Below are 57,119 nucleotides of genomic sequence, written 5' to 3'. Positions count from 1 at the left end.
CCTCCTCCACGCGGCGGAGGCGCTGGGCACGGTGCAGGAAGATGAGCCGGCACAGGCGGCCGAGCTGCACGGCGGTCTCCCGGTCGCCGGCCCGCTCCGCGAAGCCCGGGGCGATGGTGATCGTGACGTCGTACTTGCCGCGCAGCCGTCCGAACAGCTGCTCGTTGGGCGTCATGACCTCGAGCTCGATGCGGGCCGCGGCCTCGGGGTAGGTCGTCATGTCAGCCTCTTCCGTCGATGCCGCCGGGGCCGTTGAACAGCGACACCGGGCTGAGGAGCTGGTAGCCGTTGCCGCCCTCGGTCAGCGCGGCGTTCACGCCGTTGAGAGCGGCCTGGATCTTGGTCTCGGTCTCGAGCAGCTTCTCCTGCAGCGTCTCGAGGGCGGAGGCCATCTTCTCGACGGCTTCCTCGGGGGTGTCGACGCTCCAGTCGGTGGCGATACCCGAGCCGGCGACGGCGAAGACGCCCGCCACGGCGGCGACGCTGGCGCCACCCGTCGGCACCGCGAGTGCGACGCCGACCACCGAGGCCGTGACCGTGATCCAGAACGAAGCCTGGCCACTGCCGGTCTCGCACATCTTGTCGGCCGCGCTGATCGCCTTGTCGGCGATCGAGTTGAGGTCGTTGTTCGCCGCCTCCCACATGGCCTTCTCAGCCTCCGCGGCGCCGTAGAGCACGGCCGCCGCGTTGTAGAGGTTCTTGGTCACGCCGGGGAAGGGAGTCTGCACGTGGTCGCGGAAGGACTCCATCGCCTCGCCCTCCCACTCGGTGAGCTCGCCCGCGACGCTGTCGATCTCGAGGAGGTTCATGTTCACCGAGACCGGCTGGTTGCTGATCGGGTCCGAGTCGACCTCACCGGACGAGAGGTTCGCCATCGCCAGCCTCAGGCTGTCCATGGCTGGGTCGAACTCGCTCGGCTCGGGCATGTCGTCCCAGGGCTCGAAGAGCCCGGGGATGGAGTTGATGGCCTCGTCGTGCGACGGGTGGCTGCACCCGTCGCGCAGTGCCTGCTGGATCTCGGCGGCCTTGCTCATGATGCTCAAGCGGGGAACTCCCCTCCGTGGTTGCGGAACGCCGTCGCGGTCGCCTCGTCCACGTCCGCGAGGTCTCGCGCGGTCTTCATGATGTTGATGCCGGCGGTGTCGAGCTGCTGACCCAGCGTCTCCAGGCGACCGGCCAGCGAGCTGCGCGCCGCCGAGAACGAGTCGTAGCAGCCCGAGGCGCCCAGCCCCAGGGATGCGGAGCGGCTCATCGCGGAGTAGATCGTGGCACCCTGCACGTTGCCGGCGGCGCCGTTGACCTCACCCGCCACCAGGGGCAGCGTGGTCTTGCCCTTCAGGTACAACTCGGCCAGCTCGGCGCCGACCTGCGGCCCGTGTGGTTGGTTCATTCCCCTACCCTTCGACTCGCGTGCGTCAGGCCGGGTACCTACCCGGTGAACGCACGGCCAAACTCCGAGGACGGGCAAATCGCCTCAGGTGCGGCCGTCGATGTCCTTGTTGCGCAGCCCGATCTTGTTGCCCAGCCAGACCAGCGGGTCGTACTTGCGGTCGACCACGCGCTCCTTCATCGGGATGATCGCGTTGTCGGTGATCTTGATGCCCTCGGGGCAGACCTCGGTGCAGCACTTGGTGATGTTGCACATCCCCAGACCCGCCGCGCCCTGGGCGAGCTCGCGGCGGTCGTGGGTGTCGAGCGGGTGCATGTCCAGCTCGGCGTAGCGCAGGAAGAAGCGGGGCCCCGCGAAGGCCGGCTTGTTCTCCTCGTGGTCGCGCACGACGTGGCAGACGTTCTGGCACAGGAAGCACTCGATGCACTTGCGGAACTCCTGGCCGCGCTCGACATCCACCTGCGCCATGCGCCGCTTGCCGTCCGCGTCGCGCGGCGGGGGCGCGAACGACGGCAGCTCGCGTGCCTTCTCGTAGTTGAAGGAGACGTCGGTGACCAGGTCGCGGATCACCGGAAAGGTCCGCAGCGGCGTGACCGTGACCGTCTCGCCCTCCTCGAAGTCCGAGAGGCGGGTCATGCACAGCAGCCGGGGCCGCCCGTTGATCTCGGCGCTGCAGGAGCCGCACTTGCCGGCCTTGCAGTTCCAGCGGATCGCGAGGTCGCCCGTCTGGCTGGCTTGCACACGGTGGAGCGCGTCGAGGACGACCTCGCCCTCGGAGACCTCCACCGTGTAGTCGCCCAGGGCGCCGCCGGACTGGTCGCCGCGCCAGATGCGCATCTTCAGGTCGTACCCCATGGCTACTTCCCCTCCTTGCTCTCGGCAGGTGGCTCTGCCGTCGCGGGCTCGAAGTACTTCTTGAGCTCGTCGGGCATCACCGGGAGCGGCTTCTCGTGCAGGTCGACGCCGGTGCCCTCGGCGTTCAGGTTGACGACGAGGTTCTTGGTGGCCCACTCCTCCTCGGGGCCGGGGAAGTCGTCGCGGGTGTGACCGCCGCGCGACTCCTCTCGCGCCAGCGCCGCCTTCGCGATGCACTCGCTGACGATCAGCATGTTGCGCAGGTCCAGCGCGAGGTGCCACCCGGGGTTGTACTGCCGGTGCCCCTCCACCTTCATCGACGCCGCGCGCACCTTGAACGCCTCGATCTCGCTCAGCGACCGCTCGAGCTCAGGCGCCGTGCGGATGATGCCGACCAGGTCGTTCATGGACTGCTGCAGGTCGGACTGGATCGCGTAGGGGTTCTCCCCGCCCTCCACCTCGAACGGCGCCAGCGCGCTCTGCTCGGCGGCCTTGACGTCCCCCTCATCGACCACGACGTCGCGGCCGGAGGCACGCAGGGCGTTCACGTACGCCGTCGCGGCCTCGCCGGCGCGCTTGCCGAAGACCAGCAGGTCCCCCAGCGAGTTGCCGCCCAGCCGGTTGGAGCCGTGCATGCCGCCGGAGCACTCACCGACGGCGTACAACCCGGCGACCGAGCTCTCCTGGGTGTCGGCGTCGACCTCCACCCCGCCCATCACGTAGTGGCAGGTGGGGCCGATCTCCATCGGCTCGGCGGTGATGTCGACGTCGGCGAGCTCCTTGAACTGGTGGTACATCGAGGGCAGCCGCTTGCGGATGAACTCCGGCGAGCGGCGCGACGCGATGTCGAGGTAGATGCCGCCGTGAGGGGTGCCACGGCCGGCCTTGATCTCGGCGTTGATCGCCCGGGCGACCTCGTCGCGGGGCAGCAGCTCGGGTGGCCGCCGGTTGTTCGCCTTGTCCTCGTACCAGCGGTCGGCCTCCTCCACGGTGTCGGCCGTCTCGCTCTTGAAGTACTCCGGGATGTAGTCGAACATGAACCGCTCACCCTCGGAGTTCTTCAGGATCCCGCCGTCGCCACGCACCGACTCGGTGACGAGCAGCCCCTTCACCGAGGGGGGCCAGACCATCCCCGTCGGGTGGAACTGCACGAACTCCATGTTGATCAGCGAGGCTCCCGAGCGCAACGCGAGCGCGTGGCCGTCGCCGGTGTACTCCCACGAGTTGGACGTGACCTTGAAGGACTTGCCGATGCCGCCGGTGGCGAGGATGACGCTAGGGGTCTCGAAGAGGACGAAGCGGCCGGTCTCGCGCCAGTAGGCGAAGGCCCCGGCCACCGCGCCACCGGCCCCCTCGTCCAGCAGGATCTCGGTGACCGTGCACTCCATGAACACCTCGATCCCGAGCGACACCGCGCGCTGCTGCAGCGTGCGGATCATCTCCAGGCCGGTGCGGTCGCCGACGTGGGCGAGCCGGGCGTACTTGTGGCCGCCGAAGTCGCGCTGGGAGATCAGGCCGTCGTCGGTGCGGTCGAAGAGCGCACCCCAGTCCTCGAGCTCCATGACCCGCTCGGGCGCCTCCTGCGCGTGCAGCTGGGCCATCCGCCAGTTGTTGAGCATCTTGCCGCCACGCATGGTGTCGCGGAAATGCACCTCCCAGTTGTCCTCGGGCCACCGGTTGGCCATGGCCGCGGCGATCCCGCCCTCGGCCATGACCGTGTGGGCCTTACCGAGCAGGGACTTGCAGACGAGCGCAGTGCGGGCTCCGGCCTCGTGGGCGGCGATGGCGGCGCGGAGGCCGGCGCCGCCGGCACCGACCACGACGACGTCATACCGGTGACGCTCCATGCCGCCGGCGGCATCGCCGGACATCTCGTTGCCGGTCATGGGGTGCCGGTCGTTGACCGGGTGCGGCTGGCTCATCAGAAGAACTTCACGTCCTCGATGGTGCCGTTGGCGATCAGGAAGATGTAGAGGTCGACCAGCGCCACCGAGAACAGCGAGTACCAGGCATAGCGCCCGTGGTCCTGGTTGAGCCGGGAGACCCAGGTCCAGAGCTTGTAGCGCACCGGGTGCTTGGAGAAGTGGCGCAACCGGCCCCCGACCGTGTGCCTGCAGGAGTGGCACGAGAGCGTGTAGAGCCAGATCAGCACCACGTTGATCAGCATCAGCAGGGTGCCGAGGCCCATGTGGCCCCACTCGTGCTGCTCGTTGCGGAACGCCAGCACCACGTCGAAGCTCAGCACCAGCCCGACGAGCAGGGCGGCGTACCAGAAGTAGCGATGGGCGTTCTGGATCAGCAGGGGCAAGCGCGTCTCACCGGTGTACTTGGCCTTCGGCTCCGCCACGGCGCACGCAGGCGGGGAGAGCCAGAAGGCCCGGTAGTAGGCCTTGCGGTAGTAGTAGCAGGTCATCCGGAAGCCGAGCGGGAAGACCAGGATGAGGAGCGCCGCCGAGAGCGGCCACGCGCGAAACGGCTGGCCGAAGTCGGAGGCGCCGGTCACGCAGTCGCCGAGGCACGGCGAGTAGAACGGCGAGAGGTACGGCGAGGCGTAGTAGTCGCGCCCCATGAAGGCCCGGACGGTGGCGTAGACCACGAACGCGCTGAAGACCACGAACGTGGCGAGCGGCGACAGCCACCACCGGTCCGGGCGCAGGGTCCTCTCGTCGATCTCGGCCCTGGTCGGTCCGTGCACGCCAGTCGTCATGCCCACCTCCGTGGAGTCCGGGCCTGAGTCTGCACAGAATCCGGCGGATGTGAAAGAGCCCACACCGACGAGATTCGGCTCCCTCCCGCTCCCCGCGGAGCAGGTCAGCGCCAGCCGAGCCCTGGCGCCAGGTCGCTCAGGACGGACTCCAGGACGTGGGCGTTGTACTCGACGCCCAACTGGTTGGGGATGGTCAGCAGCAGGGTGTCGGCCGCCGCGACCGCCTCGTCGCGCGCCAGCTCCTCGACGAGGCGCTCGGGGGAGCCGGCGTAGGTCTTGCCGAAGCGCGCCTTGCCGCCGTCCAGGTAGCCGACCTGGTCCCCGCCGCCGCCCTCGCGACCGAAGTAGGCCCGGTCCAGGTCGTTGACGACCGGGAAGATGCTTCGGCTGACCGAGACCCGCGGCTCCCGGGGGTGTCCGGCCTCGGCCCACGCGGTGCGGAACCGCTCGATCTGCTCGGCCTGGAGCCGGTGGAACGGCACGCCGGTGTCCTCGCTCAGCAGGGTCGAGCTCATCAGGTTCATGCCCTGGCGCGCCGCCCACTCCGCGGTGTCGCGGGTCCCGGCGCCCCACCAGATCCGCTCGCGCAGCCCCGGCGAGTGCGGCTCGACGCGCAGCAGGCCCGGCGGGTTGGGGAACATCGGGCGCGGGTTCGGCTCGGCGAAGCCCTCCCCGCGAAGCACGTCGAGCAGGATCCGGGTGCGCTCGCGCGCCATCTCGGCGTGGTCCTGGCCCTCGGCCGGGACGTGCCCGAAGTAGCGGTAGCCCTCGATGACCTGCTCCGGTGAGCCACGGCTGATGCCGAGCTGCAGCCTGCCGCCCGAGATCAGGTCCGCGGCGCCCGCGTCCTCGGCCATGTAGAGCGGGTTCTCGTAGCGCATGTCGATGACGCCGGTGCCGATCTCGATCCGGCTCGTCCGCGCGCCGACCGCGGCCAGCAGCGGGAACGGCGAGGACAGCTGCTGCGCGAAGTGGTGCACCCGGAAGTAGGCACCGTCCGCGCCGAGCTCCTCGGCGGCCACGGCCAGGTCGATCGACTGCAGCAGCACGTCCGATGCCGAGCGGGCCTGCGAGTGCGGCGTGGACGACCAGTGGCCGAAGGACAGGAAGCCGATCTTCTTCATGCCTGCCCCAACGCTGGTTGAACCTTCACCCTTCCCGTGCGCCGGACTTCATCCGGTCCGAGGGGCCGTTTCGCGCGCCTATGACTGCGCGACCCGGCCGTGCTCGAGCGCGTGGCGGCCCGTGAGCGACTCGCTCTTCTGAGCTTGAGCGCGGGTAAGGGTAGCCTTACGGGGGCTAAGTCACACGACCCACGGTCATTACCCGCGCGTAGCAGCCGTAAAGTGCGTTCTCGTGGCAACCACGACTCGGCCCGCCCTCGTGAAGGGCGCGCGCGCATCCCGCTCCACCATCGCACTGAAGATGCTCATGGCCGTGAGTGGCCTCGTGTTCATCGGCTTCGTGCTGACGCACATGTACGGCAACCTCAAGGCCTTCGGAGGGCACGACTCGTTCAACGAGTACGCCCACCACATCCGGGAGTTCGGCGTGCCGCTCCTCCCCTACGAGGGCGCGCTGTGGATCATCCGCGTGGCGCTGATCGTCTCGCTGGTCGTCCACGTCGCGAGCGCCGCTGCGCTGTGGCGACGTGCCAACCAGGCCCGCCCCGTCAAGTACGTCGTCAAGAAGAGCAAGGGCTCGACGCTCTCCTCACGCACGATGCGCTGGGGCGGCGTCACGCTGCTCGTCTTCATCGTGTGGCACCTGCTGAACTTCACGATCGGCAAGATCAACGTCCAGGGCGGGCCGACCAACGATCCCTACAACCTCATGGTCGACAGCTTCGACGTGTGGTGGCTGACGGCGATCTACCTGGTCGCCATGGTCGCCCTCGGCATGCACCTGCACCACGGCGTCTTCAGCGCCGCCCAGACCCTGGGTCTGACCAACAACGACAAGGCGCGGCGCAACGCCAAGACGCTCGGCGCGATCCTCGCGATCGTGATCGCCGGGGGCTTCTCCCTGGTCCCGATCTTCATCCTCGCCGGCGTCATCACCAAGTAAGGAAGGTGCAGCGACGTGACTGACATGCCCGACACCACCAACACCTTCGACTCCTCCCACACCGGGCAGCTGGACGACGACTACGACGACGCCGCCGGCTACTACGTGCCCGGAGACCCGATCGCCGACACCAAGGCACCGGGCGGCCCGCTCGAGGAGCGCTGGGACACCCGACAGTTCGAGGCCCGCATCGCCAACCCGGCGAACCGTCGCCGACTCTCGGTGATCGTGGTCGGCACCGGCCTGGCCGGTGCCTCCGCGGCGGCCACGCTCGGCGAGGCCGGCTACGTCGTGAAGTCCTTCTGCTACCAGGACTCCCCGCGCCGGGCGCACTCGATCGCCGCCCAGGGCGGCATCAACGCCGCCAAGAACTACAAGGGCGACGGCGACTCGGTCTTCCGCCTCTTCTACGACACGATCAAGGGCGGCGACTACCGCGCCCGCGAGTCGAACGTCTACCGCCTGGCGCAGGTGAGCCGGAACATCATCGACCAGTGCGTCGCCCAGGGCGTCCCCTTCGCCCGCGAGTACGGCGGTCTGCTGGACAACCGCTCCTTCGGCGGTGTGCAGGTCTCCCGCACGTTCTACGCCCGCGGTCAGACCGGCCAGCAGCTGCTGATCGGTGCCTACCAGGCGCTCGAGCGCCAGGTCGCCGCCGGCACCGTCAAGTGCTACACCCGCCACGAGATGGTTGAGCTCATCGTCGTCGACGGCCGGGCGCGCGGGATCATCGTGCGCGACCTGGTGACCGGCGAGATCGAGACCTACTTCGCCGACGTCGTGGTGCTCGCCAACGGCGGCTACGGCAACGTCTTCTTCCTCTCCACCAACGCCATGGGCTCCAACGTCACCGCGAGCTGGCGCGCGCACCGCAAGGGCGCCTACATGGCCAACCCCTGCTACACGCAGATCCACCCGACCTGCATCCCGGTCTCGGGCGCGCACCAGTCCAAGCTGACGCTGATGAGCGAGTCCCTGCGCAACGACGGCCGGATCTGGGTGCCGAAGAACAAGGCCGACTGCGACAAGGACCCGCGCGACATCCCCGAGGAGGACCGCGACTACTACCTGGAGCGGATCTACCCGGCGTTCGGCAACCTGGTCCCCCGCGACATCGCCAGCCGACAGGCCAAGAACATGTGCGACGAGGGCCGCGGCGTCGGCCCCGAGGTCGAGGGCGTACGCCGTGGTGTGTACCTCGACTTCGAGGAGGCCATCGGCCGCCTCGGTCGCGACGCGATCGAGGCCAAGTACGGCAACCTCTTCGACATGTACGCCCGGATCACCGGCGAGGACCCGTACGAGGTCCCGATGCGGATCTACCCCGCCGTCCACTACGTCATGGGCGGCCTGTGGGTCGACTACGACCTGCAGTCGACGATCCCCGGCCTGTTCGTCACCGGCGAGGCCAACTTCTCCGACCACGGCGCCAACCGCCTCGGCGCCTCGGCGCTGATGCAGGGCCTGGCCGACGGCTACTTCGTCCTGCCCAACACCATCCGCGACTACCTCGCGGAGGGGCCGTTCGAGAAGGTGGCCGAGGACGACCCCGCGGTCGTCGAGGCGCAGGAGTCGGTGCGCTCGCGCATCGACCAGCTGCTGAACACCAACGGCACCCGCAGCGTCGACTCCTACCACCGCGAGCTCGGCAACATCATGTGGGAGTACTGCGGCATGGAGCGCAGCGCCGACGGCCTCAAGAAGGCCATCGACCTGATCCGCACGCTCAAGGAGGACTTCTGGCGCAACGTGAAGGTGCTGGGATCGGCGGAGACGCTGAACCAGTCGCTGGAGCGCGCCAACCGCGTCGCGGACTTCTTCGAGCTGGGCGAGCTGATGTGCATCGACGCGCTCAATCGGCGCGAGTCCTGCGGCGGCCACTTCCGGGCCGAGTCGCAGACCGAGGACGGCGAGGCGCTCCGCCACGACGACACCTACGCCTACGTCGCGGCGTGGGAGTGGGCGGGGCCCGATGAGAAGCCGGTCCTGCACAAGGAGAACCTGACCTACGAGTTCGTCGAGATGAAGCAGCGGAGCTACAAGTGAAATTCACTCTGAACATCTGGCGCCAGCCTGACGCGGTCACCGCCGGACGGATCCACACCTACGAGCTCGACGAGGTCTCGGAGGACATGTCCTTCCTGGAGATGCTCGACGTCCTGAACGAGGACCTGAACGCCCAGGGCGAGGAGCCCGTCGCGTTCGACTCGGACTGTCGCGAGGGCATCTGCGGCAGCTGCGGGCTGATGATCAACGGCGAGGCCCACGGGCCCGAGGTCACCACCACCTGCCAGCTGCACATGCGTTCCTTCAAGGACGGCGACTCGATCACCATCGAGCCGTGGCGCGCCGAGGCGTTCCCGGTCATCAAGGACCTGGTCGTCGACCGCAGCGCCTTCGACCGGATCATCCAGCAGGGCGGCTACATCTCGGTCAACACCGGTGCCGCTCCCGACGCCCACGCCACGCCGGTGCCGAAGGACAAGGCCGACCGCGCCTTCGACGCCGCCACCTGCATCAGCTGCGGGGCCTGCGTCGCCGCCTGCCCCAACGGCTCAGCCTCGCTGTTCGTCGGCGCGAAGATCACCCACCTCGGCGAGCTGCCCCAGGGCCAGGCCGAGCGCGACACCCGCGTCGTCAACATGGTCGCCCAGCACGACGCCGAGGGCTTCGGCGGCTGCACGAACATCGGCGAGTGCACCGCCTCGTGCCCCAAGGAGATCCCCCTCGACGTGATCTCCCGCCTCAACTGGGACCTCCACGCGGCCCTCCGCCACGGGAAGTGAGCAGCGGCGCGCGAGGCACGAGCGCGCCGAAACCTCGTAAGTGAAGGGAGGGCGGTGACCACAGGTCACCGCCCTTCTTCGTCTCACCGGGTCTCGAGGCTCAGGCGCCAGGGCGCCTTCGCGCCTCGACCACCGAGCGGGTCACCTACGGGTGGCCCTGAGGGCCTTCCAGCCGAGGGAGCCCAGGATCGCGGCGATGGCGACGTTGACGACGATCAGGACCGAGTGCGCTACCCAGTAGCCGGTGGCGCGGTCCTCGCCGGAGTCGTAGGCCGACCACAGGTTGCGGGCGAACTGGCCGAAGGTGACGACGTTCCACGCCGCGACGGCCAGGAGCAGGGCGGCGTGCTTGCGCTCGAACCTCATGGATGCTCCTCCTTCTTCCTCATGACAGCGGTCAGGGCCAGCATGGCGCCGGCCCCGGCGATGAACGGGCCCTTCCAGGATCTCGGACCCGTCGGGTGCTCCCCCGCGACGGAGGTCGCGGGCAGGTCGGTCAGGGACGGCACCTGCGGGCCCTGGACGGCCACCGGCTCCTCGACGCGGGCGGCCCGGGCCGCCGGCGAGGTGTGCGCCCAGGCGGCGGCGTACAGGACGACCCGCGAGAAGTAGTTGATCCAGACCACCAGGATCAGCGCGATCCCGAACGCCTGGAAGGCCGGCTGCTCCTTGGTGGCCCGCAGCAGCGTGCTCGAGAGCAGCTTGAGCGCCTCGAACCCGACCGCTCCGACCAGCGCCCCGGAGAGCAGCGAGCGTTTCGGCGTGTGCGGGTCGGCGAGCAACCGGAACAGCGCAAGGAACAGCACGGTGCTGGCAAGCAGCCCGATGACCACGCCGAGCACCCACAGCAGCGGCCTGAGGCCCACGCCGAGTCCCAGCCACTCCAGGACCTTTTCGGAGCCCCCGGAGACCACCCCGGAGATGGCGACGCTGAGCAGCAACGTGATCCCTACGGCAGCGAGCGTGATCAGGTCACGCAGCTTGCCCATCACGAAGTTGGGGCGCTCGAAGTCGGGCAGCTCGAAGGTGATCAGCAGCGCGTCGCGGAGGCTGGAGAGCCACCCGAGGCCGGCGTACAGGACGCCGAGGAGACCGAAGCCCACGGCGGCGCCGGCGGCGGCCTCGATGTCGGCCAGCGCGATCCCGTTGTCGCCGCCGATCATGCCGGGGAAGATCGACTCGACCGCCTCGACGGTGGTGTCACGCGCGTCGGGGTAGACCTTGGCGATCCAACCGACCACAGCGAACGACAGCGCCAGGATCGGGAAGAAGGACAGGAAGCCGAAGTAGGTGACGGCGCCTGCCTGCTGCCCCGCCTTGACGGTGCCGTAGTGCTCCTGCATGCGCACCAGGTGGTCGATGATCGGGCGTCGCTCGCGCACGCGCGTCACCCGCGCGGAGAGTCGTTCCTTGAAGGAGGCCATGCACCATCACCTGCCGGGATCGCGAGCGGTCAGTCTGCCGGGCACAGCTGGAACTTCTGAGTGGGGCGCCACCCGTGCTCCGTGTCGTGCACGTAGAGGTGGAACTCGTGCACGTCGAACTTGCACTCAAAGCCCGACAGCTCGGCGAAGGCCTGGTCCAGCCGGTCGTCGTCGAGGTGATGGGCGACGGTGACGTGCGGGTGGAACGGGAACTCCAGGTCGGTGGCCAGCGGCCCCTGGCGTACGGCGTCGGCGAGCAGCTCGCACTCGGAGATGCCGCGGACCAGCGTCACGAAGACCACCGGCGAGACGGGGCGGAAGGTGCCGGTGCCGCGCAGGTGCACGGTGAACGCCGGCACCTTCTCGGCAGCGCGGGCGAGGTGCTCCACGACGATCGCGAGACCGTCGTCGTCGAGCTCGGTGGGCGGCACGAGCGTGATGTGCGTCGGGATCATCGTGGCCGTGGCGTCACCGACGGAGGTCCGGTAGTCCTGCAGCTCGGTGGCCCAGGGCTCCGGTATCGCTACGGCCACTCCGATTGTCGGCATCGAGTCGACTCTACTGGTGTCGGCTCGCAGCTAGCGGGCGGCCGTCACGAAGCCGACGCGCTGGTAGACGTCGCGCAGCGTCGCCTCCGCCACCTCGCCTGCCTGCTCCGCACCCCGCTTGAGTACGGCGGTCAGGTGCGCCTGGTCGTCGAGCAGCCCCAGCGTGCGCTCGCGGAACGGCCGCACGAACTCCACCGCCGCCTCCGCCAGGTCGCTCTTGAGGTCGCCGTAGCCCTTGCCGGCGTAGCGCTCCTCTAGCTCGCCGACGCCCTCGCCGGTCAGCGAGGAGAAGATCGTGAGCAGGTTGCTGACGCCGGGCTTCTCCTCCGGGTCGAAGCGGATCGTCGACTCCGAGTCGGTCACCGCGGAGCGGATCTTCTTGGCGCTCACCTGCGGCTCGTCGAGCATGTCGATGATCCCGGCCGGCGACGACGCGGACTTCGACATCTTGGCGGTGGGGTTCTGCAGGTCGCCGATCTTGGCGGTGGCCTTGAGGATGTAGGGCTCCGGGAGCCGGAAGGTCTTCTTGTAGCGGTGGTTGAACCGCTGGGCCAGGTCGCGGGTCAGCTCGAGGTGCTGGCGCTGGTCCTCGCCGACCGGCACGTAGTGGGGGCGGTAGAGCAGGATGTCGGCCGCCTGCAGGATCGGGTAGGTGAACAGGCCGACGCTGGCCGCGCCCTCGCCACCCTTGGCCGCCTTGTCCTTGAACTGCGTCATCCGGCGCGCCTCGCCCACGCTGGTCAGGCAGTTGAGCACCCAGGCCAGCTGCGCGTGCGCGGGGACCTGGCTCTGCACGAAGATCGCCGAGCGCTCGGGGTCGATGCCCATCGCCAGCAGCTGGGCGGCCGCTCGCAGCGTCCGGTCGCGCAGGACCTTGGGGTCCTGCTCGACGGTGATCGCGTGCTGGTCGGCGATGAAGAAGAACGGCTGGTGGTCGCGCTGGAGGTCCACCCACTGCCTCAGCGCCCCGAGGTAGTTGCCGAAGTGGAACGAGTCGGCGGTCGGCTGGATGCCGGACAGCACCCGGGGGCGCGCCCCACCCGAGGCTGCGGCGGGCACGTCGACCTGGGGCTGGATCGTGGTCATGACCGGCATTCTTCCCGATCGTCTCCCGGCCGCCCGGGCCAGGGCCGGTTATCGGTTTGCCGCATGCAGCACGGGTTGGCAGGGTGCTCGCATGCCTGTGCCCGTGACCCTCACCGACGGCGTCGTGACACTCCGCCCGCACCGCCACGACGACGCCCCGGGAGTGCTCGAGCAGTGCCAGGACCCCCTGTCGGTCCGGTGGACGTCGGTGCCGGTCCCCTACTCGCTGGCCGAGGCGGAGGTCTACGTGGACCAGACCGTGGCCCTGGGCTGGCTCGCCGACACCGAGTGGTCCTTCGCCATCGAGGCGGAGGGGCGCTTCGGCGGCACGGTGTCGCTCCGCAACGAGGGCGCCGGACGCGCCGAGATCGCGTACGGCGCCCACCCGTGGATCCGCGGCACGGGCCACGTGCACCGGGCGCTGCGTCTGCTGCTCGACTGGGGCTTCGACACCCAGGGCCTCACCACGGTCATCTGGTGGGCCCACCGCGGCAACTGGGCCTCGCGCCGGACCGCCTGGCGGCTCGGCTTCGAGGTGGACGGCACGGTACGGCGCTGGCTCACCCAGCGCGACGAGATCCACGACGCCTGGGTCGCCACGCTGCTGCGCGAGGACCCGCGCGAGCCCCGGTCCACGTGGCTGGAGTGCCCGGTCCTCACGGGTGACGGCGTCCGCCTGCGACCGCTCGTCACCGACGACGCTCCCCGCATCCAGGAGGCCTGCGCGGAGGAGCGCACCCAGCGCTGGCTGGGGCAGCTGCCCAGCCCCTACACGCTCGAGGACGCCCACGCCTACGTGGAGTCGCGCACCTCCCAGCTGGCGGAGGCCACCGGCGTCACCTGGGCGGTCACCGCACCTGACGACGACCGGCTGCTCGGCACCATCGGTTGGTTCAACTGGACGCCCGGCGCCGAGTGCGAGATCGGCTACTGGACCCACCCGGACGCGCGCGGTCGCGGACTGATGACGAGGGCCATGGGGCTCCTCACGCGGCACGTGATCCAGGAACCGGGCGTGGCCCGCGTGACGGCGTACGCCGCCGTGGACAACACCGCCTCACGGCGCGTCATCGAGGCCAACGGCTACCGGCAGTTCGGCGTTGAGCGCCTGGGGGCCCTCGTCCGCGACGGCCGCGCCGACATGGCCCTCTACGACGTGCTGGCCTCGGAGGTCGCGCCGCGGCGGTGAGCCGCGGCGGACCACAGCAGGACCGCGATGCCCAGCAGCGAGAGGCCGAAGCCGGCCAGCGCGGGTGAGCGGTAGCCGTAGCCGGCCGCGATCGTCACGCCGCCGATCCAGGCCCCGAGCGCGTTCGCAACGTTGAGCGAGGCGTGGTTCATCGACGCACCCAGCGTGGCGGCGTCGCCGGAGACGTCCATCAGCCGCAGCTGCAGGTTGACGACGAGGATCGAGCCGAGGGCGGTGACCGAGAAGACGACCGGCAGCAGCCACCAGCCGTAGGGCGCCACCAGCCAGAAGACGAGCATCACGACCGCCGAGCCCACGCCCGACCAGATCAGTGACCCGAACACCGACCAGGCGGCGAGCTCGCCGGCCAGCCAGGTGCCGGCGACCATCCCGAGGCCGAAGGCCAGCACGAAGACCGGCACCGTGCCCTCGCCGAGGTCGCCGACGTCGGTGACGATCGGCGCGATGTAGGAGTAGGTGGCGAACAGCCCGCCGAAGCCGATGGCGCCGGCGAGCAGGGTGAGCCAGGCCTGACCGTTGCGCATGAACGACGACAGCTCGCGGCGTCCGGTCGCCTCGGCGTCACCGGGGCACGACGGCACGAACGCGAGGATCATGGCGACGGTGACGGCCGCGATGACCGCCACGGCCGCGTACGCGGCCCGCCAGCCGGCCTGCTGCCCCAGCCAGGTCGCGGCGGGCACGCCGAGCACGTTGGCGAACGACAGTCCGAGCATCACCGCCGCGACCCAGCGCCCGGTACGGCCCGGAGGAGCCAGGCTGGCGGCGACGAGCGAGGCGACGCCGAAGTAGGCGCCGTGCGGCATCCCGTCGAGGAAGCGGGCCACGAGCACCAGCTCGTAGCTCGACAACACCGCGGTCAGCACGTTGAACAGCCCGTAGGCGGCCATCAGCCCGACCAGCAGGCCTCGCCGCGGCAGCCGGGCGCCGAAGAGCGCCAGGACCGGTACCCCCGCGACCACGCCCAGGGCGTAGGCCGAGATGAGGTGCCCCCCGGTCGGGATCGAGACGTCCACGCCCTCGGCGATCTGGGGCAGCAGCCCCATCGTGACGAACTCCGTCGTCCCGATGGCGAAGCCGCCCATCGCCAGCGCGAGCAGCGCCAGACCGGCGTGCGTGGCCCGGGGCGGGGCGTCGGGCGGCGTCGCGCCGAGGGTGCTGGTCATCGTCACTCATTGTCCAACCCGCCCCCGGCGGACGCCTATTCCTCAGCAGACGTCGCGGAAGTCCTCGACCGCCGAGTCCAGGTCCGACTGGGCGTCGTCGACGGCCTGCTGGTCCACCGGGGTCCCGGCGCGGGCGACGTCCGCCTGGGTCACCAGGCGATCGAGCGCCTTGCGGGCCTGGGTGACCTTGCCGCCGGACTCGCCGTCGACGCGTCCCTCCAGGGTCTTCAGCGCGTCGCGCAGCGCGGTCAGCTCACGCTTCGCGGCCGCGGGGTCGGCCCCGAGGTCGCCGACGGCCTGCTCCGCCTGGGTGGCGGCCTCGTCCATGGCCTGCCGAGCCACCGAGCACGCCGCGTCCCCGGCGGCGTCCTTGGCGGCGTCCTCGACGTCCGAGCAGCCGGCCAGGACGAGGGACAGCGCGGCGGCCAGAGCCGCCCCGGCGGCCCGCATCCTCACCCGGCGACCGCGGAGGCGAGGTTGCCGAGCGAGTCCTCGAGCTGGGCCTGGGAGACGAGCGGGAAGCCGACCTTCTGCAGCAGCGCCTGGTCGGTGACCTTGCTCCAGTCGTAGGTCAGGCGTACCTCGGTGCTGTCGGCGCCCTGGGCCTGAAGCTCCCACAGCCACTCCCAGCCCGGAGGCTCCTGGCCGGCCGGCGCGGTCTGCCAGCCGATCATCTTGTTCGGGTCGTAGGCCGTCACCAGGTTGTCGGTCTGGTAGTCGCCGCCCATGTGCTCCCCGGTCATGTTCATCCGGAACTTCTGGCCGCTGGCGGTGATCCGGTCGCTGCGCTCGTCGCTGAGGACGAAGCCGCTCCCGTCGAGCTCGGCGTGCCGGGCGGGGTTCGACAAGACGTCGAAGACCGCGCTCGTGGAGGCGTCGATCGTGCGCTGGACAGTGATCTTTCCGTCGGTGGTCATGCCCCCACCCTGTGCATGCCGGCCACCGCATTTCAAGCCGGGACGGTCCCGCCACCGGGTGCGAACGACGCTGACCCGTCAGAAAGTCTCTGACGGGTCAGCGGTGGTGCGAGGCTCCCGAGGGTGCCGCAAGCGGCTCTCAGAGTGCGGCGAGGGCCTCGTTGAAGGTGCCGGACGGACGCATGACGGCCTCGGCCTTGGCGTCGTCGGGTCGGTAGTAGCCACCGATGTCCGCGGGCTTGCCCTGGACGCCATTGAGCTCGGAGACGATCTTCTCCTCGTCGACCGCCAGCGACTCGGCGAACGGCTTGAACACCGCGGCCAGGTCGGGGTCCTCGGTCTGGGCCGCGATCTCCTGGGCCCAGTAGAGGGCGAGGTAGAAGTGCGAGCCGCGGTTGTCGATGCCGCCGATCTTGCGGGTCGGGGACTTGTCCTCGTTGAGGAAGGTCTCGGTCGCCTTGTCGAGGGTCGCGGCGAGCACCTTGGCGCCCTTGTTGTCGGCGAAGTCGGCCAGGTGGTCCAGGCTCGCGGCCAGCGCGAAGAACTCGCCCAGGCTGTCCCAGCGCAGGTAGTTCTCCTTCACCAGCTGCTGGACGTGCTTGGGTGCGGAGCCGCCGGCGCCGGTCTCGAACAGGCCGCCGCCATTCATGAGCGGCACGACCGAGAGCATCTTGGCCGAGGTGCCGAGCTCCAGGATCGGGAAGAGGTCGGTGTTGTAGTCGCGGAGCACGTTGCCGGTCACCGAGATCGTGTCCTCGCCCCGGCGGATGCGCTCCAGGGAGTACGCCGTCGCCTCGGCCGGCGGCATGATCTCGATGGTCAGGCCCTCGGTGTCGTGCTCGGCGAGGTACTCCTTGACCTTGGCGATCAGGTTCGCGTCGTGGGCGCGCTTCTCGTCCAGCCAGAAGATGGCCGGCGAGCCGGTGGCCCGGGCGCGGGTGACGGCCAGCTTGACCCAGTCGCGGATCGGGGCGTCCTTGGTCTGGCAGGCGCGCCAGATGTCGCCGGGCTCCACGGTGTGCTCGATGAGCGTGGTGCCGGAGCCGTCGACGACCCGGATCGTCCCGGCCGCGGGCGCCTCGAAGGTCTTGTCGTGGGAGCCGTACTCCTCCGCCGCCTTGGCCATCAGGCCGACGTTGGGCACCGAGCCCATCGTGGAGGGGTCGAAGGCGCCGTGGGCGCGGCAGTCGTCGAGCACGGTCTGGTAGACGCCGGCGTAGGAGGAGTCCGGGATCACCGCGAGGGTGTCGGCCTCCTCGCCGTCTGGGCCCCACATGTGGCCGGACTGGCGGATCATCGCCGGCATCGAGGCGTCGATGATGACGTCCGAGGGCACGTGCAGGTTGGTGATGCCTTTGTCGGAGTCGACCATCGCCATCGCGGGGCCGTCGGCGAGACCCTGCTGCACGGCGGCCTTGATGGCCTCGGCCTCGGGCAGCGAGGCGGTCGCGTCGAGGAGGGCGCCCAGACCGTCGTTGGGCGAGATCCCCGCCGCGGCGAGCTGCTCGCCGTACTGCTCGAACAGCGTGGGGAAGAACGCCTGCACGGCGTGGCCGAAGATGACCGGGTCGGAGACCTTCATCATGGTGGCCTTGAGGTGCACCGAGAACAGCACGTCGTCGGCCTTGGCCCGCGCGATCTGCTCGGTCAGGAAGCGGCGCAGCGCCGCGACGTTCATGAACGTGCCGTCGACGACCTCGCCGGCCAGCACCGGCACCGACTCCTTGAGCACCGTGACGGTGCCGTCGGCGGCCTCGTGCTCGATGCGCAGCGTGTCGTCCTTCTCGACGACGACGCTCTTCTCGTTCGAGAAGAAGTCGTCCTTGCCCATCGTGGCCACGTTGGTCTTGGAGTCGGGGCTCCACTTCCCCATGCGGTGCGGGTGCGCCTTCGCGTAGTTCTTCACCGAAGCCGGAGCCCGGCGGTCGGAGTTGCCCTCGCGCAGGACCGGGTTGACCGCGGACCCCTTCACCTTGTCGTAGGCGGCGCGCGCGGCCTTGTCCTCGTCGGAGTCGGCGCTCTCGGGGAAGTCCGGGATGTCGTAGCCCTGCTCCTGCAGCTCCTTGATCGCGGCCTTCAGCTGCGGCACGGAGGCGGAGATGTTGGGCAGCTTGATGATGTTGGCCTCGGGCGTCGTGGCCAGCTCGCCGAGCTCGGCGAGGGCGTCGTCGACGCGCTGCTCGTCGGTGAGGCGGTCGGGGAACTGCGCGAGGATCCGGCCCGCCAGGGAGATGTCCCGCGTCTCGACGTCCACCCCGGCCTTGGCGGCGTAGGCCGCGATGATCGGCAGGAAGGAGTACGTCGCCAGCAGCGGCGCCTCGTCGGTATGGGTGTAGATGATCTTGGCCATGTCCTGCGGCTCCTGAACGGTGGCGAGTGGGACGGAAGTTCCTTGACGTCAAGATACCTGACGCGGCGACCGTCGTCGGACCCGGCCAGCCTCGCACCACGGGCCTCGGGCGGCAACGGCGAGGCCGCGCGCTGGCACTCGGCCGGTCTAGAGTGGATCGATCCGCAGGTTTCGACCACCCCGCTGAAGGGCAACACACCGCCATGTCACAGACCGACGCACCCCCAGCTCCCGCACCCCCGACGACCGGCCAGAAGTTCGCCGCGGAGACGCTCGGCACCTTCGTGCTCGTCCTCTTCGGTTGCGGCTCCTTCCTGATCGCCAGCCAGCGCTACGGCTCCGAGTTCGCCGACGCGTCGCTGCTGCTGATCACCTCCATCGGCCTGTCCTTCGGCTTCGCGGTGGCCGTCATGATCTACGCCTTCGGCCGCATCTCCGGCGGCCACTTCAACCCGGCCGTCACCGTCGGCGCCGCCCTGAGCGGCCGCATGGCGTGGAGCCAGACCCCCGTCTACATCGGTGGCCAGCTGCTCGGGGCGATCGTCGCGGGCGGTGTGCTGCTGGTCTTCGGCCTCGGGTTCGACCGCTTCGAGGCCTTCGACACCAGCCTTGGCGCCAACGGCTGGGGTGACGACGGCACCGGCTACGCGCTGTGGGCCGCGCTGCTGATCGAGCTCGTCCTCACCGCGATCTTCGTGCTGGTCATCCTCGCCGTCACCGACGAGCGCAACGAGCACCCCGGCATGGCGCCGCTGGTGATCGGCCTGACGCTGGCGGCCATCCACTTCGTCGCCATCCCCGCCACCGGTACGTCGGTCAACCCCGCCCGCTCCATCGGCCCGGCCCTCTTCTCCGGCACCGACCCGATCATCCAGGTCTGGGTCTTCATCCTCGGCCCGCTCCTCGGCGCCGCGGCCGCCGGCCTGCTCTACCCCGCGATCTTCGGGCGCGCCACCGACCCGGTCCCCGGCTCCGGGCTGAACTTCGGCCGGCCCGGCGTGGCGGCCGTGCCCGGCTACGGCATGCCCGACCAGTACCAGCAGCAGTGGAACCAGCAGAACCCCGCCTACCCGGCCGCCCACGCGGCCGCGCCGGCGGCCGAGCAGCAGGCCTCCGCCCAGCAGGGCGGCTGGGGGGAGCAGCCGATCATCCAGGACGGCTGGCAGTGGGACCCCCAGGCCCAGCAGTGGATCCCGGCCCAGCAGCAGGCGCCCCAGGCCCCGCAGGCTCAGTGGCCCAACCCCGACGCCGGCGGCGGTCAGACCCAGGTCCGCCCGCCCGACGGGGTCTAGCCGACCGGGAGCGATCCCGATGGGGATGACCAGGTCATCCCACCAGCTCGAGTGACGCGTCCGGGGCGCCGGTCTCGGTCTCCACGGAGACCAGGCCGGCGCCCCGTGCGTAGGCGGACCGGAGCACCCGTCCACCAGGCTCCGTGGTCTCGACGACCACGAGATCCTCGAAGGCTCCGGCCGGCACCCGCGCCTCGCCCTCCAGGTCCACCACCTCCGCCAGCGGGCCCGGACGGGCCTGGGCGTAGCCGTCGCCGAGCCGCGGGGTCGCGAGCATCGCGATGCCGGCCTCGGCGCCGGCCTCACCTGCCAGCCACTCCCCCTCGCGGCCGAGCCACCACACGTTGCCGGCGTCGTCCTGGGCGAAGTAGTCGGTGCTGGTGGGCGTGCTCCAGCCGGAGCCGTCGGGATCGTCGGAGAGGGTCGCCACCGTCTCGACCACCGTCGCGGCGACCCCGGCGACCGTGCGGCGCTCCTCGGCCACCCGCACCAGCACTCCGCCCGGGCCGTCCACGAGGTCGTAGGACCACTGCGCGCCCGGCTCCAGCGGCAGCCACGGGTTGTCGATCACGTCGACGAAGTCGCGCGGATCAGGGCTCGGCGTGGGCACCGTGAGCTCGTCCACGCCGGCCGGCGGGCTGGACGGTGAGGCGCTGCTGCAGCCGGAGACCAGTCCCACGGTGGCGAGCGCGGCCAGGGACACCGCGGTCGCGAGCGTGCGCCGTACGGCGTGTCGGGGAGCCGCGCGAGTCATGGCGCCATCGTCTCTCACGGCTGCGACCCCGGTCACTCGGGGCGCCTCACCGCTGCTAGCGTCGGAAGGGTTCCCCTTCCTCGTCCTCGCCTAGGAGTCCCTGTGAGCTCAGCCCCGTTGAAGGTCGCCGTCACCGGTGCCGCCGGCCAGATCGGCTACAGCCTGCTCTTCCGTCTCGCGAGCGGCTCGCTGCTCGGGGACCGCCCGATCGAGCTGCGGCTGCTCGAGATCACGCCCGCCCTCAAGACGCTCGAGGGGGTCGTGATGGAGCTCGACGACTGCGCCTTCCCGAACCTCGCCGGGATCGAGATCGGCGACGACGCCGAGAAGATCTTCGACGGCGTCAACCTCGCCCTCCTGGTCGGCGCCCGCCCGCGCGGCCCGGGCATGGAGCGCGGCGACCTGCTGTCGGCCAACGGCGCGATCTTCACCGCCCAGGGCAAGGCGCTCAACGCCGTGGCCGCCGACGACGTGCGCATCGGCGTGACCGGCAACCCGGCCAACACCAACGCCCTCATCGCGCTGAAGAACGCCCCCGACATCCCGCAGGAGCGCTTCTCGGCGCTGACCCGCCTGGACCACAACCGCGCGATCTCCCAGCTCGCGGCCAAGACCGGCGCGGCCGTCACCGACATCAAGAAGATGACGATCTGGGGCAACCACTCGGCGACCCAGTACCCCGACCTGTTCCACGCCGAGGTCGGCGGCCGCAACGCCGCCGAGGTCGTGGGCGACCAGGCCTGGATCGAGAACGACTTCATCCCGACCGTCGCCAAGCGCGGCGCGGCCATCATCGAGGCCCGCGGCTCGTCCTCGGCCGCCTCGGCCGCCTCCGCCACCGTCGACGCCGCCCGCGACTGGCTGCTCGGCTCCGCCACCGACGACTGGGTCTCCATGGCCGTCGTCTCCGACGGCTCCTACGGTGTCCCGGAGGGCCTGGTCTCCTCGTTCCCCGTCACCACCAAGGACGGCAACTGGGAGATCGTCCAGGGCCTCGAGATCGACGAGTTCTCGCGCGGACGCATCAACGCGTCGGTCGCCGAGCTCGACGACGAGCGCAAGGCCGTCACCGAGTTGGGTCTCATCTGACCCACGCGCCCCGAGAGGCCCCGGGCCCCCGGTTAATCGGGAGCCCCCCGACCTATGTTACAACCGTAAGGCGTGAGTTTCACCGGGCACCCGGTGAAACTCACGCCTTCCGCCGTCAGACAGGCTGGTCGGGGATCGTCTGCGCGAGGAACAGCAGCGCGGCGCCGACGCCGGCCAGGAGCACGCAGTCGAACCAGCGGTCCCGTACAGCGAGCATGCCGGCGTCGCGCTCGGGCAGCACCAGCCGGGCCGCCGATGCGGCGACGAGCGACAGGGCCAGCCACCGGATGCCCACCCGCCAGTCGCCGGTGACCACGATGACGAACCCGACCGCGGTCGTCAGCAGGATCACGAGGTAGAACGCGCCGCCGATCGTCGATGGATAGCGGCGCTCGTCGGATGCCGCTGGGGGCTCGTCCGCGTCGACCGGCTCCTGCGGGAGGCGGTCGTCGGGGAGCGGGCCCTGGGTCACAGCCCGGCAGCCTTCTCGGCCATCGTCACGATGTTGGTCAGCAGCATGGCGCGCGTCATGGGCCCGACGCCCCCGGGGTTGGGCGAGACCCAGCCCGCGACGTCCCACACGTCCTCGGCCACGTCGCCGGCGATCCTGCCGTCGACGCGCGACACCCCGACGTCGAGCACGGCCGCGCCGGGCTTGACCATGTCGGCGGTGATGATCCCCGGTACGCCGGCGGCCGCGACGACCACGTCGGCGCCCCGGACATGCGCGGCGAGGTCGCGGGTGCCGGTGTGGCACAGCGTGGTGGTGGCGTTCTCCGAGCGCCGCGTCAAGAGCAGCCCCAGCGGCCGGCCGACCGTCAGTCCACGCCCCACCACGACGACCTCGGCCCCGTTGAGCTCCACGCCGTGGCGGCGCAGCAGCTCGATGCAGCCGATCGGCGTGCACGGCAGCGAGCCGGACTCCCCCAGCACCAGCTTGCCGAGGTTGAGCGGGTGCAGGCCGTCGACGTCCTTGTCGGCGTCGACCCGCGACAGCAGCGCGAACTCGTCCAGACCGGTCGGCTGCTGCACCAGGAACCCGGTGCAGGCGGGGTCGGCGTTGAGCTCGTCGATCACCGCCTCCACCTCGGCCTGGGTGCTGGTCGCCGGCAGGTCGCGGCGGATCGACTCGATGCCGATCTCGGCGCAGTCCTTGTGCTTGGCGCCGACGTACCAGTGCGAGCCGGGGTCGTCACCGACCAGCACCGTGCCGAGGCCGGGGAAGACGCCCCGGTCGTTGAGCAGGCGCACCCGCTCGGTCAGCTCGGTCTTGATCACCTTGAGGGTCGCGGACCCGTCCAGTCGCTGTGCGGTCATCTGTCACATCCTTGCATCATCGGGGACGCGTCAGCGGACCCGATATCGGTGGTCGAGCGAGGCGCGCGACCGAGGAACGAGGGCGCGACCGCCGTGTCGAGACCCGGTGACGGGGGCACCCTCCTCGGGCACGTCTCAGTGGAAGAAGTGCCGGGTGCCGGTGAAGTACATGGTGACCCCAGCGGCGCGTGCCGCCTCGATCGTCAGCTCATCGCGCACGGACCCGCCGGGCTGGACGATCGCGGTGATGCCGGCGTCGATCAGCACCTGCGGCCCGTCCTCGAACGGGAAGAACGCGTCTGAGGCGGCGACCGAGCCGGCGGCCCGCTCCCCCGCGCGCTCGACCGCGAGGCGGCAGGAGTCGACGCGGTTGACCTGCCCCATGCCGACGCCGACCGAGGCGCCGTCCTTGGCCAGCAGGATGGCGTTGGACTTGACCGCGCGGCAGGCCTTCCAGGCGAAGGCCAGGTCCGCCAGCAGGGCCGGCGAGGCGGCCTCGCCGGCCGCGAGCGTCCAGGCGGCCGGGTCGTCGCCGTCGGCGTCGACGTGGTCGCGCTCCTGCACGAGCATGCCGCCGCTGATCTGGCGCAGCTCGGTGCGCCGCTCGCCGGCGGGCTGCTCGCAGACCAGGATCCGGATGTTCTTCTTGCCCTGCAGCACCTCCACCGCGCCGTCCTCGTACGCCGGCGCCACGATCACCTCGGTGAACACCTCGGCCACCTGCTCGGCCATCGCCACGGACACAGGGCGGTTGGCCGCGATCACGCCGCCGAACGCCGAGACCGGGTCGCAGGCGTGCGCACGGCGGTGCGCCTCGGCCACGTCGGCCCCCACCGCGATGCCGCACGGGTTGGCGTGCTTGATGACCGCCACCGCGGGCTCGTCGAAGTCCGCGGCGGCACGTCGCGCGGCGTCGGTGTCGACGAAGTTGTTGTAGGACATCTCCTTGCCGTGCAGCTGCTCGGCGCCCGCGAGGCCGCCGGTGCCGTCGACGTAGAGCGCCGCGCCCTGGTGCGGGTTCTCGCCGTAGCGCAGGACCGCGGACCGGGTCCAGGTCTCCCCCGCGAACGCCGGCCAGGCGTCGTCGCTGCCGGCGTAGCCGGAGGCGAACCAGCTCGCCACCGCCACGTCGTAGGACGCCGTGTGGGCGAAGGCCTCGGCCGCGAGCCGCTTGCGCTGGCCGAGCGTGAAGCCGCCGGTCGCGACGGCCGACAGCACGTCGCCGTAGGCGGAGGGCGAGGTGACGACGGCGACCGACGGGTGGTTCTTGGCCGCCGCGCGCACCATCGAGGGCCCGCCGATGTCGATCTGCTCCACGACCTCGTCGGGCGACGCGCCCGAGGCGACGGTCTCGCGGAACGGGTACAGGTTGACCACGACCAGGTCGAAGGGCTCGACGTCGAGCTCGGCGAGCTGCGCGACGTGGGACTCCAGGCGGCGGTCGGCGAGGATGCCGGCGTGCACGCGCGGGTGCAGGGTCTTGACCCGGCCGTCCAGGCACTCGGGGAAGCCGGTCAGGTCCTCCACCTTGGTCACCGGCAGGCCGAGGCCGTCGATGAGCGCCGCGGAGCCGCCGGTCGAGACCAGGGCCACGCCGGCGTCGTGGAGCCCGCGGACGAGCTGCTCGAGGCCGGACTTGTCGTAGACGGAGACCAGGGCCCGCCTGATCGGGATCTGCAGGTCGTCGCTCACAGGGTGCACTCCTCGGTCGAGAGAAAGGAGGGCCACCCAGGCGGACGATGGCCGTACCACGATCACTCCCCGGTGGTTGCCCACCCGCGCCAGTCGTGTGGGCCCAGCCTATCGGGACGCGGCCGTGGCGCCGAACCGCACCGCGCGGCCGTCGACGGTGAAGCCCTCGCGCGCCATCCGGCCCACCGCCTCCACCAGCATGCTCCGCTCCGCGCCCTTGATCCGCTCGTGCAACGACTCGACGGTGTCGTCCTCGGCCACCTCCACGGCGCGCTGCGCCACGATCGGGCCCGTGTCGACCCCGTCGTCGACGACGAACAGCGTGCAGCCGGTGACCTTGACGCCGTACGCGAGGGCGTCGGCGGGACCGTGCATCCCGGGGAACGACGGCGACAGCGCGGGGTGGGTGTTGACGACGCGCCCACCGAAGCGGTCGTGGAACTCCTGGCCCACCAGCTTCATGAACCCGGCGAGCACCACGAGGTCGGGCTCGAAGGCGGCGACGGTCTCGGCCATGGCGCGGTCCCAGTGCTCGCGCGTGGAGAAGTCCTGGACCCGCTTGACGAACGTCGGGACGCCGGCGCGGTCGGCGCGGGCCAGACCTTCGATGTCGTGGCGGGGGGGGGCGGCCGCGGGCGCCCCCCCCCCCGGGGCGGGGGGTGGGGCCGCCGGCGGGGGCGGCGCGGGCCTCACCTTCGTTGTCGTCGGGGGCGGCGCCGCCCGCGACCACCCGCGCACCGTAGGCGGGATCCTGGCAGGCGTCGAGGAGCGCCTGCAGGTTGGTGCCGGAGCCCGACACGAGCACGACAAGACGGGCGGGGGCGGGCACGCGCCCGATCCTAGAGCGCCGGGCTCAGGCCTGCTCGTCGGCGTCCGCCCCGCGGCGCTGCCACCAGGTCGTCGCCAGTCCGCCCAGCAGCGCGCCGATGCCGAAGGCCGCGACGGCGTAGACGAGCACGTCGAAGGCGAGCGGGCCGACGTCGCGCATCCGGCCCGGTCCCGCTGCGCCTCCGGCGACGGCCGCCAGGAGGCCGAAGACCAGCCCGGCCAGAACGCCGCCGGCGAGGCCGCGCACGGCGCCCTCCTCCCAGCGCAGGGTCGGCACCCGACGCTGCGCCCAGGCGGCGCCGAGCGCGGCGACCAGGACCGGCACGGCCACGAGGTAGGTCGTCCAGCCCGCCGGCGGCCCGGCGTCGGGCAGGGCGGCCAGCAGCGGGAACATCGGCAGCGGCCCCACGACGACGGCCCCCGGCGAGACCAGGGTGCCGACGCCGACGGTGAAGCCGGGTCCCAGCAGGTAGGCACCGGAGAAGATCGTGGCGTTGGGCAGCAGCATCGCGCTGAGCAGCGTGAACAGGGTGGCGTCGCCGGCGTCCGTGTGCAGCTGCGACATGACGTTGACGGCCGTGCTGAAGTCGAGGACCAGCGCCACCGCGAACGTCGCCAGCGAGACCACCAGCCAGGTGACCAGGATCCGCCGGCAGCCCGCAAGCGCCGCGCGCGCCCACGCCGGAACGAACGAGGCCCAGATCGCGGCCCGTCCCGAGCCGACGGCGATGGCGCACCCCCCGGCGAGCGCGGTGAGCACCAGCGACCAGAGGACCACCCGGCCGGTGTCGGGCGAGGTCGCCGGAGTGCCGGCCAGCCGGACTGCGACGAGCGCGGTCGCGACGTACCCCAGCGCGAACACGATGGTGGCCACCGGGACGGTGAGGTCGCGCTCGCCGTCGGCGATCCGGGTGGCGTCCGGGCCGTGCCCGGAGACCGACTCCCCGACGCGGTGCCCGACCCGCCAGATCGCCCAGGCGCAGAGCACCGTGACGCCGAGCGGCACGATGGTGACGGCCGCGCCCTGGACGCTCACCCCGGAGCCATGCGCCAGCAGCCAGCCGAGGGCGCCGGAGCGCAGCCCGTCGCGCGGGGTGCCATGGGCCCCGGCGTCGGTCAGGAACCAGCCGACGACGCCGACGGCGAGGCACACCAGGAGGGTGCTGACGGCGGCGGCGATCCCGCCCAGCGCGGCCAGCAGGACCAGCGGCCGGCGGGTCGCCAGGTCGCGGGCGACCTCGGCCTCGGAGCGTCTGCGGTCCCGGGTCGAGGAGCTTCGCGTGGAGGGCAGCAGTGAGGTCATGGCCGTTTCATCATCACGCGGGCGCCACGGCGTACCGCGCTCCCACGCCGACCCCGGGCACTTTGGCGGGCCACCTGGCCTCGCGTACGGTTGTCCGGCGATGAGGGACCCTGACGCGTTCGACGCGTTCTACCGCGAGACCGGCGAGCGACTGCTGCTGCAGACGTACGCCCTGACCGGCGACCTCACCGCGGCCCGCACGGCCGTGCGCGACTCCTACATCGTGGCCTGGCATCACTGGCGCAAGATCTCCCAGCTCGACGACCCGGAGGCGGCCGTCCGCCCGCACGCGTGGCGACACGCCCAGCGCCGCCACACCGCGCGGCTGTGGCACCGCGACAAGCAGATCGACCCCGAGGTGCGCGCCACCCTGGACGCCCTCGCCACGCTGACGGTCCTGCAGCGCAAGGCGCTCCTGCTCACCCAGCTCGCCGACGTGTCCATGCCCCAGATGGCCCGCGAGATCGGCGTACCGCTCGAGCAGGCCGAGCGGGAGCTGCAGAGCGGCGCCGCGCAGTTCGCGCTGGCGCGCGAGGTCGCCGCGGGCGAGATCCCCCTGATGCTGCAGGGCCTCGCACCGATCGTGAGCGCGGTGCGCTTCCCGCGCGCCCCGATCGTACGGCGGGCAGGTGCGGCCCGGCGGCGCACCCACACGACCGCCGGCGTCGTCGCCCTCGTCGCGGCGTTCCTGCTGAGCGGCTCCCTCATCACCGACGCCACCGGCGTGCGTCCCTCGCTCGACTTCGACCGCACGGCCGCAGCGGGCCCCGACCGACCCCTCCTCAGCGGCGGGCCACCGGAGGTGGTGCTGCCCCAGGAGAGCCTGCTCACCGTCGCCCAGGCCTCCGTGGGCCAGGAGGGCCGCAGCTGGACCGAGGGCGAGACCACGGACAACTCCGAGGGCACCGGCATGGCCACCCTGTGCCAGCGCGAGCGCTACGCCGACCCCCGCGGCCGGGCCACGCTGGTGCGCACGTTCACCGCCCCACGCACCCAGAAGCGGCCGCCGACCTCGGTGGTCCAGGTCGCGGAGGCGTCGCGCTCCCCCAGGGCCGCCGTCGCGGCCTACCGCACGGCGCTCGGCTGGTATGCCGGCTGCCAGGTCGAGCGCGTCCAGCTGCTCTCCACGCGGCGCGTCGAGGGCGTCGGCGACCAGGCGATGCTGTTCACCCTGCGCTCGTGGGCGCGGCCGGTGGAGACCGTCACGGTCGGCGTCGCCCGCACCGGACGCTACGTGACGACGACCTCCTCCCGGGTCCGCGACGACGCCCGCCCCGACGTGAACGCGGGGGCCCGGCTGCTCGGATCGGCCGTCAGCGGACTGTGCGCGCTGCCCGAGGCCGGCGCGTGCACGCAGCGGGCGCGGTTGGTCCCGGTGCCGCCGCTGCCGATGGGCAGGCTGCCCGCGATGCTGGCCGAGCTGGACCTGCCGCCGGTCGGCGGCGTCAACCGGCCCTGGGCGGGCACCCCGCCCGTGCGCGCCGACGAGAACCCCGCCGCCACCAGGTGCGAGGGTGCCCGCTTCACCGGCGCGTTCGAGGGCGCGAAGTTCAGCAACACCGCCACTCGCACGTTCGTGATCCCCAAGGCCGGCCTGCCCGACCGCTTCGGCCTGACCGAGACCATCGGCGCGCTGCCGCTCAAGCGGGCCGAGAGGTTCGTGGAGCGGATCCGCACCCGGCTGGCGGCCTGCCCGGACGAGGACCTCGGCACCGACGTGACCCGGGTGGCCCACCGCGACACCTCGACCACCGACCTGTCGGTGTGGCAGCTCACGACGGAGATCTCCGACTCCGAGTCGGTGACCTACTGGATGGCCGTCCTGCGCCACGGCACCGCGGTCGCCCAGCTCGGCTTCGTCCCGGCGCAGGGAGCCCAGATGGCCGACGGCACCTTCGTCGGCCTGGCCGAGCGGGCGCTCGACCGCCTGGGCCGGCTGCCCGCCCCCGACCGCACCTGATCGGCAGACTCACCGGGCCGGCCTGCAACCGTGGTGGCTCCGAGGGCGTATCCCTCCCGACCGCACCACCAGGCAGCGCGAGACGGGACAGTCGATGGACGAGCGTGAGTTCGACGACCTCGATACCGCGTCGTTCACGCGCGTCACCGCCCAGCTCTACGCGATGATCGGAGACCGCGACGAGGCGCAGGAGTGCGTCCAGGAGGCCTTCGTCCGGGCCTGGGCACATCGTCGCCAGCTCGAGACGGCGCGGCGGAGGCGTGGGTCCGCACCGTGGCGCTGCTCGCCGACGAGCCACACGGCTCCGGCGGCCTCGAGGAGGGAGTGACCCGTGCGTGACCCCATCGACGAGCTCGAGAGCTTCGACCCGGGAGCCCCCCGGAACCCCCTGCCGCCCGCCGAGGTGCGGCGCCTCGGCGAGCGCCACCGGCGCCGGGTGGGACCCACGCTGCTGGCCGCATCGACCTTCAGCGGGTACGAGGCGCCCGGCGTCGCGCAGCGACCCACCGGGCTCCTGGAGGTCGTTGCCGCGTTGTGCGCCTTCACCCGCGCCGGCTGCTGACCCGTCACCACCTCACCGAAATGCCGCTGACCCGTCAGAAAGTCTCTGACGGGTCAGCGGGTTGGTCGGGTGCTACAGGCTCTGCAGGATGTCCCGCATGAGCTGGGCGGTCTCGGAGGGCGTCTTGCCGACCTTGACGCCGACGGCCTCGAGGGCCTCCTTCTTGGCCTGCGCGGTGCCCGAGGAGCCGGAGACGATGGCGCCGGCGTGGCCCATGGTCTTGCCCTCGGGGGCGGTGAAGCCCGCGACGTAGCCGACGACCGGCTTGGTCACGTTGTCCTTGATGTACGCCGCGGCGCGCTCCTCGGCGTCGCCGCCGATCTCGCCGATCATCACGATCGCCTTGGTGTCCGGGTCCGCCTCGAACGCCGCGAGGGCGTCGATGTGGGTGGTCCCGACGATCGGGTCGCCGCCGATGCCGATGGCGGTGGAGAAGCCGAAGTCCCGCAGCTCGTACATCATCTGGTAGGTCAGCGTCCCGGACTTCGACACCAGGCCGACCGGGCCGGTGCCCGCGATGGTGTGCGGGGTGATGCCGGCCAGCGACTCGCCGGGGGTGATGATGCCCGGGCAGTTGGGACCGATCATCCGCGTCGACTTGCCGTCCAGGTAGGCCCACACCTCGGCCGTGTCCTGCACCGGCACGCCCTCGGTGATGACCACGAGCAGGCCGATGCCCGCGTCGATGGCCTCGATGCAAGCGTCCTTGGTGAACGCCGGCGGCACGAAGACGACCGACACGTCGGCGCCGGTCTCCTTCATGGCCTCGGCGACACTGCCGAAGACCGGCAGCTCCTGGCCGGCGAGCTCGACCGACGTACCGGCCTTGCGCGCGTTGACACCGCCGACGATGTTCGAGCCGGCCTGGACCATCAGGGTGGTGTGCTTGGAGCCCATGCCGCCCGTCATGCCCTGGACGATGATCTTGGAGTCCTTGTTGAGGTAGATAGACATGTCTTCGTCCTTACGCGTTCGCGAGCTCGGCGGCCTTGTCGGCCGCTCCGTCCATCGTGTCGACCTGGGTGACCAGCGGGTGGTTGAGCTCGTCGAGGATCCGGCGGCCCTCCTCCACGTTGTTCCCGTCGAGCCGGACGACCAGCGGCTTGGTGGCCTCGTCGCCGAGGATCTCCAGCGCGCCCTTGATGCCGTTGGCGACCTCGTCACAGGCGGTGATCCCGCCGAAGACGTTCACGAACACGCTCTTGACCTGCGAGTCGTTCAGGATCACGTCCAGGCCGTCGGCCATCACCTGTGCGTTGGCGCCGCCGCCGATGTCCAGGAAGTTGGCGGGCTTGACGCCGCCGTGCCCCTCACCGGCGTACGCGACGACGTCGAGGGTCGACATGACCAGGCCCGCGCCGTTGCCGATGATGCCGACCTCGCCGTCGAGCTTGACGTAGTTGAGGCCCTTGGCCTTCGCCTTGGCCTCGAGCGGGTCCGCGGCGTCCTTGTCCTCGAACTGCGCGTGGTCCTCGTGGCGGAACTCGGCGTTCTCGTCCAGCGACACCTTGCCGTCGAGGGCCTCCAGCACGTCGCCCTCGAGCCGGGCGAGCGGGTTGACCTCGACCAGGGTGGCGTCCTCCTCGACGAAGACCTTCCACAGGTTCAGGACCGTGGTCACGGCCTGCTCGACGAGCGGCTCGGGGAAGCCGGCCTCCGCGACGATCTCGCGGGCCTTGGCCTCGTCGACGCCGGTGCCGGCGTTGATCGGGATCTGCTTGACGGCGTCGGGGTTGGTCTTCGCGACCTCCTCGATCTCGACACCGCCCTCGACGCTGGCGATGCACAGGTACTGACGGTTGGCGCGGTCGAGCAGGAAGGAGAAGTAGTACTCCTCCTGGATGCTCGCGGCCGGGGCGATCAGCACGCGGTGCACCGTGAGGCCCTTGATCTCCATGCCGAGGATCGCCGTGGCGTGCTCCTCGGCCTCGTCGGGGGTCTTGGCGAGCTTGACGCCGCCGGCCTTGCCGCGACCGCCCGCCTTGACCTGGGCCTTGACGACGCAGACGCCCAGCTTCTCGGCGGCCTCGCGTGCCTCGGCCGGCGTCGTGGCGACGATGCCGGGCGTGCCCGGGACGTCGTGCTTGGCGAAGAGCTCCTTCGCCTGAAATTCCATCAGATCCACTGATCCACCGTGTCCTCGTATGTGAGCGGGTAGCCTGGCCGGCTGCTCGCCGTGCTTGGGGTATCCCCGGCACCCTAGTCCCGCCCCCGGGCCTACGACGAGCCCGCCCGACGTGATGCGGGGCATACGACCGACGGGTAACAAGACACCGGCTGCGCCGTTCTCCAGACAGGACGCCGAGAGTTCTCCACACTGGTCCCGGCGGGATTTTCGGGTCCCTGACCCATCCGTTACAGTTCTGGCTTCCGCGCTCGCCGGGCCCCATCAGGCGCGCGCCGATGACCGAGCGCGACACCCCTCAACGACACGGAGCGACTATTCATGGGTAGCCACCGGGCGGATCGAAGCGGCTCGCGCCGTCGACCCTCGGCGACTCCCACGAGTCATTCCAGCAGCCACTCCCGGAGCCAGTCTGGTGAGTCGCAGGCCGTCGACGGGCCCAGCACCTACGTCGGTCGCCGCGTCGCGCGGCCGGTCGAGCCGGTCGCCCAGGCCGAGCCCCGCACCGAGGTGCTCGAGTCCGTGGCCGTCGAGGCCGCCGCCGCGCGCACCGCCGAGATCCCCGTCGTGGTGGTCCGCCGAGCGCCCGGGTCCCGCAAGGCCGTCAAGCACGCCGGCTCCCGTGGCCCCCTGTACAAGGGCCTCCCCTCGGTGCCGGTGCTGGTCGGCGTCGCCACCCTGGCCGTCGCCGTGGGCGGGGCCCTCACCTCGACCGGTCCCGACCTGACCGCCAGCGCCGACACCGGCGTACGTCAGGCCAGCGCCCTGTCCGGTGCCAGCGGCACCGGAAGCGTGTTCCTCGGCGACCGCGAGCAGCAGGTCAGCCGTGACTCGCGCCGCGACGCCCTCGCCGACACCGCCGACAACGAGCTCGTGGCCGCTGCCGAGCAGCAGGCCAAGCAGCGCAACGCCGCCCTCGCGCAGTTCGCCAAGCAGGCCGAGGCCCGCGCCGGCGAGATCGCGCTCAACCGCTGGGTGATGCCGCTCGACAACATCAGCCTGACGGCCCGCTACGGCGAGTACGGCCTCTGGTCGAGCTACCACACCGGCCTCGACTTCAACGGCGAGACCGGTGACCCGATCTACGCGGTGGCCAACGGCGTGATCACGTCCACCGGTTACGACGGCGCCTACGGCAACAAGACCGTGCTCACGCTCGAGGACGGCACCGAGATCTGGTTCTGCCACCAGACCGACATCGTCGTCAGCGAGGGCGACGTCGTCCGCGCCGGCGAGACCATCGGGACGGTCGGCACCACCGGCCACGTCACCGGCTCGCACCTGCACGTCGAGGTCCGCCCGGGCGGCGGCGACCCGGTCGACCCGTACCAGGCCTTCCTGGTCCACGGCGCGACCTTCTGACGTCCTTCCGGGGATCGATCCCTTCGGCTTACGGCGTCTCGACACGCCGGTCGCGACCTCGCAGGCTCGGTCGCGCGGCTCGCTCGACGACCATCAAGCTGTGCCCGTGCCTCGCAGGCTCGGCACGGTCACAGCTTCTCGACGGGCGCGTAGCGCAGTAGCAGCCGCTTGACGCCCTCGGAGCCGAAGTCGATCGAGGCCACGGCCTTGTCGGCGCTGCCTTCCAGCGCGACGACGGTGCCCATGCCGAAGGAGTCGTGGACGACCCGGTCGCCCGGCTCCAGCGAGGGGATCTCCCGGGCGGGCTTGGCCTTGGACGCGGCGTCGGCACGGGCGGCGGCCGAGGAGAAGTTGCGCCGGCCCGCCGCGGTCGGCGAGCTCATGCTCGCCCGTGAGCCCTCCGCGAGGTTGGGCCGCCCCCAGCGGCTCTGGGCCGCCTCGGTGCGCCGCCAGTCGACCAGGTCGACCGGCAGCTCGTCGAGGAACCGGGAGCCGGGGTTGTGCGAGGGGGCACCCCAGGCGGAGCGGACCACGGCACGGGAGATGTAGAGCCGCTCGCGCGCGCGGGTGACGCCGACGTAGGCCAGGCGCCGCTCCTCCTCCAGCTCGGGCTGGTCGCCGAGCGAGCGGGCGTGCGGGAAGACGCCGTCCTCGAGGCCGGTCAGGAAGACCACCGGGAACTCCAGGCCCTTGGCGGTGTGGAGCGTCATGAGCGTCACCACACCCTGGTCTCCGTCGTCGTCGGGGATCTGGTCGGTGTCGGCGACGAGCGCGACGCGCTCCAGGAAGTCCACGAGTCCGGGCGCGACCAGACCGGCATCGACGTCGGCGGGGTCGGCGGAGGGACCGGGCACCGGGTCGTCGGAGAACTCGCGGGCGACCGCGACGAGCTCGGCGAGGTTCTCCAGACGGGTCGCGTCCTGGGGGTCGTCGGAGGCCTCGAGCTCGGCAAGATAGCCGGAGCGGGCGAGCACCGACTCGAGGATGACGTCGGCGCGCTCGCCGGCCTCCACCATCGACTGCAGCTCCTCGACCATCGCCACGAAGGCCTTGATGTTGGTGAGCGAGCGCGTGGCGAGCCCCGGGGCCCGGTCGGCCCGGCGCAGCGCCTCCCAGAAGGTCAGGCCGTCGCGCTCGGCGAGCAGGCTGACGCAGGCGACCGCCCGGTCGCCGATGCCCCGCTTGGGGGTGTTGAGGATCCGGCGCAGCGACACCTGGTCGTCGGCGTTGGCGAGCATCCGCAGGTAGGCGAGGGCGTCGCGGACCTCGCGCCGTTCGTAGAAGCGCACTCCCCCGACCACCTTGTAGGGCTGGCCGGTGCGGATGAACACCTCCTCGAACACCCGCGACTGGGCGTTGGTGCGGTAGAACACCGCCACGTCGCCGGCCCGGCCGCCCGCGTCGACGAGCTTGTCGATCTCCTCCGACACGAACCGCGCCTCGTCGTGCTCGTCGTCGGCGACGTACCCGACGATCCGCTCGCCGTCTCCGGCGTCGGACCACAGCCGTTTGGGCTTGCGTCCCTTGTTGTGACCGATGACGGAGTTGGCGGCCGTGAGGATGGTCTGCGTGGAGCGGTAGTTCTGCTCGAGCAGGATGGAGGTGGCGTTGGGGAAGTCCTGCTCGAAGTCCATGATGTTGCGGATGTTGGCGCCGCGGAACGCGTAGATCGACTGGTCGGCGTCGCCGACGACCATCAGCTCGGCCGGTTCGACCCGCTCCTCGCCCTCCACCAGCTCCGGGTTGTCGGCGCAGAGCTGGTGGATGAGGGCGTACTGGGCGTGGTTGGTGTCCTGGTACTCGTCGACCAGGACGTGGCGGAACCGGCGCCGATAGGTCTCACGGACCTCCGGGAAGGCCTGCAGGAGGTGCACCGTCATCATGATCAGGTCGTCGAAGTCGAGGGCGTTGGCCTCGCGCAGGCGTCGCTGGTAGAGCGCGTACGCCGCGGCGTACTGCTCCTCCACGTGGTTGTGGGTGTCCTTGGCGACCTCCTCGGGGTCGCGCAGCTCGTTCTTGTGGTTGCTGACCCAGTGGAGCACCGGGCCAGGTTGGAACCTCTTCGCGTCGAGGTCGAGGTCCTTGATGACCAGGCTCATCAGGCGCTTCTGGTCGGCGGCGTCGTAGATCGAGAAGCTCGACTTGAAGCCGAGCTTGTCGATCTCCTTGCGCAGGATCCGGACGCAGGCGGAGTGGAAGGTGCTGACCCACATGATCCGCGCACGCTTGCCGACCAGCTCCTCGACGCGCTCCTTCATCTCGCCCGCGGCCTTGTTGGTGAACGTGATCGCGAGGATGGAGCCGGGGTGGGCCTTGCGCTCGGAGATGATCCAGGCGATGCGGCGCGTGAGCACGCGGGTCTTGCCCGACCCCGCTCCGGCCACCACGAGCAGCGGGCTGCCGGCATGGGTGACGGCCGCGCGCTGCGGCTCGTTGAGCCCCTCGAGCAGCTCCTCGCGCGACGGTCCACGAGGGGAGGTGCGGGCCTCCTCCGCGGTGTGCCGGTCCATGCCGGGGAACGCGAACTGGGCTGCCTGGGCTGCTGCTGACGACGGCGTACTCATCCTGCGCCCAGCCTACGTGCGCGCACCCCCGGGGTTGGTGTCGGCGGCGGTCCGGGGCAGGTCACACGTCATGGCGAGGTCTTCCACGTTGATATTTCGACGTGGAAGAGCAACCGACAACGCATGACATGCGCTGGGGCCACCCGGCACTATGCGTGCGCGGAGGACCAGAGGACGGCGACGGCGACGTTGGCGACGGAGAGGGCGAGGAGGCCGAGCCAGAGGCCCTGGGGGATCCGCTCCTTGCGCAGGTTGGCCATGACCAGGATCAGCACGACCAGGCCGATGAGGAGCTTGACCCCCACCTTGGCGTGGTTGACGTCGCCGTCACCGGCCTCGAGGACGCCGACGAGGGCCAGGCCGGCGAGGAAGGCGGTGCCGGCGCCGTCGCGCATGGCCCCGTTGACGACCTTGGTCGCGGAGCCCGCCTGCACGATGAGACCGCCGAAGAGCGCGGCGAACCCGAGCAGGTGGATGATCAGAAGGATCTGGCGCAAGGTCTCCATGCCCGAACCCTAGTGATCGGCCGCGGCCGCCGGGCGGCGGCTCCCTCTGCGCCGCCCCGCCGCGTGACCCACGTCAAGGGCGACGGCCGGCGCTACTTCTTCCGCTTGCGTGGAGCCGGCCGTACGACGAGCACCGGGCAGGGCGCGGAGTGCTGGACGCGCTGGGCCGTGCTGCCGAGCAGGACCGTGTCGCTGAGGCCGCGGCTGCCTGCGGCGACGACGACGAGGCCGGCCTCGTACTGCTTGGCGGCCTTGATGATCTCGGCCGCGGGCGAGCCGCTGCGGATACGGGTCTGCACCTTGGGGCCCCACCCCTCGAAGACCTTCGCGACGCCCTCGGTAGCACTCTCGGCAGCGGCCCGGAACGACAGCGAGTCGAACGTCGCGCCCCCCTTGCCGACAGGAGCCAGGTCGTCGGCGAACGCGACGGCGGCGTAGGGACGGATCACGGCGACCACCGAGATCGTGGTGATCTTCTGGGGGTCGGCGAACGACTTGAGGTGCTTGGCCGCGGCCAAGGACTGGCGGGACCCGTCGGTGGCGACGATGACATGCATGTCAGATCTCCTTATCCGCCGCGGCGGAGCCGGGCTCGATGTCGTTCGGTCGGTCCCGATTGCCGAAGAAGTACTCCGCAAGGAAGAGCACGAGGCCGACTCCGAGCAAGCCCGCACACCAGATCAGCGAGCCGGGGTCGTCGTAGATCGTGAAGTAGAGGATCGCCAGGTTGCCGATCAGCCCCAAGACCAGCAGGGGGGTGTTGGCGCGGAAGAACGGTCCGTCCTCGTCGCGCCCGCGCAACTTGAGGCAGGCGACGATCACGAGGGCGTAGATCGCCAGCAGCAGGACGACCGTGACTGTGGCAAGACGACCGACCAGGTCGATGCCGCCGCCGGCCTCGGTGACCAGGGTTCCGATGACCAGCAGCGCGCCGACGACGGCACCGGAGAAGATCAGGCCCACCCAGGGGCTGCGCCGGGTGGGGTGGACCTTCGCGAACACCGCTGGAACAACGTCCTCACGAGCCATCCCGTACAGCACGCGGGGCTGGGTGACGATGGTGACCAGCGTGGTGTTGGTGATGGCGATCAGCGCGATGACCGAGAACAGCGTGCTCATGAAGCTGGTGGAGATGGGCAGGATGCCGGCCTCGACCACCTCGAGCAGCGCGGCGTCCGACGTGGCCAGCGTCTCCGTCGGCACGGTCAGGGCGGCGGCCATCGAGACCAGGACGTAGACGAGCCCGGCCACGATCATGCCGCCGACCAGCGAGCGCGGGAACGCCTTGTAGGGGTCGACCGTCTCCTCGGCGACGTTGGCGGTGTTCTCGAAGCCGGTCATCGCGAAGAACGAGAAGGAGATGCCGGCCAGGATCGCGAGCGCGAAGTTGCCGTAGTCGCCGGAGGTGTCGATCTGGGTGAGCACGCCGAAGTCGGCGTCGCCCTGGAAGATGTAGACGATGCCGATGAGGAGCACGATCAGCAGGCCGCCCACCTCGACGAAGGTCATCAGCATGTTCATCCACACCGACTCGGTGATGCCGATGAAGTTGACCACCACGAGCAGCGCCACGAACACCAGGGACACGATCAGGGCCGGCGGGCCGGACCAGAGCGTGTCGAAGTAGGAGGCGAAGCCCACCGCCAGGGAGCCGGACGCCGCCATGCTCGCGGCGAGGAAGGAGACGGTGATCAGGAAGGTGAGCGGGCGGTTGCCGAAGGCCTTGTTGACGTAGAGCGACGCGCCCGCCGCCCGGGGGTACTTCGTCACCAGCTCGGCGTACGCCGACCCGGTGATCGCGGCGACCGACACCCCGATGGCGAAGGCGATCCAGAAGGCGCCGCCCACCGCCGCGGCGACCAGGCCGATGAGGACGTAGATCCCCGAGCCGAGGACGTCGCCGAGGGTGTAGAAGAAGAGGAGGCGACCGGTGATGGTGCGCTTGAGCTCCTCGTCGCCCTCGGGCTCTGCCGTGGTGTCAGGACTCGCAGTGCTCACAGGGGCCTCCTGGTTCGGGCGATGCGTCAAGCCCCCATACCCCTCCGCTCGTCCCCCAAACCCCCGGTGGCGATCGGGGCTCCGCGTCGCTCAGAGCAGCCGGCGCTCCGAGGCCCAGCGGCTCAGCTCGTGGCGCGAGGAGAGCTGCAGCTTGCGCAGGACCGACGACATGTGGGTCTCGACGGTCTTGATCGAGATGAACAGCTCCTTGGCGACCTCCTTGTAGGAGTAGCCGCGCGCGATCAGCCGCATGACCTCGCGCTCACGCTCGGTGAGGCGATCCAGGTCCTCGTCCACGGCCGCGACCTCGATGGAGCCCGCGAAGGCGTCGAGCACGAAGCCCGCCAGCCGCGGGGAGAACACCGCGTCGCCGTCCGCCACCCGCCGGATCGCGGAGACCAGCTCGGCGCCGGTGATCGTCTTCGTGACGTAGCCGCGCGCGCCACCGCGGATCGTGCCGATGACGTCCTCGGCGGCGTCGCTGACCGACAACGCGAGGAAGCGGGTCGGTCGCGCCTCGGAGGCCTCGGTGGTCGGGGCGGCCGGGGAGAGTGCGAGCCGGCGCATGACCTCCACGCCGCCGCCGCCGGGCAGGTGCACGTCGAGCAGGACGACATCGGGCCGGTGGGCGAGGACCGCCGCGATGGCCTCGTCGACGTCGGCCGCCTCGGCGAGCACCTCCACCTGGCCGGCGCCGACCCCCACCAGCTCGGCGCGGACGCCGCTGCGGAACATGGCGTGGTCGTCGACGATCACGACGCGCACGGGGGTCGGGTCAAGCATCGGGTTCCTCCTGGACGGGGCGAGGCAGGTGCAGCCGGACTTCGGTGCCGGCGTCGCCGGAGCGGATCTCGGCGGTGCCACCGTGTCGTTGCATGCGGTCGATGATGCTGTGCCGTACGCCGTAGCGGTCCTCGGGGACAGCGTCGGGGTGGAATCCCGGGCCGCGGTCGCGCACGAACACGTCGACGGCGCCCGGTGTGACCTCGGCGTACACGTCGACGCGCGGGGTCCCGGCGTGCTTGGCCGCGTTGGTCAGCGCCTCGCGGACCGCGGCGACGACGGGCCGCAGCGGCTCGGCCATGTCGCAGTCGCCGACGTTGACGACGTCGACGGAGATGCCGTGGGCATCCTCGACCTCGGCGGCCACGCCGCGCAGGGCGCTGGCCAGGCTGCGCTCGTCGGTGGCCTCACCGGCGTAGAGCCAGGCCCGCAGGTCACGCTCCTGGGCGCGCGCCAGCCTGGCCACCGTGGCCGCGTCGCCGGGGTTCTTCTGGATGAGCGCGAGGGTCTGGAGCACCGAGTCGTGCAGGTGGGCCGCGACGTCGGCGCGCTCCTGGGTGCGGATCCGCTCGGTGCGCTCGTCGGTGAGCTCCGAGGCCAGCCGGAAGACCCACGGACCCACGACCAGCAGCAGCCCGACCACGCCGAGCCCGCCCGCGATGAGGGCGCCGCGGGCCTGCTGCAGAGAGCCGTTGTCGAAGCCGAAGATGAAGAACGCGGACAGCAGCAGGACGACGCCGGCGCCGACCCGCGCGTACGACGCCCAGCCGCCGTTGCCGAAGATCACCCGCAGCGGGTCCACCCGGCCGGTGCTGTCCTGCCACCGCTCGCGCTGCGCCTCGTCGGCCTGGCGCCACAGCAGGGCCACCCCGACGATCCCGATCGCGACCGGCCAGACGACGGCCCCGTCGCCGAACACCGCCTGCACGACCAGGATGGCGCCGAGCCCGAGTGCGGACAGCGCGATCACCGGGCCGACGTCGGTGAGGCGGCGGATCCGGTGGGGGCGCCGACCGCCTCGGGTCGCGCTCTCCAGCCCGGGCGCCTGCGAGGTGAAGTGGGGCTCGGCCGGCAGCATCAGCCACAGGCCGGCGTACAGGAAGATGCCGAGGCCGCCCATGACCGCGGTCACGACGAACGCGACGCGCACCCAGAGCACCGGCATCGCGAGGTGGCGCGCCAGACCGGCGGCCACGCCGCCGATGACCGGCTCGTGGGTGTCGCGGAAGGCGCGGCGGACCTCCGGTCGGAGCTCGGGCCGGGGCGGCGCAGGGGCGGTGCTCATCGTGGATTCATCGTCACACAGGCGGCGGCCCCGGCACATGAGGTTCGACCCCGGTCCGACCCTGAGGCCGCAGGGTCCACGGCGTGCCAGGATCAGGGTCGTCCCCGATGGCGGGGAGTCCGGACCCAGAGCAGGCTGGAGCCATGACCACGACACCACCCGTCGCCCCCTCGGGACCCGGCGACCCCGGCGCGCAGGAGGGCCCGCGCGTCACCCGCGACGAGATCCGCGACCTGGGACGCCTGCGCCGCTCCGCCTACGACCGCAAGATCGCCGGGGTCGCGGGCGGGCTGGCCCGCCACCTCGACATCGACCCGACCATCCTGCGGGTGTCGTTCGTCGTGCTGTCGTTCTTCGGCGGCGCCGGCCTGATCGGGTACGGCGCGTGCTGGCTGCTGGTGCCCGACGAGCGCACCCAGGACGCGACCGTGCGGCTCGACGAGCGCAGCCGCACGTTCGCGCTGTGGGTCGCCGGCCTCGTCGCCGCCCTCGCCCTGGTGGGCGACTCGCTCGGTGGCTGGGGCTTCCCGTGGCCGCTGGCGGTGCTCGGCCTGGTCGCGGTGGCCGTCATGGCCCTGCGCGGGGACCGACCGGTCTCCCCGCCGCCCTCTGCCGCACCCGCCACCGCCCCGGGGACCACTCCCTACGCCGCACCCGGGTCCGCACCGGGCGCGCCCGCCCCCAGCTACCCCACCGCCGCGTACCCGACGTACGTCCCGGCGCCCGTGCCGCCTCGCCCGCGCCGACGCGGCCCGCTGCTGTTCTGGTTCACCCTGGCCCTGATCGCCCTCGCCGAGGGGGTGCTGGGGATCGTGGACCTGGCCGGCGCGACGGTCACCGACTCCAGCTACCCGGCGCTCGCGCTGGCGATCACCGGCGCGATGCTGCTCCTCGGCGCCTTCTACGGCCGCGCCGGTGGGCTGATCGCCGTCGGCCTGGTGGCGGCGCTCGTCACGGCCGGGTCGACGGTCGCCGAGGAGCTCGAGGGAGGCCGGCTCCGCGAGACCCCGCAGACCGCGGCCCAGGTCGACGCGCGCTACCAGACCACCGCGGGCGAGATCGTCCTCGACCTGCGCGAGGTCCAGGACCTCGATGCCCTGGATGGGCGCACCATCGACCTGGAGTCGACCTTCGGTCGGATCCAGGTGATCGTGCCCGACGGCCTCGACGTCGACGCCGACGCGGTCATCGACGCCGGGGGACGCACCGCCCTCTTCGGTGACGACCGGGACGGCTCCGACAGCCACTTCCACGACGGCGGCGACGACGCCCCCCTTCTCCACATCGACGCCGAGGTCACCTTCGGCGAGATCGTGGTCGACACCCGCAGGAGCATCCGATGAGCGAGATCCACGAGCCCGCCGAGTCCGGTCGGCACCCCGTCAACGTCGGGCACCTGGTCATGGGCATCGCCTTCCTGGGCCTCGCGCTGGTCTGGTCGCTGATCGCCAACGACGTGGTCGAGGGCGCCGACGTGCGCTGGCTCCTGCCGGTCCCGTGGGTGGTGGCGGGAGCGGCCGGACTGGCCGCCGTGGCCGTCACCGGCCGGCGCCGTCACGCCGTCCGCCAGACCGGCTGGGTGGCGCCCGAGGATGGCGGCCACTAGGGAGGCCTTGGCAGGATCGGCCCGTGACCCTGCCGACCCTCGGAACCCTGCGGCCCCTGCCTGCCGCCGACCACCCCGACCTGCTCGCTCCCCCGGTGGCGGCGGCGCTGGCGGCCTGGCCCCATGCCGGCTCGCTGGCGGTCACGCCCATCGACGCGGAGCTGGCCGACACCGCGGCCTTCGGTGAGGCCTACGGCGTCCCGCCCGAGGCCAGCGCCAACTGCGTGGTCGTGGCCGGACGTCGCGACGGGGCCGAGCGGGTGGCGGCCTGCGTCGTGCGCGCCGACACCCGCGCCGACATCAACAACGTCGTGCGCCGGCTGCTCGGTGTGCGCAAGTGCTCCTTCCTGTCGATGGAGCGCGCGGTCGCGGAGTCGGGCATGGAGTACGGCGGCATCACTCCTCTCGGCCTGCCGCAGGCATGGCGGGTGCTCGTGGACGAGCGGGCGACCGCGATCGAGACGGCCGTCATCGGTTCCGGGACGAGGGGCTCCAAGCTGCTGCTGCCCGGCGAGCTGCTGGCCCTGCTGCCCGGCGCGGAGACAGTGACGGACCTCGCACGCTGACAGCGGTCTTTCGGTTCGCGGAGGGGGCCTCGCGGACCGTACTCTCCGGTAAGTGCGCCGCCTCCCCCTCGACCATCCCGGGATCGCGGATCATCGGTCTCCCGACCGGTTCCTGTGGTGGCTCGCGCACAGCCAGTGGCGCACCCTCGCCGGCGGCATGGCCTTCGGCATCGTCTCGATGAGCGCCCAGGCGGTCATGCCCGCGGTCATCGGCCGCGCCATCGACCGCGGGGTTGCCGACGGCGACGGCGACGCTCTCCTGCGCTACGCCGGGCTGCTCGCCCTGATCGGCCTGGTGCAGGCCGCCGCCGGCATCATGCGACACCGGTTCGCGGTGACCAACTGGCTCACCGCCGCCTACACGACCGTCCAGCTGGTCGCCCGGCACACCGTCCATCTCGGGGGCACGCTGCCCCGCAAGGTCTCGACCGGTGAGGTCGTCGCGATCGGCACCAGCGACATCTCCCACCTGGGCCAGGTCATGGACGTCAGCGCACGCTTCGCGGGCGCCGTCGTCTCCTTCCTCCTGGTCGCGGTGATCCTCCTGCAGACCTCCGTGACGCTCGGGCTGGTCGTGCTGCTCGGTGTGCCGCTGCTGATGCTCCTGGTCGGACCGCTGCTCGCCCCCCTCCAGCGGCGCAGCACCCGCCAGCGCGAGCTGATGGGCCACCTGTCCAACACCGCCACCGACATCGTCGGCGGGCTGCGGGTCCTGCGCGGCATCGGCGGCGAGCAGGTCTTCCACGACCGGTACCGCCGCGAGAGCCAGACCACCCGCCGCGCCGGCGTCGAGGTCGCCAAACTGCAGTCGGTGCTCGAGGCCCTGCAGGTCTTCCTGCCCGGCCTGTTCGTCGTGGTGATCGTCTCGATCGGCGCCCGGTACGCCGTGGCGGGCACGATCACGCCGGGCGAGCTCGTGGCGTTCTACGGCTACTCCGCCTTCCTGATGATCCCGCTGCGCACGGCGACCGAGTACGCCAACAAGTTCATCCGCGGGCGGGTCTCCGCCCGCCGGGTGTGCCGTGTCCTGGCGCTGACCCCGGAGGTCGTCGAGCCCGAGGTGCCGGCGCAGCCCCCCGCTCCAGGCGGCGAGCTGCACGACCGCCGCAGCGGCTTGCGCGTGCGCCCCGGCTCGCTGGTCGCCGTCGTCAGCGAGCAGCCCGACGACTCGGCGGCGCTCGCCGACCGGCTGGGCCTCTGCGCGGCCGAGGTCGACGACGACGTCAGCCTCGGCGGCGTCGCGCTGACCGCCCTCAGCCGGACCGACGTACGCCGCCGGATCGTGGTGTCCGACACGGGCGCGACGCTCTTCTCCGGGCGCCTCGCCGACCGCCTCGACCTCACCGGGACCGCGCGACACGACGGGAAGCTCGCGCGAGCGCTGGCGACGGCGTCCTCCGACGACATCCTCGCGGCGCTGCCCGAGGGGCTCGACACGGTCGTCACCGAGCGCGGTCGCAGCTTCTCTGGAGGTCAGCGACAGCGCCTGGTGCTGGCCCGGGTGCTCACCCTCGACCCGGAGGTCCTGGTGCTCGTGGAGCCGACCTCCGCGGTGGACGCGCACACCGAGGCCCGGATCGCGAGCCGCCTGCGCGAGCAGCGGGCCGGCCGCACCACCGTCGTCACCTCCAGCAGCCCGCTCATGCTCGACGCCGTCGACGAGGTGGCCTTCCTGGAGGACGGCGTGGTCGTCGCGACCGGCACCCACGGCGAGCTGCTGCGCACCCACGCCCGCTACCGGGCCGTGGTCACCCGCGAGACCGAGCTCGTCGTCGCGGGCGGCCTGCCATGAGCGCCGGCACCACCCTGCCCGTCGCGGGCGTCGGCGTCATGCGCCGCTACGTGCGGGCGCTGGTGCGCCGCCACCCCCGCCTGGTCTGGGGTGCGCTCTCCCTTCACGTCCTGGCCGCCGCCGCCGCGCTGGCCGCACCGCGCCTGCTCGGCGACCTCGTCGAGGCCGTCGAGCAGGGCACCACCGTCGGTCATGTGGACCGGGTCGTCGCGCTGCTGGCGGGCTTCCTGATCCTGCAGACGGTGCTGACGCGCTTCGCGCGCTACGTCAGTCAGGTCCTCGGCGAGCAGGTGCTCGCCGAGCTGCGCGAGGACTTCGTCGGCAACGCCCTGGCCCTGCCGGTGGGCGTCGTCGAGTCGGCCGGGTCCGGCGACCTGCTCACCCGCACCAGTCGGGACGTCGAGCAGCTCGGGTGGTCGGTGCGGATGGCCCTGCCGGAGTGGACGATCGCCGTGGTCACCGCCGTGCTGACGTTCGCCGCCGCCATCAGCGTGGGCTGGTGGGTGGCCCTGCCGTGCCTGCTCGGCGTGCCGCCACTGGTCATCGGCCTGCGCTGGTACCTCGCCCGCGCCAAGGACGGCTACCTGCGCGAGAGCGCGTCGTACTCCGCCATCAACGCGTCCCTCACCGAGACCGTCGAGGGCGCGCGCACCGTCGAGGCCCTGGGCCTGGGCGAGGAGCGGATCTCTGCCATCGACCGCGACATCGCGGAGTCCTACGAGGCCGAGCGCTACACCCTGCACCTGCGAACGGTCTTCTTCCCCTCCATGGAGATCAGCTACCTGATCCCGACCGTGGCCACGCTCCTCTTCGGCGGCTACCTCTACACCCAGGGGCAGGTCTCCCTCGGTGACGTCACGGCGGCCACGCTCTACGTGCAGATGCTCATCGACCCGGTCGACCGCATCGTCTCGATCCTCGACGAGCTGCAGATGGGCGCCGCCTCGCTGGCCCGGCTGCTCGGCGTGGCGCAGGTGCCCGACGACCGCACGGTCTCGGGTGCGCGCCCCGACGGCGAGGAGCTGGAGGCGCGGGACGTGCGGTTCTCCTACGTCGAAGGGCGCGACGTGCTGCACGGCGTCGACCTGCGCGTCGGTGTCGGCGAGCGGATCGCCATGGTGGGTCCGTCGGGCGCCGGCAAGTCGACGCTGGGCCGACTGCTGGCGGGCATCCACCCACCCCGCACCGGATCGGTGACCGTCGGCGGTGTCGGGCTCGTCGAGCTGCCCTTGCAGGAGCTGCGCGGCCACGTCGCACTGGTGACCCAGGAGCACCACGTCTTCGTCGGCACCCTGCGCGAGAACCTCGCCCTGGCCGCACCCCCGGGGGCGAGCGACGAGGATATCCGGGCCTCGCTCGCGGCCGTGGACGCGCTGGACTGGGTCGAGGCCCTGCCGGACGGGCTCGACACGGTCGTCGGGTCCGGCGGCCGGCCCGTCAGCGCGGCCCAGGCACAGCAGATCGCCCTGGCCCGGCTGGTGCTCGCCGACCCCCACACGCTGGTGCTGGACGAGGCCACGTCGCTGATCGACCCCAGCGCGGCGCGGCACCTGGAGCGCTCGCTCGCGGCCGTCCTCGAGGGCCGCACGGTCATCGCGATCGCGCACCGGCTGTTCTCCGCGCACGACGCGGACCGGGTCGCGGTCGTCGAGGACGGCGTCGTCTCCGAGCTGGGCTCGCACGACGAGCTGGTGGCGGCCGGCGGCTCGTACGCCGCGCTGTGGGACAGCTGGAACGGGCGGCACTGACGCCCGATCGGGGCGACGACGTCAGGTCAGGCGTGACCCGACAGCCCGGAGATGCGGATCCCGGAGTGCACCTTGTAGCGCTTGTTGATGGAGATCAGAACGGCGGTCAACGGCTCCAGCTGCCGCGCCAGGCGCAGCGCGCCCGCGTCGATGCCGTCGCGGCCGGTCACGCTGCGGGCCAGCTCGATGGCCACCGCCTTCGCGTCGGCGGAGTCGCCGCACACCAGCACGTCCTCGTCGTCGATGACCTCCCGGTCTCCCCAGAGCGTCACCGCGGAGACGTGGTGGAACGCACCGACCACGGTCGAGTCGGGAGCGATCCGCTGGGCCGACTCGGCCGCGGATCCCGCACCGTCGTCGATGATCCGCCCGTGCGGGCCCTGCTTGTCGAACGCCAGCGGGTTGACGCAGGAGACCACGACCTTGCCGGCCAGGGGCAGCGTTGCGACCAGCTCGTCGTGACCGTCGTACGGCACGGCGAGCAGGACGACGTCGGCCGCGGCGCAAGCGTCGGCGTTGGCCGCCCCGGTGACCTCGCCCGCGCCCTCGACGCCAACCAGGCGCGAGGCGACCTCCTCGGCGACGGGCACGGCCTTCTCGGCGGCGCGCGAGCCGAGCACGACCGTGTGCCCGTGGCGCGCGAAGCGGTAGCCCAGGCCCCTGCCCTGGGGTCCGGTGCCGCCGATCACGGCGATGCGGTAGGTCGACACGGGAGGACTCCTCGGGGTCGGAACGGGTGGGTCAGCACTATCTCACCGGCCCGGTCCGCCCCCGCCGCGTGGTCGGCCCTCGGATGCCGGCGACGACCCCCGCTTGCCTTGGTGACAACGGCCTTGTCACAGTGGCGGTGTCATCCACGCCGACCCCAGGGGACCCCATGAAGCTGTCCATGCCGCTCGTCTACGCCGGCAACCCGCGCGAGTCCGCCGACCAGGTGGCGTCGCTGGAGAAGGCCGGGCTGGACACGATCTGGGTGGCCGAGCCCTACGGCTTCGACGCGCCCACCCTCATGGGCTACCTGGCGGCCAAGACCGAGACCGTCGAGATCGGCGCGGGCATCCTGAACGTCTACTCGCGCACGCCGGGGGCGCTGCTGCAGACCGCGGCAGGTCTCGACAACGTGTCGGGCGGCCGGGCCGTCATCGGCCTCGGCGCCTCCGGCCCGCAGGTCATCGAGGGCTTCCACGGGCTGCCCTACGACAAGCCGCTGGGACGGACCCGCGAGATCATCGAGATCATCCGGATGGGCCTGCGACGCGAGGCCCTCGTCCACGACGGCATCTTCACGCTCCCCCTCCCCGCGGACCAGGGCCTCGGTCTCGGCAAGCCGCTCAAGCTCCTCAACCGGCCGGAGCGGCCCTCGGTCCCGCTGTGGGTGGCGGCACTGGGTGACAAGAACGTCGCGATGGCCGCCGAGGTGGCCGACGGCTGGCTGCCGTTCCTGTTCCACCCCGAGAAGGCAAAGGACGTCTGGGGTGACGCCCTCGCCAAGGGCTCGGCGAAGCGCTCCCCCGAGCTCGGCCCGCTGCAGATCAACGCGGGCGGCATGGTCGCGATCGGCGACGACGTGAAGGGGATGCTCGACTTCATGCGCCCCATGTACGCGCTGTACGTGGGCGGCATGGGCGCCCGCGGCAAGAACTTCTACAACGACCTCGCCTGCCAGTACGGCTACGAGAAGGAGGCCAAGCAGATCCAGGACCTCTACCTCGACGGCCACAAGCGCGACGCCGAGGCCCTGGTGCCCCTCGAGTGGCTCGAGGCCGGCAACCTGGTCGGCCCGGCGTCCTACGTCAAGGAGCGCGTCGCCGCCTTCGCCGAGGCCGGCGTCACGAGCCTCTCGGTCTCCCCCGCCTCCGACGATCCGGCCGCCACCATCGCCCAGGTCAAGGAGTGGATCAGCTGACCCACGCGCCTAGCGCGCCCTTGAATCGTGACAGTGATGGTGTCACAGTAAGCCGGGACGAGACGACCCACCCGCCACGCCACGGAGGCCTCATGCCCGACAGCCCGACCATCTGCGAGCAGGAGCACGAGGACTTCCGCGCCACCGTGCGCTCCTTCCTGGCGAAGGAGGTCGTCCCCCACCATGAGGAGTGGGAGCGCGACGGCCAGGTGAGCCGTGAGGTGTGGGCGAAGGCCGGCCAGCAGGGGCTGCTCTGCTTCGACGTCGAGGAGGAGTACGGCGGCGCCGGGGTCAAGGACTTCCGCTACAACATGATCGTCGCCGAGGAGATGTGCCGCGTCGGCGCGAGCGGACCCGGCTTCCCGGTCCACACCGACATCATCGTGCCGTACATCAGCCAGCTCGGCACCGAGGAGCAGAAGCGGCGATGGCTGCCGGGCCTGGTCAGCGGTGAGCTGATCTCGGCGATCGCGATGACCGAGCCCGGTGCCGGCTCGGACCTGCAGGGCATCCGGACCAGTGCCGTCGACAAGGGCGACCACTACGTCCTCAACGGCTCCAAGACGTTCATCAGCAACGGCATCCTGTCCGACCTGGTGATCGTGGTCTGCCGCACCGATCCCGAGGCCGGGCACCAGGGCATCAGCCTGCTCGTGGTCGAGCGGGGCATGGCCGGCTTCGAGCGCGGCCGCAACCTCGACAAGGTGGGCATGAAGGCGCAGGACACCGCCGAGCTGTTCTTCAACGACGTCGAGGTGCCCAAGGAGAACCTCCTCGGCGAGGAGGGCTCGGGGTTCATCTCGCTGATGGTGAACCTGCCGCAGGAGCGGATCTCCATCGCCACGATGGCGGTGGCGGCCTGCGAGCACGTGCTGCGGCTGTGTCTCGACTACGCCAAGGAGCGCGAGGCCTTCGGCAGGCCGATCGGCAAGTTCCAGAACACCCGCTTCATGCTCGCGGAGATGGCGACGGAGGCCCATATCGCCCGGGTGTTCGTCAACGACTGCGTGATGCGGCTCAACGCCGGCGACGTCGACACCACGCTGGCCTCGATGGCCAAGTGGTGGACCACCGAGCTCCAGACCAAGATCGTCGACCGGGGCGTCCAGCTGCACGGCGGCTACGGCTACATGATGGAGTACCCGATCGCCCGGGCCTTCGTCGACAGCCGGATCCAGACCATCTACGGCGGCACCACCGAGATCCAGAAGGAGATCATCGGGCGCAGCCTCGGCATCTGAGCGGGGTTCGTCGCCGGGCCTTGTCCGGGAGTGTGGCCCACGCCACACTGGCGGCAGCCGACCCCGAGGAGACCCGATGAGCAACGACGTCCTGGCCGAGCGCGCCCGCATCGAGGCGGCCATCGCCGGCCAGACCCTGGCCGACGCCCTCCTGCGGACGGTGACGGAGCATGCCGACCAGCCGGCGTACTCCGACCGGCACCACCGGGTCGGCGACGAGGCCTGGCGCACGCTGACGTGGCGCGAGGTCCACGAGGCCGCCCTGGACGTCGCGGCCGGCCTGATGGAGCTCGGCGTCGCCCCCGGCGACACCGTCGCCGTGATGGCGACCAACCGCATCGAGCACGTGCTGGCCGACCTCGGCAGCGTGCACGCCGCCGCGACCCCGATGTCGATCTACAACACGCTCTCCGCCGAGCAGGTCGCCTACGTCGCCGGCCACGCCGAGCCGACCGTCGTGATCCTGGAGAACGCCGACCACCTCGCCCGCTGGGGTCGCGCCCTCGACGAGTCCGGGAGCGTGCGCAAGGTGGTCGTGATCGACGCCGCCGCCGCGCCCCAGGGTGACCGCTTCACGACCTGGGCCGACCTGGTCGCGTCAGGGCGCGCCTACCGCGCCGACCACGCCGAGGAGGTCGAGTCCCGCCGAGGCGAGCTGACCCCGGACTCGGCGGCGACGATCCTCTACACCTCGGGCACGACCGGCCACCCCAAGGGCGTGGTCCTCAGCCACTTCAACGTGCTCTACGAGGCGCTCAGCACCCTCGAGGCGGCCGGACTGGAAGGCGGTCAGCGCCAGGTCAGCTACCTGCCCTTCGCCCACATCGCCGAGCGGGTTCTGGGCATCTACGGACCCCAGGTCGTCGGCGGCCACATCCACTGCATCGGCGACCCCAGCGAGCTCCTCGCCGCCCTGGGCGAGGTGCACCCGACGGCGTTCTTCGGCGTGCCGCGGGTGTGGGAGAAGATCAAGACCGGCCTGTCCGCGAAGCTCGCGGCCGACCCCGACCCCGCCAACGTGAAGATGGTCCAGGAGTCGATGGCCGCCGCGCTGGCCTGGGTGGAGGCACAGGAGTACGGCGCCACGATGACCCCGGAGATCGAAGAGGCCTACCAGGCCGCCGACGCCGCGATCCTGGGCTTCCTCAAGCTGCTGCTCGGCCTCGACCAGGTGACTTGGGCAGCCTCCGCAGCCGCTCCGATGCCGCTCGAGGTCGCCAGGTTCATGGCCGGCCTCGGGCTCAAGGTCTACGACGTCTACGGAATGACCGAGACCTGCGGCGCCGTCACGGCCAACGGGCCCAGCGGCTTCAAGCTCGGCACCGTCGGCAGGGCCACGCCCGGCATGGAGCTCCGCCTCGGCGACGAGGGCGAGGTGCTGGTCCGCGGCCCCGTCAACACCTCCGGCTACCACCGGCAGGAGGAGGCGACGCGCGCGCTCATCGACGACGACGGGTGGGTCCACACCGGCGACATCGGCACCGTCGACGAGGACGGGTTCTTCTCGATCGTGGATCGCAAGAAGGAGCTGATCATCACCTCCGCGGGCAAGAACATCGCGCCGTCCAACATCGAGAACTACCTCAAGGAGTCGCCGATCATCGGCCACGCGATGGCGGTCGGCGACGCCAGGCCGTACGTCGTCGCCATCCTCACGCTGGACTCCGAGGTGGCACCGGCGGTGGCCCAGCAGCTCGGCGTGGAGTTCCAGGATCTGGCCGACCTGACGCAGCGGCCGGAGATCCTGGCGATGGCCCAGGCGGCCGTCGACTCCGCCAACGAGCGGCTCTCGCGTCCTGAGCAGGTCAAGGCCTTCGAGCTCCTGCCCGTGGAGTGGACCGCGGAGTCCGAGGAGCTGACCCCGACCCTCAAGCTCAAGCGTCGGGTGGTCAACCAGAAGTACTCCGACGTGCTGGAGCGCCTCTACGACTGAGTGCCCGACTGGTCCAGACCAGTGCGCCCGGCGGGTCACAGCGTGACCGCCCCGGGGTCAGGAGAGCAACCGCAGGTCACACGCGGGGTCGCCGATGAGTTGGCGGCGACCCCGGAGTCTGATCGGGGACATCCCTGATGCGGACCGTCCGCGCCCACTGAGAGGCTCCCCCTCATGCATCGTCAGATCGCCGGCAGGCTCACCAGCAAGGTCACCAAGTGGATCGTGCTCGCCGGAGCAGTCGTCATCGTCGGGCTGATGGCCCCGCTCAACGCCCAGCTCGTCGACGTGCAGAACAACGAGGCCTCCTCCTGGCTCCCCGAGTCGGCCGAGTCGACCAAGGTGCTGGAGGAGCTCACCGGCACGGTCGACCCCAACGACATCCAGACCCTGGTCGTCTACCACCGCGAGGGCGGGCTCACCGACGAGGACCTCGCGGCGATGGACGAGCAGGCGGCCGAGATCGCCGAGATCGACGGGGTGACCGACGCGGGGGTGCTCTCCCCCCACACCGCCGAGCAGGCCGGCGTGCCCGTCCAGCTGGTCGCCGAGGACGGCGAGGTCGCCAACCTGGCCTTCACGTTCAACTTCGGCGACGACGGCTGGATGAAGATGCCCGACGCCGCGGCGGAGGTGCGCGACATCGCCCAGCTCGACGGGGCGACGGTGCACCTCGCCGGCTCGGGCGGGCAGGCCGCCGACGCGTCGGAGGCCTTCGAGGGCATCGACACCAACCTGATCTTCGCCACCCTGATCGTGGTGGTCGTCATCTTGCTGTTCACCTACCGCAGCCCCGTCCTGTGGCTGCTGCCGATCATCTCGGCCGTCTTCGCCTACATGATCTCCGGCGGGGTGGTCTACCTGCTGGCCAAGTACGCCGACCTCACGGTCAACGGCCAGAGCCAGGCCATCCTCGGCATCCTGGTGATCGGCGCCGGCACCGACTACGCGCTGCTCCTGGTCGCGCGCTACCGCGAGGAGCTGCGCCGCCACGAGGACCGCCACGAGGCCATGGCCGTCGCCCTTCACCGGGCCACGCCGGCCATCCTGGCCAGCGCCGCCACCGTGGTCATCGGCCTGCTGTGCCTGGTGTTCTCCGACCTCAACTCCACCGCTGGGCTCGGTCCGGTGCTGGCGGTCGGGGTGTCGGTGACCTTCCTGGTCATGGTGACCCTGCTGCCGGCCCTCCTGGTGATCTGCGGCCGGTGGATCTTCTGGCCGAGACGGCCCACCTTCGGCTCCGCCGAGCCCACGGGCACCGGGTTCTGGGCCAGGGTCGGCCGCTGGATCCGCCCCCACCCCCGCCGGGTGTGGATGGTGACGACGGGGCTGCTGCTGCTCGCCTGCCTCGGCCTGTTCAAGCTCGACCCGTCGGGACTCGCCCAGGACGAGCAGTACACCCAGGAGTTCGACTCCATCGCCGGCCAGCAGCTGCTCGCGGAGCACGGCCTCGCTGACACCTCCAACACCGTGCAGGTCGTCGCCGACAGCGACCGGGCGCCGGATGTGGCGCAGGCCCTGTCCGACGTCGACGGGCTGGGCGACGCCGGCCAGCCCCAGGACATCGGGGACGGGCGGTCGTTCTTCACCGCCACGCTGGAGAGCGACATGTCCTCGACCGCCTCCTTCGACGCAGTGGAGGAGGCGCGCGAGGCCGCGTCGAGCATCGACGGGGCCGACGCGCTGGTGGGCGGCGGCTCGGCCTTCTACCTCGACACCAAGATCGCCTCCGAGCGCGACAACCGGGTGATCATCCCGATCGTCCTGGCCGTCGTGCTGCTGATCCTGATGATCCTGCTCCGGGCCCTGGTCGCGCCGCTGATCCTGATCGGCACCGTGATCTTGTCGTTCGGCGCCGCCCTGGGGATCTCCGCCCTGATCTTCTCGGAGGTGTTCACCCGGATCGGGCTCTTCGAGGTCAACGAGGGCTTCGCCCACGCCGACCCAGGGTTCCCCCTGTTCGCCTTCGTCTTCCTGGTCGCCCTCGGGATCGACTACAACATCTTCTTGATGACCCGGGTCCGCGAGGAGACCGTCAACCACGGGACCAGACGCGGCTCGCTGATCGCCCTCGCCTCGACCGGCGGGGTGATCACCTCCGCCGGCGTGGTGCTCGCGGCGACCTTCCTGGTCCTCGGCTCGCTGCCGCTGGTCTTCCTGGCCCAGCTCGGGGTGGCGGTCGCCCTCGGGGTCCTGCTGGACACCATGATCGTCCGCTCGGTCCTGGTCACCGCCATCAACCTTGACCTGGGCGGCAGGATCTGGTGGCCGAGCACGCTGGACCGAGCCGGCCACGAGGTCAGCCCCGCCGAGGCGCCGGGCGCGACGGAGAAGGTCCCGGTCTGAACGACGGGCGCGTGGCGCCCGGTTCCACCCGGTGGGCCGGGGGTCTCCCCCGGCCCGCGCGTGCCTATCCTGGGCGCAGTGACCCAGCAGCCGACCCCCCAGCAGATCCGTCGCGCCCTCGCGCGCGCGGAGCGGGCGGCCGCGCTGGACGTGGCGGAGGCGACGGTCCTGCTGGCGGCACGGGGCGAGGACCTCGACCGGCTGACCGCGGCGGCCGGGCGAGTGCGCGACGCCGGCCTGGTCGCGGCCGGACGCCAGGCGGACGGGCGCGGGGTGGTCACGTACTCCCCCAAGGTGTTCATCCCGGTCACCAAGCTGTGCCGCGACCGCTGCCACTACTGCACGTTCGTGGAGTCGCCGGGCCAGCTGCGCCGGGCCGGCCACGAGATGTTCCTGTCCCCCGACGAGATCCTCGACATAGCGCATCAGGGCGCCGAGCTGGGGTGCCTGGAGGCGCTGTTCACGCTGGGCGACCGACCCGAGGACCGCTGGCGCGAGGCGCGGGAGTGGTTGGACTCCAAGGGCTACGACTCCACGCTCGCCTACGTCCGCGCGATGGCGGTGCGGGTGCTGGAGGAGACCGGGCTGCTGCCCCACCTCAACCCCGGCGTCATGTCGTGGGAGGAGATGAACCGGCTCAAGCCGGTCTCGCCGTCGATGGGGATGATGCTCGAGACCACCAGCCGGCGGCTGTTCGAGACCAAGGGCGAGGCCCACTACGGCTCGCCCGACAAGGACCCCGCGGTGCGCCTGCGAGTCCTCGAGGACGCCGGCCGGCTCTCGATCCCGTTCACGACCGGGCTGCTGGTCGGCATCGGCGAGACGCTCCAGGAGCGGGCCGAGACGATCTTCGCGCTGCGCAAGGTCGCCACCCAGTTCGGAGCCGTGCAGGAGGTGATCGTCCAGAACTTCCGCGCCAAGCCCGACACCGCGATGCGCCATGCCGACGACCTCGGGCTCGACGAGTACCGCGCGGTCATCGCGGTCACCCGCCTCGTGCTCGGACCGAAGGCGCGGGTCCAGGCGCCGCCCAACCTCGTCGATCTCACGGAGTGCCGGGCACTGCTCGACGCCGGGGTGGACGACTGGGGTGGGGTCTCGCCGCTGACGCCCGACCACGTCAACCCCGAGCGCCCCTGGCCCTCACTCGAGCGGCTGCGGGAGATCACGGCGCAGTGCGGGTTCGACCTGCGCGCCCGGCTCACCGTGCACCCCGAGTACGTCCGCGCGGGCGAGCCGTGGCTGGACCCGCGCATCTCGGCCCACGTCGCCGCGCTGGCGACCGACGACGGCCTCGCGCGCCCCGGCGTACGGCCCGTCGGGCTGCCGTGGCAGGAGCCCGACGGGGGCTTCGCGAGCGTGGGGCGCACCGATCTTCATGTCGCCGTCGACGCTGAGGGACCCGGCGGGGGCCGCAGCGAGGACCGCCGCTCCGACTTCGCCGACGTCTACGGCGACTGGGGCTCGATCAAGGAGGCCGCCGGGACGACCGGGGCGCCGGCGGTGCTGCACGCGGAGGGCCGCGAGGCGATGGCCGCCGCGGAGGCAGACCCCGGCAACCTCTCCGACGAGCACGCCTACACGCTGATGAGCGCCGAGGGAGCGCTGCTCGAGCAGGTCACCCGGCTCGCCGACGACCTGCGCCGCGAGGCGGTGGGCGAGACCGTCACCTACGTCGTCAACCGCAACATCAACTTCACCAACGTCTGCTACGTCGGCTGCCGCTTCTGCGCCTTCGCCCAGCGCCGCACCGACGCGGACGCCTACACGCTGTCCCTCGACGAGGTCGCCGATCGCGCGGCCGAGGCCTGGGACCTGGGCGCGACCGAGGTCTGCATGCAGGGCGGGATCGACCCCGAGCTGCCCGCGACGGCCTACGTCGACCTGGTGGCCGCGGTCAAGCGCCGCATCCCCGACATGCACGTGCACGCCTTCTCCCCGATGGAGGTCGTCAACGGCACCGCGCGCACCGGGCTGTCGATCGAGGACTTCCTGATCAAGGCGCGCGAGGCCGGCCTCGGATCGCTTCCCGGCACCGCCGCGGAGATCCTCGACGACGAGGTCCGCTGGGTGCTGACCAAGGGCAAGCTCCCCACCCGGACCTGGATCGAGGTGGTCTCCACCGCGCACCGCGTCGGCATCCCGACCACCTCGACGATGATGTACGGCCACGTCGACAATCCGCGCCACTGGGTCAACCACCTGCGGGTGCTCACCCGGATCCAGGACGAGACGGGCGGGTTCACCGAGTTCGTCCCGCTGCCGTTCGTGCACACCTCCTCCCCGATCTACCTCGCCGGTGTGGCCCGCCCGGGGCCCACGATGCGCGACAACCTGGCGGTGCACGCGATGGCCCGGATCCTGCTGCACGGGCGGATCTCGAACATCCAGACCTCCTGGGTCAAGCTCGGCACCGAGGGCACGCAGGCCATGCTGAACGCCGGGTGCAACGACCTGGGCGGGACCCTCATGGAGGAGACCATCTCCCGCATGGCGGGCTCCGAGCACGGCTCCGCCAAGACCGTGGCCGAGCTGGAGGAGATCGGTGCCGGCATCGGCCGCCCGGTCCGCGAGCGCACCACGCTGTACGCGTCGCGCTGAGCGACCCGGCACCCCCGGCCCAACGGCGTACCAGACAACAAACTCGGTTCGCTAGCTGACGACAGTTGACCGCGCCAGCGTGGTCCAGACCAGTCCTCCGCCGCGTCCGGACACAAACAGGACACATTTCTGCGACCGGGTAGACGTGACCGGCGTCACTGCTTATGTTGTGCGGAACAACAAACAGGCGCAACTTCTTTGCGGGAGACCGCGCCGCAACACCGCGAGGAGGCGGTTCGCGTGAAGCGAAAGCACAGTGTGGTAGTCGCAGGTCTCATGGGCGTCGCCCTGGCCCTGTCGGCGTGCGGCAATGACGACGAGGCCTCGGACGACAGCGGGGGTGGCGGGGGCGGCAGCGCCGCCGAGGGCAAGGTCGGTGTGATCCTGCCCGACACCGAGTCGTCGGTCCGCTGGGAGACCGCCGACCGCCCGGCCCTCGAGGCCGCCTTCAAGAAGGCCGGCGTCGACGCGGTGATCCAGAACGCCGAGGGCGACGCGGGGAAGATGACACAGATCGCGGACACCATGATCGGCGACGGGGTGACCGTGCTGGCGATCGTCAACCTCGACTCCGAGTCCGGCGCCGCCATCCAGGAGAAGGCCAAGACCGCCGGCGTCGCGACCATCGACTACGACCGCCTCACGCTGGGCGGCTCCGCGGAGTACTACGTGTCGTTCGACAACACCGTGGTCGGCGAGCTGCAGGGTCAGGGCCTCGCGGACTGCCTCGGTGACAAGGCGGCCAACATCGTCTACCTCAACGGCTCGCCCACGGACAACAACGCCACGCTCTTCGCCGAGGGCGCGCACAGCGTGCTCGACGAGATGACCAACTTCAAGGTCGTCGGCGAGCAGGCCGTCCCCGATTGGGACAACGAGCAGGCGGCGACGATCTTCCAGCAGCTGTACACCGCCGCTGACGGCAAGGTCGACGGCGTGCTCGCGGCCAACGACGGTCTCGGTGGCGCCGCCATCGGCATCCTCGAGGGCAACGGCCTGGCCGGCAAGGTCCCGGTCACCGGTCAGGACGCCACCGTCGAGGGCCTGCAGAACGTCCTCGCGGGCACCCAGTGCATGACGGTCTACAAGTCCGCCACGCAGGAGGCCAACGCCCTCGCCGAGACCGCCATCGCCCTGGTCAACGGCGATGAGGCCGAGACCACCGGCACCACGGTCGACTCCTCCGACGACAGCGAGGTCCCCTCGATCCTGCTGGAGCCGCAGTCCATCACCAAGGAGAACGTGGGCGACGTGATCGCCGACGGTGGCCAGAAGATGGAGGATGTGTGCTCGGGCGAGTACGCCGCGATGTGCACCGAGGCCGGGATCTCCTGACCGCTTGACCTGAAGAACGTCCCGGCCATCGCCGGGGCACTGCTCCGATCGGCGTGCGGGCCCCCCACCGCCCCGACCCCCGACGGGGCGCCCAACAACCCATCTGAGGGGAGTGGGGC

General features: G+C 71.3%; 51 protein-coding genes (1 of these 51 running past the window's edge). 21 read left to right on the top strand and 30 right to left on the bottom strand.

Annotation, left to right across the window (positions count from 1 at the left end; genetic code table 11):
- From LRP67_RS17045 to LRP67_RS17015, 7 genes are all read right to left on the bottom strand, one after another.
- Positions 1-220, bottom strand: partial view of a hypothetical protein gene (locus LRP67_RS17045; RefSeq protein ID WP_231271359.1) — the start only. The gene continues 284 nt to the left of window position 1, outside the view; only the first 220 of its 504 coding nucleotides appear in the window; the start codon lies at positions 218-220; its stop codon lies off the left edge, out of view.
- A gap of 1 nt (position 221) precedes the next feature.
- Positions 222-1,043: a hypothetical protein gene (locus tag LRP67_RS17040; RefSeq protein ID WP_231271358.1), complete on the bottom strand. Its 822-nt coding sequence runs from the start codon at positions 1,041-1,043 to the stop codon at positions 222-224.
- Positions 1,040-1,390 carry a hypothetical protein gene (locus LRP67_RS17035; protein ID WP_231271357.1) on the bottom strand — a complete coding sequence of 117 codons (351 nt, stop codon included), beginning with the start codon at positions 1,388-1,390 and terminating at the stop codon, positions 1,040-1,042. The genes LRP67_RS17040 and LRP67_RS17035 overlap by 4 nt, the downstream gene beginning before the upstream one ends.
- Before the next feature lie 84 nt (positions 1,391-1,474).
- Positions 1,475-2,245, bottom strand: coding sequence for a succinate dehydrogenase/fumarate reductase iron-sulfur subunit (locus LRP67_RS17030; RefSeq protein ID WP_231271356.1), 771 nt, complete (start codon positions 2,243-2,245; stop codon positions 1,475-1,477).
- A gap of 2 nt (positions 2,246-2,247) precedes the next feature.
- Positions 2,248-4,167: a fumarate reductase/succinate dehydrogenase flavoprotein subunit gene (locus tag LRP67_RS17025; RefSeq protein ID WP_231271355.1), complete on the bottom strand. Its 1,920-nt coding sequence runs from the start codon at positions 4,165-4,167 to the stop codon at positions 2,248-2,250.
- Positions 4,167-4,952 carry a hypothetical protein gene (locus LRP67_RS17020; protein ID WP_231271354.1) on the bottom strand — a complete coding sequence of 262 codons (786 nt, stop codon included), beginning with the start codon at positions 4,950-4,952 and terminating at the stop codon, positions 4,167-4,169. The genes LRP67_RS17025 and LRP67_RS17020 overlap by 1 nt, the downstream gene beginning before the upstream one ends.
- Before the next feature lie 104 nt (positions 4,953-5,056).
- Positions 5,057-6,076 carry an LLM class flavin-dependent oxidoreductase gene (locus tag LRP67_RS17015; RefSeq protein WP_231271353.1) on the bottom strand — a complete coding sequence of 340 codons (1,020 nt, stop codon included), beginning with the start codon at positions 6,074-6,076 and terminating at the stop codon, positions 5,057-5,059.
- A gap of 232 nt (positions 6,077-6,308) precedes the next feature.
- On the opposite strand from LRP67_RS17015, the gene LRP67_RS17010 reads away from it, so the two are divergent.
- From LRP67_RS17010 to LRP67_RS17000, 3 genes are read left to right on the top strand one after another with little or no spacing between them, the layout of a single operon-like run.
- Positions 6,309-7,019, top strand: a complete 711-nt coding sequence (locus LRP67_RS17010; protein ID WP_231271352.1) for a succinate dehydrogenase cytochrome b subunit — start codon at positions 6,309-6,311, stop codon at positions 7,017-7,019.
- A 24-nt stretch (positions 7,020-7,043) separates the two neighbouring features.
- Positions 7,044-9,065 carry a fumarate reductase/succinate dehydrogenase flavoprotein subunit gene (locus LRP67_RS17005; RefSeq protein WP_231271478.1) on the top strand — a complete coding sequence of 674 codons (2,022 nt, stop codon included), beginning with the start codon at positions 7,044-7,046 and terminating at the stop codon, positions 9,063-9,065.
- Positions 9,062-9,805, top strand: a complete 744-nt coding sequence (locus tag LRP67_RS17000) for a succinate dehydrogenase/fumarate reductase iron-sulfur subunit (protein WP_231271351.1) — start codon at positions 9,062-9,064, stop codon at positions 9,803-9,805. The genes LRP67_RS17005 and LRP67_RS17000 overlap by 4 nt, the downstream gene beginning before the upstream one ends.
- A gap of 141 nt (positions 9,806-9,946) precedes the next feature.
- Here the strand turns inward: LRP67_RS17000 and LRP67_RS16995 are convergent, their stop codons facing one another.
- From LRP67_RS16995 to trpS, 4 genes are read right to left on the bottom strand one after another with little or no spacing between them, the layout of a single operon-like run.
- Positions 9,947-10,171 carry an SCO4848 family membrane protein gene (locus LRP67_RS16995; RefSeq protein ID WP_231271350.1) on the bottom strand — a complete coding sequence of 75 codons (225 nt, stop codon included), beginning with the start codon at positions 10,169-10,171 and terminating at the stop codon, positions 9,947-9,949.
- A complete protein-coding gene (locus LRP67_RS16990; protein WP_231271349.1) occupies positions 10,168-11,229 on the bottom strand; it encodes a YihY/virulence factor BrkB family protein in 1,062 nt (353 codons plus the stop codon). Before LRP67_RS16990 ends, LRP67_RS16995 begins: the two co-directional genes overlap by 4 nt.
- Positions 11,230-11,258: 29 nt before the next feature.
- Entirely contained in the window at positions 11,259-11,777 is a 519-nt protein-coding gene (locus tag LRP67_RS16985) for a 2'-5' RNA ligase family protein (protein WP_231271348.1), read from the bottom strand.
- Positions 11,778-11,807: 30 nt separating this feature from the next.
- A complete protein-coding gene (gene trpS / locus LRP67_RS16980; RefSeq protein WP_231271347.1) occupies positions 11,808-12,863 on the bottom strand; it encodes a tryptophan--tRNA ligase in 1,056 nt (351 codons plus the stop codon).
- A 91-nt stretch (positions 12,864-12,954) separates the two neighbouring features.
- On the opposite strand from trpS, the gene LRP67_RS16975 reads away from it, so the two are divergent.
- Positions 12,955-14,052, top strand: coding sequence for a GNAT family N-acetyltransferase (locus tag LRP67_RS16975; RefSeq protein WP_231271346.1), 1,098 nt, complete (start codon positions 12,955-12,957; stop codon positions 14,050-14,052).
- Here LRP67_RS16975 and LRP67_RS16970 read toward each other — a convergent pair.
- The 4 genes from LRP67_RS16970 to LRP67_RS16955 all read right to left on the bottom strand — a co-directional run bounded on the left by LRP67_RS16970 (position 14,013) and on the right by LRP67_RS16955 (position 18,506).
- A complete protein-coding gene (locus LRP67_RS16970; protein ID WP_231271345.1) occupies positions 14,013-15,239 on the bottom strand; it encodes an MFS transporter in 1,227 nt (408 codons plus the stop codon). The two genes, LRP67_RS16975 and LRP67_RS16970, sit on opposite strands and share 40 nt — an antisense overlap.
- Positions 15,240-15,281: 42 nt before the next feature.
- Positions 15,282-15,695 (bottom strand): hypothetical protein, encoded by a 414-nt coding sequence (locus LRP67_RS16965; protein WP_231271344.1) that lies wholly within the window; start codon positions 15,693-15,695, stop codon positions 15,282-15,284.
- Positions 15,692-16,156, bottom strand: coding sequence for an SRPBCC family protein (locus tag LRP67_RS16960; protein ID WP_231271343.1), 465 nt, complete (start codon positions 16,154-16,156; stop codon positions 15,692-15,694). Before LRP67_RS16960 ends, LRP67_RS16965 begins: the two co-directional genes overlap by 4 nt.
- Positions 16,157-16,295: 139 nt before the next feature.
- The gene (locus LRP67_RS16955) at positions 16,296-18,506 is read right to left on the bottom strand and encodes an NADP-dependent isocitrate dehydrogenase (RefSeq protein ID WP_231271342.1); all 2,211 of its coding nucleotides are present in this window, start codon (positions 18,504-18,506) and stop codon (positions 16,296-16,298) included.
- Between the two features lie 203 nt (positions 18,507-18,709).
- Between LRP67_RS16955 and LRP67_RS16950 the strand changes: the two genes are divergently transcribed.
- A complete protein-coding gene (locus LRP67_RS16950) occupies positions 18,710-19,798 on the top strand; it encodes an MIP/aquaporin family protein (RefSeq protein ID WP_231271341.1) in 1,089 nt (362 codons plus the stop codon).
- Positions 19,799-19,832: 34 nt separating this feature from the next.
- On the opposite strand, the gene LRP67_RS16945 is transcribed toward LRP67_RS16950, so the two are convergent.
- Entirely contained in the window at positions 19,833-20,552 is a 720-nt protein-coding gene (locus LRP67_RS16945) for a hypothetical protein (RefSeq protein WP_231271340.1), read from the bottom strand.
- Positions 20,553-20,654: 102 nt separating this feature from the next.
- On the opposite strand from LRP67_RS16945, the gene LRP67_RS16940 reads away from it, so the two are divergent.
- Positions 20,655-21,641 carry a malate dehydrogenase gene (locus LRP67_RS16940; RefSeq protein ID WP_231271339.1) on the top strand — a complete coding sequence of 329 codons (987 nt, stop codon included), beginning with the start codon at positions 20,655-20,657 and terminating at the stop codon, positions 21,639-21,641.
- Between the two features lie 115 nt (positions 21,642-21,756).
- Here LRP67_RS16940 and LRP67_RS21950 read toward each other — a convergent pair whose 3' ends face one another.
- The 5 genes from LRP67_RS21950 to LRP67_RS16915 all read right to left on the bottom strand — a co-directional run bounded on the left by LRP67_RS21950 (position 21,757) and on the right by LRP67_RS16915 (position 26,781).
- The gene (locus LRP67_RS21950; protein ID WP_231271338.1) at positions 21,757-22,113 is read right to left on the bottom strand and encodes a DUF3017 domain-containing protein; all 357 of its coding nucleotides are present in this window, start codon (positions 22,111-22,113) and stop codon (positions 21,757-21,759) included.
- Complete coding sequence (locus LRP67_RS16930; protein WP_231271337.1) at positions 22,110-22,958, bottom strand: bifunctional methylenetetrahydrofolate dehydrogenase/methenyltetrahydrofolate cyclohydrolase; 849 nt, start codon at positions 22,956-22,958, stop codon at positions 22,110-22,112. The genes LRP67_RS21950 and LRP67_RS16930 overlap by 4 nt, the downstream gene beginning before the upstream one ends.
- Before the next feature lie 135 nt (positions 22,959-23,093).
- On the bottom strand, positions 23,094-24,650 hold the full coding sequence (gene purH, locus LRP67_RS16925) for a bifunctional phosphoribosylaminoimidazolecarboxamide formyltransferase/IMP cyclohydrolase (protein WP_231271336.1): 1,557 nt from the start codon (positions 24,648-24,650) through the stop codon (positions 23,094-23,096).
- Positions 24,651-24,758: 108 nt separating this feature from the next.
- Positions 24,759-25,343: a phosphoribosylglycinamide formyltransferase gene (gene purN, locus LRP67_RS16920; protein WP_374107429.1), complete on the bottom strand. Its 585-nt coding sequence runs from the start codon at positions 25,341-25,343 to the stop codon at positions 24,759-24,761.
- A 160-nt stretch (positions 25,344-25,503) separates the two neighbouring features.
- The gene (locus LRP67_RS16915) at positions 25,504-26,781 is read right to left on the bottom strand and encodes a DUF6350 family protein (protein WP_231271335.1); all 1,278 of its coding nucleotides are present in this window, start codon (positions 26,779-26,781) and stop codon (positions 25,504-25,506) included.
- A 100-nt stretch (positions 26,782-26,881) separates the two neighbouring features.
- Here LRP67_RS16915 and LRP67_RS16910 point away from each other — a divergent pair, with 100 nt between their 5' ends.
- The 3 genes from LRP67_RS16910 (at position 26,882) to LRP67_RS16900 (ending at position 29,303) form a co-directional block, all read left to right on the top strand.
- Positions 26,882-28,741 carry a hypothetical protein gene (locus tag LRP67_RS16910; protein ID WP_231271334.1) on the top strand — a complete coding sequence of 620 codons (1,860 nt, stop codon included), beginning with the start codon at positions 26,882-26,884 and terminating at the stop codon, positions 28,739-28,741.
- Positions 28,742-28,835: 94 nt separating this feature from the next.
- Positions 28,836-29,069 (top strand): RNA polymerase sigma factor, encoded by a 234-nt coding sequence (locus LRP67_RS16905; RefSeq protein WP_231271333.1) that lies wholly within the window; start codon positions 28,836-28,838, stop codon positions 29,067-29,069.
- 3 nt (positions 29,070-29,072) lie between these two features.
- Positions 29,073-29,303 carry a hypothetical protein gene (locus tag LRP67_RS16900; RefSeq protein ID WP_231271332.1) on the top strand — a complete coding sequence of 77 codons (231 nt, stop codon included), beginning with the start codon at positions 29,073-29,075 and terminating at the stop codon, positions 29,301-29,303.
- 72 nt (positions 29,304-29,375) lie between these two features.
- Here LRP67_RS16900 and sucD read toward each other — a convergent pair whose 3' ends face one another.
- Together sucD and sucC are read right to left on the bottom strand one after the other, a co-directional pair.
- A complete protein-coding gene (gene sucD, locus LRP67_RS16895) occupies positions 29,376-30,257 on the bottom strand; it encodes a succinate--CoA ligase subunit alpha (RefSeq protein ID WP_231271331.1) in 882 nt (293 codons plus the stop codon).
- A gap of 10 nt (positions 30,258-30,267) precedes the next feature.
- Complete coding sequence (gene sucC / locus LRP67_RS16890; RefSeq protein WP_231271330.1) at positions 30,268-31,428, bottom strand: ADP-forming succinate--CoA ligase subunit beta; 1,161 nt, start codon at positions 31,426-31,428, stop codon at positions 30,268-30,270.
- Positions 31,429-31,749: 321 nt separating this feature from the next.
- On the opposite strand from sucC, the gene LRP67_RS16885 reads away from it, so the two are divergent.
- A complete protein-coding gene (locus LRP67_RS16885; protein ID WP_231271329.1) occupies positions 31,750-32,790 on the top strand; it encodes a M23 family metallopeptidase in 1,041 nt (346 codons plus the stop codon).
- A 128-nt stretch (positions 32,791-32,918) separates the two neighbouring features.
- Here the strand turns inward: LRP67_RS16885 and pcrA are convergent, their stop codons facing one another.
- From pcrA to LRP67_RS16855, 6 genes are all read right to left on the bottom strand, one after another.
- Positions 32,919-35,300: a DNA helicase PcrA gene (pcrA, locus tag LRP67_RS16880; protein ID WP_231271477.1), complete on the bottom strand. Its 2,382-nt coding sequence runs from the start codon at positions 35,298-35,300 to the stop codon at positions 32,919-32,921.
- A 203-nt stretch (positions 35,301-35,503) separates the two neighbouring features.
- Complete coding sequence (locus LRP67_RS16875; RefSeq protein ID WP_231242113.1) at positions 35,504-35,860, bottom strand: hypothetical protein; 357 nt, start codon at positions 35,858-35,860, stop codon at positions 35,504-35,506.
- Between the two features lie 92 nt (positions 35,861-35,952).
- Positions 35,953-36,417, bottom strand: coding sequence for a universal stress protein (locus tag LRP67_RS16870; RefSeq protein ID WP_231271328.1), 465 nt, complete (start codon positions 36,415-36,417; stop codon positions 35,953-35,955).
- A 1-nt stretch (position 36,418) separates the two neighbouring features.
- Positions 36,419-37,858 (bottom strand): APC family permease, encoded by a 1,440-nt coding sequence (locus LRP67_RS16865; protein ID WP_231271327.1) that lies wholly within the window; start codon positions 37,856-37,858, stop codon positions 36,419-36,421.
- A 90-nt stretch (positions 37,859-37,948) separates the two neighbouring features.
- A complete protein-coding gene (locus LRP67_RS16860; RefSeq protein ID WP_231271326.1) occupies positions 37,949-38,641 on the bottom strand; it encodes a response regulator transcription factor in 693 nt (230 codons plus the stop codon).
- Positions 38,634-39,926 (bottom strand): PspC domain-containing protein, encoded by a 1,293-nt coding sequence (locus LRP67_RS16855; protein WP_231271325.1) that lies wholly within the window; start codon positions 39,924-39,926, stop codon positions 38,634-38,636. The genes LRP67_RS16860 and LRP67_RS16855 overlap by 8 nt, the downstream gene beginning before the upstream one ends.
- A gap of 143 nt (positions 39,927-40,069) precedes the next feature.
- On the opposite strand from LRP67_RS16855, the gene LRP67_RS16850 reads away from it, so the two are divergent.
- Genes LRP67_RS16850 through LRP67_RS16830 form a run of 5 tightly spaced genes read left to right on the top strand, consistent with a single transcriptional unit; the run spans position 40,070 to position 45,638 of the window.
- Entirely contained in the window at positions 40,070-41,269 is a 1,200-nt protein-coding gene (locus LRP67_RS16850; protein WP_231271324.1) for a PspC domain-containing protein, read from the top strand.
- Positions 41,266-41,532 (top strand): hypothetical protein, encoded by a 267-nt coding sequence (locus LRP67_RS16845; RefSeq protein WP_231271323.1) that lies wholly within the window; start codon positions 41,266-41,268, stop codon positions 41,530-41,532. The genes LRP67_RS16850 and LRP67_RS16845 overlap by 4 nt, the downstream gene beginning before the upstream one ends.
- A 23-nt stretch (positions 41,533-41,555) precedes the next feature.
- Complete coding sequence (locus tag LRP67_RS16840; protein ID WP_231271322.1) at positions 41,556-42,098, top strand: YbaK/EbsC family protein; 543 nt, start codon at positions 41,556-41,558, stop codon at positions 42,096-42,098.
- 52 nt (positions 42,099-42,150) lie between these two features.
- A complete protein-coding gene (locus LRP67_RS16835; RefSeq protein ID WP_231271321.1) occupies positions 42,151-43,890 on the top strand; it encodes an ABC transporter ATP-binding protein in 1,740 nt (579 codons plus the stop codon).
- Complete coding sequence (locus tag LRP67_RS16830) at positions 43,887-45,638, top strand: ABC transporter ATP-binding protein (RefSeq protein ID WP_231271320.1); 1,752 nt, start codon at positions 43,887-43,889, stop codon at positions 45,636-45,638. The genes LRP67_RS16835 and LRP67_RS16830 overlap by 4 nt, the downstream gene beginning before the upstream one ends.
- Positions 45,639-45,664: 26 nt before the next feature.
- Here the strand turns inward: LRP67_RS16830 and npdG are convergent, their stop codons facing one another.
- Complete coding sequence (npdG, locus tag LRP67_RS16825; protein ID WP_231271319.1) at positions 45,665-46,348, bottom strand: NADPH-dependent F420 reductase; 684 nt, start codon at positions 46,346-46,348, stop codon at positions 45,665-45,667.
- A gap of 167 nt (positions 46,349-46,515) precedes the next feature.
- On the opposite strand from npdG, the gene LRP67_RS16820 reads away from it, so the two are divergent.
- From LRP67_RS16820 to LRP67_RS16795, 6 genes are all read left to right on the top strand, one after another.
- Entirely contained in the window at positions 46,516-47,544 is a 1,029-nt protein-coding gene (locus tag LRP67_RS16820; RefSeq protein WP_231271318.1) for an LLM class F420-dependent oxidoreductase, read from the top strand.
- 92 nt (positions 47,545-47,636) lie between these two features.
- Positions 47,637-48,785 carry an acyl-CoA dehydrogenase family protein gene (locus LRP67_RS16815; protein WP_231242128.1) on the top strand — a complete coding sequence of 383 codons (1,149 nt, stop codon included), beginning with the start codon at positions 47,637-47,639 and terminating at the stop codon, positions 48,783-48,785.
- Positions 48,786-48,861: 76 nt separating this feature from the next.
- The gene (locus LRP67_RS16810; protein ID WP_231271317.1) at positions 48,862-50,718 is read left to right on the top strand and encodes a long-chain fatty acid--CoA ligase; all 1,857 of its coding nucleotides are present in this window, start codon (positions 48,862-48,864) and stop codon (positions 50,716-50,718) included.
- A 174-nt stretch (positions 50,719-50,892) separates the two neighbouring features.
- Positions 50,893-53,064, top strand: coding sequence for an MMPL family transporter (locus tag LRP67_RS16805; RefSeq protein WP_231271316.1), 2,172 nt, complete (start codon positions 50,893-50,895; stop codon positions 53,062-53,064).
- A 78-nt stretch (positions 53,065-53,142) separates the two neighbouring features.
- Entirely contained in the window at positions 53,143-55,665 is a 2,523-nt protein-coding gene (locus LRP67_RS16800) for a bifunctional FO biosynthesis protein CofGH (RefSeq protein WP_231271315.1), read from the top strand.
- A 276-nt stretch (positions 55,666-55,941) separates the two neighbouring features.
- Positions 55,942-57,000 (top strand): sugar ABC transporter substrate-binding protein, encoded by a 1,059-nt coding sequence (locus LRP67_RS16795; protein ID WP_231271314.1) that lies wholly within the window; start codon positions 55,942-55,944, stop codon positions 56,998-57,000.
- Positions 57,001-57,119: the final 119 nt, after the last annotated feature.

This window comes from Nocardioides sp. cx-169, from assembly GCF_021083605.1.
Taxonomy (GTDB): Bacteria; Actinomycetota; Actinomycetes; order Propionibacteriales; family Nocardioidaceae; genus Nocardioides.
The sequence above is the reverse complement of the archived record's forward strand: the minus strand, read 5'-3'. Positions and strand labels throughout refer to the sequence as shown.

Bases quoted from the DNA above. Each gene is read 5' to 3' on its own strand.
- LRP67_RS17035 (WP_231271357.1), bottom strand. From the start codon at position 1,390: ATGAACCAACCACACGGGCCGCAGGTCGGCGCCGAGCTGGCCGAGTTG.
- LRP67_RS17030 (WP_231271356.1), bottom strand. From the start codon at position 2,245: ATGGGGTACGACCTGAAGATGCGCATCTGGCGCGGCGACCAGTCCGGC.
- LRP67_RS17025 (WP_231271355.1), bottom strand. From the start codon at position 4,167: ATGAGCCAGCCGCACCCGGTCAACGACCGGCACCCCATGACCGGCAAC.
- LRP67_RS17020 (WP_231271354.1), bottom strand. From the start codon at position 4,952: ATGACGACTGGCGTGCACGGACCGACCAGGGCCGAGATCGACGAGAGG.
- LRP67_RS17015 (WP_231271353.1), bottom strand. From the start codon at position 6,076: ATGAAGAAGATCGGCTTCCTGTCCTTCGGCCACTGGTCGTCCACGCCG.
- LRP67_RS17005 (WP_231271478.1), top strand. From the start codon at position 7,044: ATGCCCGACACCACCAACACCTTCGACTCCTCCCACACCGGGCAGCTG.
- LRP67_RS16995 (WP_231271350.1), bottom strand. From the start codon at position 10,171: ATGAGGTTCGAGCGCAAGCACGCCGCCCTGCTCCTGGCCGTCGCGGCG.
- LRP67_RS16990 (WP_231271349.1), bottom strand. From the start codon at position 11,229: ATGGCCTCCTTCAAGGAACGACTCTCCGCGCGGGTGACGCGCGTGCGC.
- LRP67_RS16985 (WP_231271348.1), bottom strand. From the start codon at position 11,777: ATGCCGACAATCGGAGTGGCCGTAGCGATACCGGAGCCCTGGGCCACC.
- trpS (WP_231271347.1), bottom strand. From the start codon at position 12,863: ATGACCACGATCCAGCCCCAGGTCGACGTGCCCGCCGCAGCCTCGGGT.
- LRP67_RS16975 (WP_231271346.1), top strand. From the start codon at position 12,955: ATGCCTGTGCCCGTGACCCTCACCGACGGCGTCGTGACACTCCGCCCG.
- LRP67_RS16970 (WP_231271345.1), bottom strand. From the start codon at position 15,239: ATGACCAGCACCCTCGGCGCGACGCCGCCCGACGCCCCGCCCCGGGCC.
- LRP67_RS16960 (WP_231271343.1), bottom strand. From the start codon at position 16,156: ATGACCACCGACGGAAAGATCACTGTCCAGCGCACGATCGACGCCTCC.
- LRP67_RS16955 (WP_231271342.1), bottom strand. From the start codon at position 18,506: ATGGCCAAGATCATCTACACCCATACCGACGAGGCGCCGCTGCTGGCG.
- LRP67_RS16950 (WP_231271341.1), top strand. From the start codon at position 18,710: ATGTCACAGACCGACGCACCCCCAGCTCCCGCACCCCCGACGACCGGC.
- LRP67_RS16945 (WP_231271340.1), bottom strand. From the start codon at position 20,552: ATGACTCGCGCGGCTCCCCGACACGCCGTACGGCGCACGCTCGCGACC.
- LRP67_RS16930 (WP_231271337.1), bottom strand. From the start codon at position 22,958: ATGACCGCACAGCGACTGGACGGGTCCGCGACCCTCAAGGTGATCAAG.
- LRP67_RS16915 (WP_231271335.1), bottom strand. From the start codon at position 26,781: ATGACCTCACTGCTGCCCTCCACGCGAAGCTCCTCGACCCGGGACCGC.
- LRP67_RS16910 (WP_231271334.1), top strand. From the start codon at position 26,882: ATGAGGGACCCTGACGCGTTCGACGCGTTCTACCGCGAGACCGGCGAG.
- LRP67_RS16905 (WP_231271333.1), top strand. From the start codon at position 28,836: ATGGACGAGCGTGAGTTCGACGACCTCGATACCGCGTCGTTCACGCGC.
- sucD (WP_231271331.1), bottom strand. From the start codon at position 30,257: ATGTCTATCTACCTCAACAAGGACTCCAAGATCATCGTCCAGGGCATG.
- LRP67_RS16885 (WP_231271329.1), top strand. From the start codon at position 31,750: ATGGGTAGCCACCGGGCGGATCGAAGCGGCTCGCGCCGTCGACCCTCG.
- pcrA (WP_231271477.1), bottom strand. From the start codon at position 35,300: ATGGACCGGCACACCGCGGAGGAGGCCCGCACCTCCCCTCGTGGACCG.
- LRP67_RS16875 (WP_231242113.1), bottom strand. From the start codon at position 35,860: ATGGAGACCTTGCGCCAGATCCTTCTGATCATCCACCTGCTCGGGTTC.
- LRP67_RS16870 (WP_231271328.1), bottom strand. From the start codon at position 36,417: ATGCATGTCATCGTCGCCACCGACGGGTCCCGCCAGTCCTTGGCCGCG.
- LRP67_RS16860 (WP_231271326.1), bottom strand. From the start codon at position 38,641: ATGCTTGACCCGACCCCCGTGCGCGTCGTGATCGTCGACGACCACGCC.
- LRP67_RS16855 (WP_231271325.1), bottom strand. From the start codon at position 39,926: ATGAGCACCGCCCCTGCGCCGCCCCGGCCCGAGCTCCGACCGGAGGTC.
- LRP67_RS16850 (WP_231271324.1), top strand. From the start codon at position 40,070: ATGACCACGACACCACCCGTCGCCCCCTCGGGACCCGGCGACCCCGGC.
- LRP67_RS16845 (WP_231271323.1), top strand. From the start codon at position 41,266: ATGAGCGAGATCCACGAGCCCGCCGAGTCCGGTCGGCACCCCGTCAAC.
- LRP67_RS16830 (WP_231271320.1), top strand. From the start codon at position 43,887: ATGAGCGCCGGCACCACCCTGCCCGTCGCGGGCGTCGGCGTCATGCGC.
- LRP67_RS16820 (WP_231271318.1), top strand. From the start codon at position 46,516: ATGAAGCTGTCCATGCCGCTCGTCTACGCCGGCAACCCGCGCGAGTCC.
- LRP67_RS16815 (WP_231242128.1), top strand. From the start codon at position 47,637: ATGCCCGACAGCCCGACCATCTGCGAGCAGGAGCACGAGGACTTCCGC.
- LRP67_RS16810 (WP_231271317.1), top strand. From the start codon at position 48,862: ATGAGCAACGACGTCCTGGCCGAGCGCGCCCGCATCGAGGCGGCCATC.
- LRP67_RS16805 (WP_231271316.1), top strand. From the start codon at position 50,893: ATGCATCGTCAGATCGCCGGCAGGCTCACCAGCAAGGTCACCAAGTGG.
- LRP67_RS16795 (WP_231271314.1), top strand. From the start codon at position 55,942: ATGGGCGTCGCCCTGGCCCTGTCGGCGTGCGGCAATGACGACGAGGCC.